Raw genomic sequence first — 40955 nt, forward strand, 5'->3', positions numbered from 1 at the left:
TTGAATACAGAAGATTATGGTTATTTTTAATGATGTGAAAAGATTTATGCAACGCTAGTGAACGGAAATATATTGTGAAGAAGGCGAGCTGGTTCAAGTGGGAGAGCGGTTGTTGACGATAGACGACCAGCATTCAACTCCAGAAAATATTCGCCCAAGCACGCAGTCGGATGAAGGTCAAAAGAAAGAGTCCGCTCATACAATCCATACCTCGTACCGTGCGCTTGCCACTCCTTATGTACGTCAACTGGCACGTGAGAAGAATGTTGATCTGGATCAAATACAGGGGACTGGACCGGCGGGCCGCGTAACAGAATCAGATGTGAAGGCTTTTGTGAATCAAGAACAAGGCGCGACCAAAGCAGTCAAAAGTACGAACTACCCAGATTTATCTTCGTCCCTACCTGAGATTTCGGAAAAAATTTCAACCAAAAGGGAAGAACGTATTGCGCTGAAAGGAATGAGGAAAAAAATTGCGGAACAAATGATGAAATCCGTCACGAATATTCCGCATGTCACCTCCTATGATGAGGTGGAAATGGACGAGATCCGAAATGCACGCAACCGGATGAAAGCGTATGCAGACAAACGTGGTGTAAAACTCACATTTCTACCGTTTTTTATAAAAGCCCTGGTCATTACACTCAAAGAATTTCCTATCTTTAATGCATCCCTAGATGATGCTAAACAGGAAATCGTCTTAAAGTACGATTATCATATCGGCATCGCAACGGATACGCCGGAAGGCCTGATCGTGCCTGTCATCAAACATGCAGATCGTAAAAGTCTATTCCAATTGGCAGAGGAGATCGGTCATCTGGCAGAAATGGCGCGTGATGGAAAGCTGAAATTGGACCAAATCACAGGAGGAACGTTTACGTTAAGCAATGTAGGTCCCATAGGCAGCCTGCATGCTACGCCGATCATTAACCACCCGGAAGTGGCCATTATTAGTTTGCATAAAATGGAGAAACGTTGGGTTGTAAGAGAAGATCAGGGAGTCATTCGCTGGATGATGAATATGTCCCTTTCTTTTGACCATCGTTTGATCGATGGGGTGACTGCTGTCAAATTCATGAATCGAATCAAGGAATTGTTGGAAGATCCCCATGTATTGTTTGCAGAAATGATGTAGTGGATAGGAGTTGAACGCCATGGTAGTAGGAGAGATTGCTGTTGAAACAGACGTGGTCATTATCGGTGGGGGACCAGGAGGCTATGCTGCTGCGATCAGGCTTGGTCAATTGGGAAAATCGGTTGTGCTGATAGAAAAAGAAGAAATGGGTGGCGTATGTCTCAATCGAGGGTGTATTCCATCCAAGGCGCTTATCCATGCTGCAGGACAATATCACCAGTTGTCCCAATTGTCTAGTTTGGGAATCCATCTACCAGAAGGTAACGCCTTTTTTTCAATGCCGGACTGGAAGTTTTGGAAATCGGATGTTGTCAAAACATTACAAAAAGGGGTCACACAACTGTGCGAAGCAAACGGAGTGACGATCGTCAAAGGGAACGCTATATTTTTGTCCTCTGATCGGATCGGCGTGGAGACGGATGGAGATTTTGAACGTTTTACATTTCAGCATGCGATCATCGCTACTGGTTCGCGTCCATACATTCCGTCACCTCTACATACGGATGGAGCAGTCATACTCGACTCAACCAATGTGTTGCAATTAGATAGGGTTCCGGAATCATTGGCGATCATTGGCGGCGGTTACATCGGAATGGAGATTGGTATGGCATTTGCCAAGCTGGGCACTGAGGTGACTATCATCGAAGCGGCTGAGCGAATCCTGTCACAGGTTTCTGCTCATCTGACCCAAGACGTCGTCAAACACGCCAAAAAATTGGGGATGCGAATAAAAACATCCTCAAAAGTGGAAGCAATCACTGTTGAAAACGGATTTGCACGAGTGATGATTTGCTCAGAAAAGGGGGACAAAGAAATTATTGTTCACGAAAAAGCACTCATCACGATAGGACGTATACCCAATACAAATGAGATCGGACTGAAGCAAGCAGGCATTGACCTAGATGAACGGGGATACATTCCAGTGGATCAAACGGGAAGAACAAATCAGCGTCATATTTTTGCCATTGGAGACACGACCACAGGTCCTGCGTTGGCGCATCGAGCAGCAAAGCAAGGTGTTGTTGCAGCAGAAAGCATCGCAGGACTACCTAGCAGCTTTGATACGCCGTACGTCCCATACGTCATTTTTACTGAACCTCAAATTGCAGGTGTAGGTTTGACAAAGGAGCAGGCAGTTGAGCGTGGATACCAGGTAAAATCTGCTTCCTTTCCGTATCGTGGAAACGGCAGGGCGATCACAACTGGAGCAGGCAATGGTTTCGCTGAAGTGATTGTTGATGCTAGGACGCATATGCTGCTAGGTATGCATATTGTCGGAGAAGACGCCTCCAATCTTATTGGAGAAGGTGTACTGGCACTAGAAATGGCTGCACGAGTAGAAGATCTCGCATGGACTATTCATGCGCACCCGACCCTCAGTGAAATGTGGCAAGAAGCAGCTGAAGGAGTCCTCGGTCACGCCATTCATATGCTAAACAAAAATGACTAGATAAAAATAATAGGATGTTCTAAACAGCCGTTATGGTGAAGAAAGCCCCTTTCTCAATCCTACTATCACTGCATAGTGGGAAAGCAGCAGAAGTATTGGTAAAATAAGAAGAGCGTTCGTAGACTCTTAAGATAGGAGCCACAGAAATGTACAGCAATATGGAAGAATGCCTTCTCGACTTGGAGAAAAATGGACATTTGGTTCGAATAAAAGAAGAAGTAGATCCGTATCTGGAGATGGCGGCGATCCATTTAAAAGTATATGAAACGAATGGTCCTGCCCTGTTGTTTGAAAACGTAAAGGGCTCTAAATTTCGCGCAGTATCCAACCTGTTCGGTACGATGGAACGCAGCAAATTCATATTCCGTCAAACCTGGCAAGCTGCCGAAAATATTATTGCGTTGCGCAATGATCCGATGAAAGCATTGCGCAGCCCGCTGAAGCAGGTTGGGAACGGAATGGCTGCATTAAAAGCACTTCCTGCAAAAAAATCAACGGGCTTGCCAGTAACGGCGCAAGAAATTAAAATCACCGACCTGCCACTGATCCAAAGCTGGCCGATGGATGGCGGTGCTTTTGTCACTTTGCCACAGGTGTATTCAGAGGACCCGGAAAAACCGGGAATCATGAATTCCAATCTGGGCATGTACCGTATACAGCTGACTGGCAACGAGTATGAAATGAATAAGGAAGTTGGCTTGCACTATCAGATTCATCGCGGCATCGGCGTGCATCAGGAAAAAGCAAACCGTATGGGCGTTCCGCTCAAGGTGAGCTGCTTTATCGGAGGACCACCTGCGCATACATTGTCTGCCGTCATGCCACTGCCAGAGGGAATGAGTGAGCTGACTTTTGCCGGTTTGCTTGGTGGTCGTCGTTTTCAGCACAGCTATATCGATGGTTATTGCATCAGCAACGATGCGGATTTTGTCATTACAGGAGAAATTCATCCGGGAGAAACCAAACCGGAAGGACCGTTTGGCGATCATTTGGGCTACTACAGCTTGATTCATCCGTTTCCTGTCATGAAGGTTCATAAAGTGTACGCGAAACCAAATGCCATCTGGCCCTTTACGGTTGTGGGCAGACCGCCTCAGGAGGATACTTCTTTTGGAGCGCTGATCCATGAGCTGACAGGCGATGCAGTCAGACAGGAAATTCCGGGTGTAAAAGAAGTACATGCAGTCGATGCAGCAGGTGTACATCCATTGCTTTTTGCGATTGGAAGCGAGCGCTATACACCGTATCAGCCAGTCAAGCAGCCTACAGAAATTCTCACGATCGCCAATCGAATTCTCGGAACCGGACAGCTGAGTTTGGCGAAGTTTTTGTTCATTACAGCAGAAGATCAACAGCCGATCACTACGCATGATGAAGAAGCTTTTCTGCGCTATATATTGGAGCGAATCGATCTGAGACGAGATATCCATTTTTACACCAATACGACCATCGATACGCTGGATTATTCGGGAACAGGTTTAAATAGCGGAAGCAAGGTTGTCTTTGCTGCCTATGGAGATAAAAAACGGGAATTGTGCACAGAAGTACCGGAAGCTTTGAAGGAAATCCGTAGCTATGGAAATGCACGGCTCGTCATGCCAGGTGTAGTTGCATTGCAGGCTCCTTCTTTTACAGATTACAAGGTGGAGCAGCAGGAATTGCAGCAGCTGTGCGATGCTCTTCGGGAAAAAGGGGAGCTCGCTGATTGTCCGATGATCATTCTGTGCGATGACAGTACATTTATGAGTGCGAATCTCAAAAACTTTCTATGGGCTACTTTTACCAGAAGCAATCCTTCCCATGATATTTACGGAGTCAATAGCTACTACGAATTCAAGCATTGGGCTTGTGATACTGTCATCATCGATGCTCGGATCAAGCCGCATCATGCACCACCCCTCATTCCAGATCCGACTGTGGAGAAGAACATCGAGCGCTTCTTTGTTAAAGGAGCCGTACTCGGTGGATGGATGTAAAACGAAACAAGCTAGCTGCACGAGACAGCTAGCTTGTTTTTTTCCTAAACATCCACACCGTAACGCTGAAGAGCTTTTACGGAGGTTTCATACATCCTTTGCTGAAGCTGCTCTCCTTGAACCACTTGAATACGTCTCCCGAGAAAATCGTATCCGCTCCCTCCTGTACATCGACAAAAGCTTCATAGACATGCAGGATGCGAGTCATTGGGGTAGCCATGAAGGTGTTCAATCTGAAATGGTACCAAAGCAAATACCATTCACGTTTAACCATTGAATATTCAAGTTTATACGGGAAACCCGACTGATCCAGGTAGGTTTTTCCGTTTTTATTGGTATAGGTGATAGAAATTCCTTGTCGTCTCAGCAGGAGATCGCGAAAGCTGCGCAGGAGGGGATGATAGATTTGCTTTTCCAAGCTTTTGGCTTTTTCTGCAAATGCTCCCGACAAGTCAAAAACCTTATCCGATTCTAAAATCTTGTTCAGCTTCTCCCGTGTTTGCGTCGTAAAAGCGTGGGCGGCGGCCGGATGAGCCAGCATGGTTTTTCACCAGGTGCGTTCGTGAGAGGTTATCGCGATCGTACCGGACTCATGTCCTTTTTTTCGCTGAACTGCCGTTCGTTTATCTTAGGCACCCTATTAGGAACATTTTTACATCTACGAAGCTGAGAATCATTGTGAGAAACCTATAAGTAAATTTCATTACACTTATAAATTTTATTTATTCTGAATATTTTTACTTGCCTGTTATTATACTTCAAAATAAAATAGAACTACTCTCTACTTATTATTATCCACTTATTCCCCACATCACTCTTTTTTACCGTCTTTGCACCCATCAGCTGTACCACTTCTAGTAGCTTTAAGTCACCATCGCCATCAAGCTTAACATATATAACCCATGTTTTGGTGGTTTATATAAATCCATCCTATCTTGAAGAGGAGGAGTACATTTTCATTATGAATGTAAACGTACAAGGAGAGCGCTGGTTTCCATCAGAAAAGGTTTTTTCAGAGGATATGCCTGATTTATGGGGCAATTGGTATTGCGACTCAGAAGTTGGTACCCTGCGTTCCGTCCTGATGAGAAGACCAGGCAGAGAAATTGAGATTGTCAATGAAAGCAACTACGCTGACTTTCGCTGGAAAGCCCCGATGAATCCAGAGAGGGCACGTGCACAGCAGGACGCCTTGGCAGATATCTATCGGGAGCATGGCATCGAAGTACATTATGTGGAAAATATGCGAGAAGACAAGCCCAATGCCTTGTACTTGAGGGATTTGGTTGTTACAACACCCGAAGGCGCCATTGTTTGCAGACCTGCCATTGAGGCTAGGCGCGGTGAGGAACGATATGTAGCAGAACAATTGGCAAAACTAGGAGTTCCCATTATCAAAACGATTAACGGGGACGGCTTCTTCGATGGGGCCTGCGCGATGTGGGTCGACCGTCACACCGTGATTATCGGGACTGGCGCTCGCGCCAACGAAGCAGGGGCCGCACAGGTGGAAGCTGAGCTGAGAAACATTGGAGTTACCGATATCATTCGCTTTCCGATCCCGTATGGACACGCCCATATCGACGGCTTGTTGAACATCGCAGATAGACGAACCGTGGTGTTATTCCCTTGGCAAGTTCCTTACGATGTCGTGAAACCTTTGCTGGACCGAGATTTTACGGTGATTGAGGCTACCGACATAGCCGAGGTGAAGGAAACGTTTTGCACCAATTTTGTGGCATTGGAACCGGGAAAAGTCGTCATGCCAGCGGGCAATCCCGAGACAAAAGCAAAGATGGAGCGAGCAGGTATCACCGTGATCGAGACACCCATGGACGAAATTATCAAAGGATGGGGCTCTATTCACTGCATGACAGCTTTTCTACGCCGCGATCCGCTAGACAAGTCCTAGGTTGTTCCATTTTATTTCTAAAGGGGGAAATCAGATGAAAAAAATGGCGTTTTTATGGTTGGCCATACTGTTGGTGTTCGTAACCGGATGTTCGCAGGAAGTAGGAGGCGGTGGGGCAACAGGACCGTCTACGATACAAAAAATTGTGGATCGAAACAAACTGATAATTGGTACTTCTCCGGGCTATTTCCCATTTGAAATGAAGGATAAACAAGGTGTGAATGTCGGTTATGACATTGATTTGGGCAAAGCCATTGGCGAGGCACTGAAGGTTGAAGTGGAATTCAAAGAATTTGAGTTTGGTGGACTAATTCCTGCCCTGCAAACAGGGGATATCGACATGGTTATTTCTGGCATGACCATCCGTGGTGATCGTGCGCTGGCTGTGAGCTTTTCCGATCCGTACTACTCCGCTGGCCAGATCATCATGGTACCAAAATCCGATTCGGCCACAAAGACATGGAAGGATTTGGATAAACCGGACAAAAAGATTGCGTTAGCTCAAGGGACTACAGGTGCGCTTCTCGCCAAGCAATTGTTCCAAAATGCGCAAATGATGGATTTTGACGGATTTGCCAATGCTGCTCTGGCTGTCAAACAAAACCAAGCAGATGCAGTTATTTTTGATGAACCAGGCATCGCGGTCTATGAAATCATGAATGGCGATTCGGTCAGAGGTATTTATGACACCTTGTCCAGCGAAAACCTCGGCATTGCACTTCCATTGAACGACCATGCGACCATTCAGTGGATGAATTCGTTCCTGGCTTCTTACCGAAATGGACCAGCTGATCAGGCAGCTATCCAAAAATGGTTCAAATCCAACGAATGGATTAATAACGTTCAACAAGATAATTATTAACCGCCAAGATGTGTGAATGAGTGCGGACTTTAGGAGGTTTGATCTAAATGGGCACTTCATGGCGTGTTATTTCGGAGCATTGGAATGTTTTGTTGGATGGCTTGATCGTCACGCTGCAAATATCAGCGTGCGCTTTACTCGTGAGCATTCCGATTGGGATCATTTTGGGCCTTTGCCGCATCTCCCGCAATCGCATTGTTTCATTCATCGCGGTCTGCTATGTGGAATTTGTCCGAGGAGTTCCTCTTCTCGTCCTGTTGTTCTGGATCTATTTTGTCCTGGGCAAATTTCTCAAGATGGGGCCTTTCTTATCAGGGGTTGTCGGGTTGGGGCTGTTCTCTGCAGCTTTTATCGCCGAAATCGTCCGTGCAGGTATTCAGGCTGTTCCACGCGGTCAAATGGAGGCGGCACGCTCGTCCGGGATGAGCTATATCCAGGCCATGCGCTTTATCATCCTGCCGCAAGCCTTCCGAAAGGTAGTCCCTCCGATGGCTTCCCAGTTTATTACCTTGATCAAGGATTCATCCTTGGTTTCGGTCATCTCGGTGGTGGATTTGACGCTGATCGCTAAAAATGTCGTGGCGACTTCATTCCGTGCATTGGAAGTATGGACGTTCGTCGCGATCATGTACTTCGTCGTCACGTTTTTCCTTTCTCAACTGATCAATCTAATCGAACGTCGCTATCGGGTATCCGAGTAACGGGACCGCGCTATCATGTGAAAAGGAGGCCCGACTGTGATCCAAATCAAACAAGTCAATAAGAGCTTTGGACCTATTCAAGTGTTGAAAGACATTAACCTAGAGGTTCCAGAATCGCATATTTACGCCTTGATTGGACCAAGCGGGGCTGGAAAAAGCACCCTAATCCGCAGTATCAATGCTTTGGAGACGATCCAGGCAGGAGAAATCGTGGTGGACGGCACATCCGTGCACGCCAGTAAGACCGATATCAACAAGGTGCGTACCGATATCGGCTTTGTCTTTCAATCTTTCAATTTGTATCCGCATTTGACTGCTGTCGAAAACGTTTCGATTGCCCCCATCCAAGTGAAAAAAATACAAAAGGAACAAGCAGAAGAGAAGGCGAAAAGCCTGTTGACCTCACTCGGACTGGGAGACAAATTCGCTTCGTATCCGGGGCAGCTTTCCGGTGGTCAGCAGCAGCGTGTGGCCATTGCACGCGCCTTGGCCATGGACCCCAAGGTGATGCTCTTCGACGAGCCGACCTCTGCGCTCGACCCGGAGATGATCAAGGAAGTGCTCGATTCTATACGGAAACTGGCTTCTACCGGGATGACGATGGTCGTGGTGACGCATGAGATGGGGTTTGCCCGCGAAATCTGCAATCAAATCGTCTTTATGGCGGATGGAAAGATTGTGGAAGTAGCACCGCCTGAACAATTTTTTACCAATCCCGAAACCGAACGGGCAAAAGACTTTCTTTCCAAAGTGTTGAATCATTAAGCTGTAAACTTGTGAAAAGTGGAGGGCATTGCTGTGAAAGCGGATTTTATCATTGCCCATGCCTTTGTTTTGACGATGGAAGGCAAGGGAGTAGGCATGGTACAGAACGGTGCGATCGCAGTAAAGGGGAATATGATTCTGGCTGTAGGACCGTCTGCTGATATACTCTCTGCTTATCAGGCAGACCGATTGATCGATGGAACCGGAAAGCTGGTCATGCCAGGACTCATAGACGCTCATATTCACACAGGGCTCTCCATCTTCAGAGGAATGGCGCAGGACATGTCCCATTGGATGCAAAAAGGGTTATGGCCGTTCATCAAAAATACTGATAAAAAGGATGCCCTGACAGGCTCACTGGTGACGATCATTGAAGGGATCAAGGCAGGGACGACCACTTTCTGCGATTACGATCACAATATGAATGACATCGTTTCGCATTATGTGAAGACGGGAGTGCGAGCAAGAGTAGCCGAAACGATCAATGAATTGCCGGACGATATCGGGACTTTGCCTGTGGGAGACTTGTACCCATTTGACACTGCTTTGGGAAATCAAAGGCTGCAGGAAAGCATCCGGCTGTTTGAGACATGGCACGAGCAAGGTGACGGAAGAATTACCTGCCTATTTGGACCTCAAGGGGCAGACATGATGGGAACTGAACTGTTGCTAGAGGTAAAAGCGCTGGCAGAGAAATACGACACGCGTATTCATATGCACGTTGCCCAAGGCGACAGGGAAATCGATCAAATGGTGAAGCGATACGGCAAGCGTACGATTCCGTTTCTGGATGAGTTGGGTTATCTGGATTCCAGACTGATGGCCGTCCATTTGACTGAAGCTACCAAAGACGAGACATACCTTGTCGCGAAACGCGGTGCCTCGATGATTTACTGTGCAGGCAGCATCGGAATTATTGATGGATTAGTTCCACCCATCATGGATTTCCTCGAAGCAGGAGGTCAGGCCGCTCTTGGTTCGGATCAAGCACCTGGGAACAACTGCAACAACATGTTCAATGAAATGAAATTTGCCGCCATCCTCAATAAAGTGAAGCGCTCCGATCCAAAAGCGTTTCCTGCTTGGTTGTCCCTGAGGCTGGCCACGATTGAATCAGCCATAGCCATCGGACTGGATCATGAGATTGGCAGCCTGAAAAAAGGGAAAAAGGCAGACATTCTGATCGTGAATCTGGAAAGCCCCACATTGTGCCCTGTGTTCACGGATCCGATCCGAAACATCGTTCCCAACCTCGTTTATTCCGCGAGAGGTCATGAAGTGGAGACGGTGATCATTGATGGTCAGTTCATCATGGAGGAAAATCAGCTAGTCACGGTGAATGAGAAAGAAGCAATCCGTGAAGCACAACAGGCAGCAGAACGGATCAGCCGTCGCTCCGGGCAAGACATCATGGCTGCTCACAGCGACGTTTACCAAATGATGAAGGACGGGTACCTATGACAACGATATTTACCAACGGAAGGTTTTACACGTTTGATCCCGCTCAGCCTACAGCAGAATCCGTCGTCGTCCAGGATGGGAAAATCGTCGACCTTGGAGACCAGCGGGACATGCTGCAGCAATGGGGTGGACCAGAGGCGATCGTAAGAGATCTGGAAGGGAAAATGGTCACACCCGGTTTGATTGACAGTCACCTGCATCTTTCTTCGATTGCCATGACCTTTAAGAATCTCGACTTGACACCTATCACTTCTAAGCATCAGCTTTTACAAGCGATTAAAACACGCGCTGACCAAACGGCTGCAAATGAATGGGTGCAGGGCAGGGGCTGGGATGAGAATCGATTCACGGATGGAAGCTTGCCTACGATCGAGGAGCTAGACGAAGTGTCTCCACATTGTCCTGTTTTTTTGCCTAGAGTATGTGGCCATGTCACGCTGGTGAACAGCAAGGCTTTGGAAATCGCTGGCTATTCAGAAGAGATGGTGATTCCATCGGGAGGTACCGTCGTTCTTGATCCTGTAACCAAAAAACCGACAGGGCTTCTGCTGGAAACGGCGGCCGATATTGTGGAAAAGCATATTCCGCAGCCGACTTACCAACAACTGAAGGACTTGCTGAGACAAGCCATCCAATATGCGATGAAATGCGGGCTTACCAGTGTCCATACAGAGGATTTGCGTGGGCTTGGTGGATTGGATCAGACCTGGCAGTTGTACGATGAGCTCCTGAACGAGGAAAAACTTGGTTTGCGCTGTAATCTTCTCATTTATTATCCTCATGTACAGCGATTGGTGGAGCGTGGAATGCACGCAGGATACGGAAATGAAACCTTGCAAATCGGAGCTGTGAAGATCTTTGCCGACGGAAGCTTTGGTGGACGAACCGCATACTTATCCGCTCCTTATACGGATGATCCAGAAAATTACGGCAGCAAGATTCACGATTCGAAAACCCTTTACGAGCTTTTCAAGGAAGCTCGTGATGCCCAGATGCCGATAGCTGTGCACACCATTGGAGATGAAGCGCTGGCGATGGTATTGGATACATTGGATCAATTCGAACCGGTCGAATACCGTGATCGCATGATTCATACCTCCTTGCTCCGTCCAGATTTGTTGGAGCGACTGAAAAAACCGAACATTGTCGCTGATATACAGCCTCGCTTTGTCGTAGGTGATTTCCCTTGGGTTGCGGATCGCATCGGCGAAGAACGGGCATCCCAAACCTACATTTGGAAAAGCATGCTAGAAGCAGGAATTATGTGTGCAGGTGGTTCTGATGCTCCTATCGAACCACTGGAACCCCTCTTGGGGATTCATGCTACCGTCACCAGACGTGCACCAAAAGACGCTCACGACGGCTATAATTCCGAGCAAAATCTATCCGTGGAAGAGGCGATTCGCCTGTTTACTTATGGAGGCGCGCTGGCAACCAATGAGGAAGCAGTCAAGGGAACCATCAGCAGAGGAAAGTATGCGGATATGACAGTATATTCGAAAAATCTATTAGAAATTGAGGTAGATGAAATCTTGACCACTGAGATTGAAATGACCATCATTGGTGGAGAGATTTGCTATCAGCGTGAGAAGAATCCCAGTACGGTATGACGTAAAATAATAGACACGTGTACTTCCGATCCGCCAGCTAATCTCGTCTTCTCAGAGATAGCATGGCGGATTGTTTGATTCATGAAGCTGATCAGGGCATCCATATTCGTAAAAGGTCAACACTCTTTTTCGTAGAACATTAAGGGATAGAATCTCGATTTAGACATTCGTGAAAGACTTACGACGAGGGGGTATGTGCATGAAATCCCTAAATCAATGGAAAAGGGATCAATTGAAGCTTTTACGAGAGGTAGAAGGTTTACTGTCTCTCATTCCCCAACCTATCTTAGTCGTCGATCAAAGATGCTGGAAAGTATAATCTCGATGGGCATCAAACAAAGTCGGTTGACGTATATGTCTCCACCTTCAATGCTTCGAAAATAATGCACATGAATGAACCAAAATACAGCCGCCAGCCTCCGTTGACTGGTGGCTTTTTTTCCTTTTGCAATCAGACAGCCAGTATAATAAACCCCAAAATCACTTGTTGCGAAGAATCGAGATTTATAAAAATCGGCCGATCTTTTACAGCCTGGGTGACTTTGTTTTCCAAACCGAAGCCGTAACCAGCCAGCCAGCCGATTTCTACCAGCATTACGGTCTGAGTCACAATCATAATGTCGCAGATGCACTGGAGGCGATGAGCGCGAACTATACGCGGGGTCTATGCGTACATCGCGAGGTTTGGGAAGCGGTCATCCCGTTGTGGAAAATGCAGGATGGGGAACTATTGGAAATCGAGCTGCATCCGATCGAACTGGGGTATGAACTGCCTGTTCACCGCATGGGATGGCCAAGAAAAAGTACATCTCCGCACATCATGGAGAGTCTGAAAGCTTTGAGTGAACCATTTGGAACCCATATTGAGATCGACGAAGAGGGTGTCGGCAGGGTAAGGCTTCAAGCCAAGTAGTCTCCGGCGGAGCCTCAATGCCGGTAGAATTGCTGCATCAATTCGATGAAAAGTTTGGGGTTCAGGTCATGGAGGGTTATGGCCTATCTGAAGCGGCTCCTGCCACAGCCTTCAATCCAATTCGGGGAATCCGAAAGCCGGGCTCTGTGGGAGTTGACATTCCGGGTGTAACCAACAGGGTGGTCGATCCGGAAGGGAATGAATTGCCGCGTGGAGAAGTCGGCGAACTCATTGTACAGGGACCAAATGTGATGATGGGGTATCTCGGTCTTCCCGAGGATACGAGAGCGGCATTGAAAAATGGATGGCTCTATTCTGGTGATCTGGCCCGTATGGACGAGGAAGTCTATGTCTATATCGTCGATCGGAAGAAGGATATGATCTTGGTAGATGGCTACAATGTGTATCCTCGCGAAGTGGAGGAGGTGCTGTATCAGCATCCTGCCATTATGGAAGCCGCCGTGATTGGGGTTCCTGACGAGATCCATGGCGAATCTGTCAAAGCGTTTATTGCCTTTAAAGAAGTGGCGGTATCGGAGGAAGAGATCGTCGATTTTTGCCGCGATAAACTGGTGAAGTACAGTACCGCGCCAGATCGAAATCGTGGCAGAGTTGCCCAAGAATAGTACAGGGAAAATTCTGAGACGATCTTTGAGGAGATAAAAACGGGGGCAGTGAAGACGATTCACTGCCCTGATTCGACCAAAGTATAAAATCTTTTGCCATTCCTTATAGTAACCGATGAAAGGAGTGGTAAAAGAATGGATGCAGTAGCGCAAATGGAAGCAAAAACGGGCAAGACCCGGCAAAACAGTACAAGTGCAAGGAACGTAGCCCAACATCTCGTACAGCAGCTGACTCTCTGGGGAGTGGAGCGCATTTACGGTGTAATTGGAGATGGCAATCTATTCTTGCTCGACGAATTGGGAAAACAGAACAGGATCACATATATCGCATGCCGCCACGAGACAAACGCTGCCATCATGGCGTCTGCAGATGCCAAGCTGACCGGAAAGCTTGCGGTCTGTACCTGCACAAGCGGCCCTGGTCTGGCATCGATCATGAATGGTTTGGCGGATGCATGGGCGGATCGCGTTCCATTATTGCTGATCAGCGGTCATGTAGAAAGCACAGCTATTGGTTTGGGTGGTGTGCAGGATATCAATCAGCAGCTTTTGATTCAGCCTCTTGCAGAATTCAGTTCATTGGTTGCCGATAGTCATGTATTTCCGAAGCTGCTGAATAAAGCAGGGAAAACAGCACTGCATAAGGGCGGTGTTGCTCATCTTTCCGTGCCAAAGGAGATTTGGCAGCTACCTGTCACAGGCAGCTTCTTTCCTTTGCCCATCAAAACAACTCCTGCGACTCCCAGTCCGGAACAACTCATAAAGGCAGCTCAGCTGATCGACAAAGCAAAACGACCGATACTTTTAGCAGGCCGCGGCATCGAATCTGCACAAAGCTACGCCCTACAATTTGCAGAGAAAATTCAGGCGCCGCTGATGGTAACCATGCCTGCAAAAAGCTTTGTACCTAATGATCATCCGCTGTTTATAGGCGGTCTTGGTCATGCAGGGACAGAGATTTCTCGGGAGCTTTTGGCGAAGGCAGATCTATGCATTGTCCTCGGCGCAACCTGGTGGCCATCGGATTATGTGCCAAAGACGGTGCAAACCGTTCAAATCGATGCTGCCGTAGAAAATATTGGTGAAAGCCATCCAGTAGCTGCACCTGTCGTCGGTGATCTCTTAACAGTTATTTCTCAGCTAACTTCTCATGTGCGGCAAAAGAAAAACGAGCAGTATGTCGCAGAAATTTCAAAGAAAAAATTAGCGTGGAACAATAGAATAGAAGAAGAGTCCAAGCTTGTATCTCCGACTGATTCCATTTCACCCGCATACGCTTTCTCGGTTTTGCAAAAGTGTATCGACGATGATGCCGTCATCACGCTTGATGTAGGTGACCATACTGTTTGGTTTGAACGGATCTTTCAATTGAAACGCCAGAAGCTGATCATCTCTGGAACGTGGAGGACGCTTGGATTTGGTTTACCAGCAGGAATTGCTTGCCAGCTGGCTATGCCTGACCGTCAGGTGGTCAGCGTGGCTGGAGATGGTGGAGTAGCCTATTCCATTATGGAGCTGATCACCGCGGTTACGCATAAACTTCCTCTTACATTGTTCATTATGAATAATCAGTCCTACGCGATGGAAAAAAACAGAATGATAGTGGAAGGCTTAGATACGCTTGGTTCCCAAATTCCCAATCCGGATTATGCTGCTCTGGCGAAAGCATGCCGGGTGGAATCCATTCGGGTAAGCAAGTCTGAAGAACTGGAACCAAGCATTCGGCAAGCTTTGTCTTCACGAACGACCTCGGTGGTGGAAATCATGTGCACAGCCCCTGTCTTGCCGCACACCAAAATTCTAAAAGGCATGGATGCAGGAAATCACTAGTCTTTTAGAAGACTAAGATACAAGTCGAGGTAAAGGATCCATCCTGATGAACGGGATGGATCTTTTACCTCTTTTTTCGGAATCACGTCTTTTCGCATGCGTTGGCCTCCTTAATGACTTTCGTTAAAAGAGTAGCATACGAATATGTAGAAAAAATGAAGATGAAGCGATGACTACAACCTACTATTAAATGCCATTTATGATAGAATTTAATGAATATACATAGAATCGTATGATTTTTGACGAAAGGAGATGTTGTATGTATACCTACACTAAGCCGCACTCTTCTCGCGTTGAGAAACATTCAACTCGCGAAACTGAAGGGAGAAATAGCCAGGTTGCCCAGCTGCAAAAACTGCAAGGCGGACGGATACCTTTCATCAATATGGAGACGACCATCGGAATCCGGAAGTGAACCCGGATGAATCAGAGGGCGTAAACGGTGTTTATCTCGGTGGACAAAGAGCGGATGACGCACCCGTGGTAGACACCTTCCGAATGGCCTATAATCGTTTGGACAGCTGGCTGCATTTCTTGGAAAAAACCTATCCAAACGTTATGGCAGAGGTTGAAGACGCAATCGATTTGGAGCGTCGTAAAGAAATTCTCAAAGAGATCAAGATAAAGACAAAAGCGTACAAGACCGAATACCGCAAGCTGGATAATACGGGGTACCTGGATGATCTCAATCATTTTTTCCTGTTCGTCGTGGATATGGAGAGCGAAATCCTGGACATGACAGAAGAAATCGAACGCATTGCACGGCGTCACAAAATTGGTGAAACGGATGACGAGATTCACGAACAAGGCACTGAAATTTGGCGCAAGCGGTGGCACACTGCCATCCAAGAGATCAATACGGTGATAGAAGCACTCTGGCCATCCACAGAAGCAAAGCTTCACGAGTGGATGGAAAAACAGGCATTTATTCGCAACAAGGATCACACCCTGGAACTCGATTATATCGGTAGTCTGGCAAAAGGCTACAAAGGCCCTCCCAAACAGCATATTCGCTTCGATCCCACAGATTTTGACGTTGACGCCAATCTTTACGCCCCAGCACTCACTGAATACGCGGTGCGAGTAGACGGTCAAACACCCGACAGAGAGCGGAGCTTTGGTAGAAATACATCGATTCGTCCGCTGCATGATTTTTCCGATAAAATCCAAAAAGAACTCGTCAATCGAATTGACGGCATTGAAGAGGATCCGAATGACTTGTTCGATGTCGCGATCTATGCAACATCAACACCTGAACAGCTCGATTACGAGAACAGACTTCAAGAAATGTATGATTTCCGTGCGCTCTCTTCATCTGAAGGGTGAAGGTTTATGAAGAAGGTAAGCATGATTATATGGGTTATACAACCGTGAAAAACTCTCGGATTTAATCATGTTTTGGTAGGAGAATCGGTGTAAATAATTCTTCCCGGATTTGGTACAAGGACGAAATAAGTTCTATACTTCCTTATGTAAAACCTAACAAGTTCTCAAGCGCACTCTGATACTGGGAGCCAAATGATTAATGGGAAACATCTCGTTAATCATTTGGCTCCTTTATGTTTTTTATAGGGCCAAAAAATCGCCCATAAATCATAGAGGAGTGACGAATGTGAAAGAGGTTTTTCGCAATCGCAATTTTCGCAAGCTGTTCTTTTCCAATTTATTTTCTGGATCTGGCCAGGGGATGACCATAATCGGGATTTCCTGGTATTTGGTAGAATCGACTGGCTCGGCTAGCTTGCTAGGCTCTACCATGCTGATTTCTTCTATTCTGACGTTACTTATGGGGCCATATTTGGGTACATGGATTGACCGATTCTCCCGTAAAACGATTCTACAAATGGAACAGCTGGGGGATGTACGGTTATATCCATCCTGGCTGTTTGGGGTTTTTGGGGAATGTATCACGAATGGATGCTGGTTGTTATTTTTTTTTGCGACTACTTGTATGTCCCAGATTCACGAACCAACGTTGACCGCCTTCGTTCAGGAAACATCTGACCAAAAGCACTACAAGACGATCAACTCTTTACTGGAGGTTCAAAACCAAATCGCTTTGGTTTTGGCTGGAGCTTTTGCGGGTATGCTTTTAGACAAATATGGACTGCATCTGGTCATACTATAATACTTTTTACACGAAAATATTGAACAAATGAACGGATATTTGTTCAATACCAGGAGGACAGAGCAAATGAATGAAAATGATTTACGCGTCATCAAAACAAAAAAAGCACTGCATCACGCGCTCCTGGCATTGTTAAAAACAAGTTCACTCGAATCGATATCCGTGTCTACCCTTTGTCGTGAGGCGTCCATCAATAGAGGCACTTTTTACTTGCATTACAAGGACATCGCAACTTTGTTTGACGAACATCTTCAGCATCTTCTCAAGGATTTGGAGGAGTCGTATTACGAGCCATATCGCCATGTCTCCCGTCTGGTTCCGCATCAGCTCGACCCCTCGACCATTCGGATCTTTCATCATGTGAAGAAATATCAGCAGTTCTATGAGGTTGTTTTTGATCGCAAATCGTCGTTATCGTACTACTATTCACTGTTTGAAAAAATAAAAGAGCTGATGGGGCAGAGTACGTCGGTCTATTCATTAGGTGAAAGAGATCTCTCTTTTCTGATTGCTTATCAGGCAAATGCGATCATGGGTCTGCTGATCCAGTGGAGCGAGGATGGATTCACTCGCAGTCCTGAGTTCATGAATGAGCAGCTTTCTTATCTCTTAAAGCCGCAGAGCTGGGAGAGTCAGGACAAAGGGTGAATACGCTCAGATGACTGAAACCAAAAATTCGATTCTCAGCTGGATTTCCAAAATCTCATCGTTTTCCCACAAATCTATTTTATAGTTAATCACGTAAACAACAGTCATTCTGAATGTAAAGGGGAAATCCAGCATGAAAAAATTGGTATCATCCTTCCTGGCCGTTTCACTCCTTCTCGGAGGAGCTAGTGTTGTAGGAGCGGAAGCAACGCAAGATAAATCGGTGAAGCAAGAAGTTCGCAAAGCCAATAAAGAAGCAAAGCAACAAGAAAAATGGAATAAAGCGATTGAAGCAGCGACCAAGCTGGGACTGACTCCAGATGGATTGACCCTGGAGCAGTTAAAGGCGGCTATCGAAGCGAAGCAGGAAGAGAAAAAACAACAGCTGCTGGAGAAGCTTACAGCAAAGGCCTTCTCTGAGACGCTTCGGACGAATACCTCCTTGATACGGCGTAAAATCAAAGATCCGAACCTCTGGCTGGAAACGAAACAGATCGGGCGTGTGACAAAAACCGAAATCGCCATCATGTACATCAAGGGGATCGTGAATGACAAGGTGGTTAAAGAGGTTCGTACTCGTCTGGATCAAATCGACATTGATTTCAAAGGGCTGCTCAGAGCAACTATATTTTTTGTTAGCACCTTTTCCTTGCCGACTGTGGCTCTGTTAATGATTTTTCCCACCTCTGTCAACGACAGACGTATCCAAGTCAGCTTGCTATTTTTATGCTTCGGTGGTAGGTCTTGCCCAAACCTTGCATGTAAAAGACTATCGATATCCGGTGCTCCCCATGGGTGTATTGTTGATTGTGCTATCTCTACTGGTGCATCCGAATATCGTGCATTCCATTGAGTACAACAAGATGACCTGGTTATCGTACGTCTCCACATACGGAGTGATTGTGCCTTTACTCTTGTTGGCTGCTTCCTTGTTACTCAGGAGAGGGAGAGCTATTTCCGAAGGGGAAAAGGGAGTACAGGAGAAATCATGAGTTCATTTCGTGTATGAGAAACTGCTGAAAGAACAACAGCAGCAGATCATGTCCATTATTGGCAATTCAAGATGATAATACATTTCTATGAGACCATTACTCCTGGGAAAATGATAGACAGCTTCCCAAGAGCTTTTTTATGTATACGATTTTTTCTTGAATCCATCACATCTGCAGCAATTCTGTACCCAACGGATTCCATGAGCTAGTCAAACTGGTGATCAGGCTGGCGGGTTCATATGTATTGAAGCCGTAGACAAATCCAGTAACTTGATGAATAATCATAGAACCGAGTACATGAATCTGAATCCTCCTCATGGTGGTTCATCCAGACGGTAGGAAAGTAGGTGATCTTGTTGAATAATAGTCTAGTCTTGCCGGTAGTCGTTGTGAGAGGACATGCAGCATTCGCTCAATCACCCCCATATCAGACCAGAGAAGGACAATAAAATAGGGGGCAGAACACCCCCATAGGGGGAAATCATGGGTAAGAAATTCTTGCTTCATCCGCTTACCATTCGATACATTGTTTTTATGCTTGGATTGGCCGTCATGGGTTATGGGATTGCCATGATGATAGAGGCCAATGTTGGTGTTGCTCCGTGGGATACGCTGCATATCGGATTACAAAAGACATTTGGTTTGACCATCGGTATGTGGTCGCAAATCATGGGTCTGAGTATTATTTTCGCATCATACGCAATTGGCAGAATAAAGCCTACAGTCGGCATGTTTTTAAACATGATTTTCTTTGGGCTGTTCATCGACTTATTCTTGTGGCTAAAAAGGTTTCCCGTTGGTGATACCGTCATCGAGCGCGTCGCCATGTTTGCTGGAGGTCTGCTGATCTATACATTCGGAACGGGAATGTATATCTCGCCACGACTCGGGGCGGGTCCTCGCGACAGCTTTATGTTGGCCTTACATGAACGAATGGGCTGGGGTATCGGAAATGTGAGAATCGGGATCGAATGCACGGTTACGTTGTTCGGCTTTTTTCTCGGAGGACCGGTTTCGTTGGGGACTCTGGTGACGGCTCTGGCGATCGGACCGTTAATCAAGCAGTTCATCCCTTTGTGGGAACGAATAATGGCAAAACCATACGGAAAAGCACAAGGAACCAATCTAGTTGATTAGAATTTTGTATGGCCACCACGCTGACTGCCCCTTTTCAGGCTGGAAAAGGCAGGATGGTTCCGCCTCATGTTTCGTTCTATATGGGAAGTAATGAGTAATTTGGTTTCATTTCAATGAAGAATAGAAAACCGCTTACGGATCACGGATCAACTCGTGTCCTGAGCGGTTTTCTTGTATTTGCCGTTTCGTTTTCCTGATGAATTACACATAAAATATTCTAAATTTTGATCCAACATATTGAAAATCTCGGGAGTATTTGAGATATTTACCCAGTTAAAGCAATTTCCTAGTGATAGAGGTTCGACTAGAAAAATTCGAAATAGCACGAATCGTAAAATAAAGCCGAAAGGAATATCCATGTGAATCTTTTACAGTATTAGCTCGTTGCCTATATTATCGCTTTCATTTTATTACTTTCAATCGGCTACATCTTTTCACAAATCGGAAATGCAAAGTCTTCAAGCGAAAAGGCAATAGCCAGCTACGGGATGAAATTAGCGCAAAGCTACGTCAATGAAATGGATGCCATACCCTATGCAGACTTTTTAAAGGATCCGCAAGAGACGGAATTATACTGGAATCTCAGACAAGAACTGGATCACTACCGAACCCGCATAAGGGCGCTTTACGTCTACTTCGTAAGAATTGATGAAGCTAACCAGCCACTGCTGATGATTGACGGACAGCCAAAAAATTCCGATTCTGCTTCACCGATCAATGAAGTGACCGATATACCAGCCGAGGCAGTGGAACGGTTGTTGAATGGAGAAATGGCTAGCTCTCCCGTGATCGATAATCCTCAATATGGCAAGTATATTTCCACCTACGCGCCAGTCAAAGACGAGACGGGGAAGTTTATCGGAGTATTAGGTATCGATACGGAAGCTACCGCAGTCGATCATATTGCTGATTCTGTTATTGAAGATAGCATCCCGTATTTTATTGGGTTTATTGGGCTGTCGTGCTTGCCACTGTCGTTATTGTATGGTTCATTTCCCGGACGCTTCGACCACTACGGCTTATCGTTTTCAGTGCGGAAGCATAGCATCCGGCAATCTGGCTGAAGCTGGTGTTCTATTGCAAGCGAATCCTGTCCGGTCCTCAGATGAGATCGGTCAAGCCTACCATGCAATGGTGAAAATGTCCAAAAATTTGAATCAAATCATTCATGGCATTGCTTCCAATGTAACGGAAGTCGCCGATCAACTTGTTCGTTCTACAGAGCAATTCACCCAGAAATCGAAGCAATTGCTTCAAATAAACCACAACGCAACGTAGAAGAATCGGTCGAACAAGTGAAAGAAGGAGCAGAAACGCAGTACTTGAGTGCAAAGGAAAGCGCACGCTCCATGGAGGATTTTTCAGTTGCTATTCAGCGAGTCTCAGAAGGGTCCATGAACATTTTCTCGGCGTCTCAACAAGCCCTGGATAAAGCTGAATCCGGAACCGTAACGATTAACGAAATGAAAGATCAGGTTCAGGTCATTGCTTCAGTCACACACGAAACAAACGCATCTGTCTCTGTTTTAAACCGATATTCTCTGCAAATTGGGGAAGTCCTACGTTCTATTTCTCAGATTGCCAACCAGACCAAGCTACTTGCTTTAAACGCCTCAATCGAAGCTGCACGGGCTGGCGAACATGGAAGCGGATTTGCTGTCGTAGCCGGCGAAGTACGAAAGCTAGCAGAAGAATCGACTTCCGCAACCGATCAAATCGCTTCACTGCTCTATAACATTCAACATGAATCAAGCATTATCAGTGAGAAGATGAAAATGTGAGAAGTTGAAGTAAAGCGAGGGATTTCCTTATCGGAACAGACGGAGTCTTATTTTCATCATGTTGTTGATCAGTTTCGTTTTGTTACTCGGCAAATTCAAGAGCTTTCTGCCGCAACAGAACAGATGTCGGCTGGTTCAGAGGAGGTCACAGCCTCTGCGGATACCATTTCCGATATTGCAAAAGCATCCTCGACACGTATGCAAGAAGTTTACCAGATGACCCGTCTACATCTGCAGACAGCACAGCAAATTACGGAACTGTCTGATACCTTAAACGAGTGAGCGAGGACTGGGGAGAGGGTGTGAGAAGCTTCACACCCTTGTATTCGTTTACAGGGGATACATTCACAGCTAGATCTTTCTTGTAGACTAAACAAATATTGCGCTACCTCATCATCGGCTTCTCCATATACTCAAACAAAAACGATGCGCCATTTCGATAAAAACGGGGATCATACAATCCCACTCGCTCCTCGTCATTTACAATGACTACGAAAGGAGACCATTCATATAAGGTTTTGGCTTTGGGATTTTGGGCGAACAACGGCTGCAAATCCGTATCCTCCCGGGATTCCAGGATTGCAACTGGTTTCAATTCTGACCAGACTGATCCGCGCAAAAGCTGGACCTCCTCATCACGCTTGCCCACGACAGTAAATACCCCTGGGATGAAATCGGCTGTAAGCGTAGTTTGTTCAAAGTCTGCTTTGACACTGTTGACCAACACAGCCCCTTGCACCGATTGCGCCATGACATGCACGGCCATCAGCGCCCATACGATGCGGAAAACGCGATGGGATGGAAAGCGTCCTCGTCCCAATCGAGTGATGAGCAATCCGGTTGCCATGAGCAGCCAGAAAACCACATCCACGATCGGTATTGCTCCGAATGTTAACCGAGCAGAGGAAAAAGGCTCGAAATAACCCGTTCCCCAAGCGTTAAAAATGTCGCTCGTATTATGAATCCAAACAGCCAGCATGGCAAATAAGAACCAAAACCAACCTCGAACGCGGAAGAGTACCCTGGCGCTTACAGCGATCAAAGCACCCCAAACCGGTACCATAAGCAACGAGTGTGTAATGCCCCGATGCCACATCTGGTACCTACCAGTTGTGTCCCACCAGGAGGAAATGACATCGATATCCGGTATCTGTGAACCAGCAATGGCAGTAGCCAGTAATGCCCGTTTTTCCTTTTTGGTCATCGTCGATTTATCCACAGCACCGTATAGGGTTAATCCAAAGAGCGTATGTGTAACGGAATCCATATTTCCTCCTCGCTGTATGACAATGTGCACGTGCCAACAATTCTATTGCATTTCAGATTGTACCTAAATAGCGAAGATGCTGTAAGTATTTTCTCATGCTGTGTAATTTCTGTCTAACCCGAATGAGAACAGGATTAGCCATGATTTCTTTACCAAAAATTTTTTAAATTGAGATATACCCAAATAGTATAATTACTTTTATAATAGTGTACACACTAAGTGTTTAAGATTTTTTATACATGTTTTGAATGTAATGGTTTTGCCAAACACGTGAGAGTAGGATGGTGATGCAATGGATGATCCAGGAAACTTCAATCTTGCCCGTACAATCCGTATATCCGATTGACAATCTCCTTATTACTGCCGAAATTTTACATGAAGATCCTTTAATTGTGAGATTTGGAAATGTATTAAGTGATGAAGAATGTCAGGCGCTTATTGATGCAGCTGCACCTCGGATGAAAAGATCGAAATTAGCGAATAAAGAAATCAGTCCAATTCGTACGAGCTCCGGGATTTTTTTTGAAGCAAATGAAAGCCCACTTATCATCGAAATAGAGAAACGCACATCAAGCTTGATGCATGTACCTCTATCGCATGCAGAAGGTCTCCAAGTCTTACACTATGCACCTAGCCAGGAATTTAAAGCCCATTATGATTTTTTCGGACACAACCACCCTTCTAGTCAGAATAATCGAATCAGTACCTTGATCATGTATCTGAATGATGTAGAGGAAGGCGGAGAGACCACATTTCCGAACTTGGAAATTTCCGTTAAGCCAGTAAAAGGTTCTGCTCTATACTTTGAATATTTTTATAACGATCCAAAATTAAATGAACTGACCTTACATTGCGGTTTACCCGTAATCCGTGGTGAAAAATGGGTAGCCAATCAGTGGATGCGCAAACAACAATTTCGTTAGCAAGTTGCTAGGGAAGGGGAGTGTTTTTGCGTGAAGAAGCTGAACCTGGCGAAGTACTCCTTTTACATTTGTAAATGCTTGGCAGACAAAGGTTTTTCAAGTATTTATAAGTGTAAACTCGACCCTGCTGAAAACTTAGGTGCTTAAAAGAGAAGTCGTGTATGATTTTGTGCACAATTTGGCAGAAGTGCATAGAGGTAGAAAACAAAGAGCCTCCCGCTTGTCCAAAATGGACGGGAGGTTCTTCTTTGTTCTGATCAATTCTTGCAAAATTTTCTGTGGCAAATTCTAGATTCGAGCTGCTGCACATTAAGATATATTCAACGTCGAACATGATCCCGATGTGATTAAAGTCGCGGATCATATTGTCGACGTCGGGCCTCACGCCGGCAGCCGCGGCGGTACCATCGTGTATGAAGGAAGCTTCCAAGGCTTGGTGGAGTCAGGTACAATGACAGGCACTCATATGATGCGGCCGCTCCAGCTGAAGCAGGATTGTAGGGAGCCTGCCGGCAAGCTGTCTCTCAAGGATGCTACGCTGCATAATCTGCGGAACGTGAGTGTTGATATCCCAACCGGAGTGTTGACAGTCGTTACCGGTGTTGCCGGCTCAGGGAAGAGTACGCTGATTAACGATGTATTCCTCAGCCAGCATCCGGATGCTATCGTTATCGACCAATCGGCAGTAGGAGTGTCAACTCGCTCGAATCCCGCGACCTACACGGGCATCATGGAGGATGTGCGCAAAGCGTTCGCTTCTGCAAACAAGGTCAACCAAGGCTTGTTCAGCTTCCCGACACAGATCATCCATGCGGAGCACTCGATCACGGGAAGATACTTGAAATGAAGAATCAACACTTTCATCATGTAAGAGATTGGTAATGCCTTAGAATGACATGGAGAGCCAATAAAAATTAAATTTTCGTATGATAGGGCAGGGCTGCAAACTCACCTGGGCTTCGAATTTCCGCTTCAACCTAGTTGAAAAAGATTGTTTCGATATATTGCGGTTTCATTCGAAAATCCGTACACCCGCGTTTTGTGAGCGTATAATCTGAGTCAGCAATGGAATTTTTAAGGATGAAGGGGGCTGCATTTCCACATGATGAAGCATAATTCAATTCTTAATCTTGATACGGATGAACGCATGGACGTTGGAACCTATTTGTTGGAACAAATCAATGACTACCTGACGTACATACGCGGGGTTCGTGTCTCTCCTGAACTCAGCGTGGATGCGGTTGCAGAACACGCGCGTAGATTATCTTTTGAGCATCCCGTCAGCGCTCGCGAGGCGATTAATCATATTCTGGAGGGATTAAAGCAATACCAGGTGCATACGCCACACCCGCGATACTTCGGCCTGTTTAATCCGCGGCCCAACTTCATGGGAATTATGGCGGACACGATTACTGCAGCATTCAATCCGCAGCTTGCAGCCTGGAGCCATGCGCCTATAGCGGTCGAAATGGAGAACTATGTATTGAAAGAAATTGCTTCAAAATTCGGATATTTAGCAGAGGCAGCTGACGGAACTTTTACAACGGGGGGAGCGGAAGCAAATCTGACGGCCGTACTGACCGCACTCGTTCACCGTTTTCCCTCTTATGCCAAAGAGGGGCTGAGGTCGCTCCCCACGCATCCCGTAATGTATGCCTCTGCTGAGAGCCACCATTCCTTGGTAAAAGCAGCGCGTACCTGTGGACTGGGTACGGATTCCCTTCGTATGATTAAGACGGACTCTGAAATGCAACTAGATGTTCATGCGCTTCATCATCAAATTCAAGTGGATCGCGCTGCTGGATACACGCCTTTTCTCATCTTTGCGACGGGTGGAACGACCGGCACCGGAGCGATTGATCCCATTAACGAAATGGCAAATCTGGCTGAACGTGAGCAACTGTGGCTGCATGTGGATGCTGCGTACGGTGGAGCCGCTGTGTTTATTCCAGAACTACGGGACCTACTTCGTGGCATTGAACGAGCTGACGCCATTACCTTCGACGCGCATAAGTGGATGTCTGTCCCGATGGGAGCCGGAATTTATATCACACGGCATAAGCACATCTTACATAAAACCTTCAGCATCACGGCAGATTATATGCCGAAAGAAGGGGCTGATCTGGATGTCATTGATCCGTTCACCCATTCCATTCAATGGTCACGAAGGTTTATCGGTTTGAAAGTATATTTATCACTTGTGACGGTTGGTTGGGAAGGCTATCGCAGCATCTTGCAGCACCAAACAGAGATGGGCAATCGGTTGCGCAGGGAGCTTGCTTGCTCCAACTGGAAGGTTATCAACGATACCGCATTGCCTGTCGTATGCTTTACGGATTCCAATACTCAATCAACATTCAAATCGAATTTCGCATCATTTATTTGTCAAGAGATATTACGGTCAGGGCTGGCATGGATATCCGTATACGAAATAAACAAGGTTCCAGTGCTGCGGGCTTGTATTACGAACTACGATACGACAGAAGAAGATATTATGGTATTAATGCAATTGCTAAATGAAGCAAGAACAAAATATTTGGAAGAGATATCCGAACGGTCTGAGCAGAATCTATAGTTCTTCTGGAAGCACTCCTTTCAAGATTCGAAAATCTATCATTCCATTTTTATCGCGGAAGCCTAGTGTTATGTTGGAACATGATTAGATTTGAATACAAAAGAAGCAGGGCGCCAATTCCACCTATGGGTGTAATCTGGCGTCTTTTTAGGACGGTTGAGTTTATTAGGTTTCTAGTATTGTCTACGAACATTCCAAAAGGGAGAGCTTTCACTCTCCCGGTACGTCATGCCGTGTTCTATTTTTTAAAAATACTTGCTCCTTGCAGTACGCGATAGGTTTTAAAAATTTCTTTGGCGATTTGCACGTTCCCCACCACCGTACCCAAATCCATGTTGCTTAGATTGGGTATCAACTGAAGTAAAGAAGGTTTTCTCGGTCTATTTTTTCTCCTCGTTTTTTTCCATTCCTGATGCAAATGTTCCAATGAAGCTGGATCTCTTTTCAATTGTCGTCGGGAGACTTTGTTCTCTTTTAGCCATTGCATGAATTCAGGTGTGAACCGCTCCTGATTCGCGATGAGCGATTGTTTTCTCAAGGATGTTCCTCCTTTCCCTGTTTGATGCAAACGAGCAGAAGGAACCTCACTTCCTCCTTGACGCAGACGCTAGAAATACTGTATGCCTTTTAAACTAGGTTCGCTTGTACGGTCGCCCAATAAGAAGGAGGGGGTTCGCAATGAATAATGTGCGTATAGATAGCATCTCACCCAAAGGACAAAGTCCATCAGAAAATGAAGCCAGTACATGTGCACAAAACAGAATACATGGATGGGGTTGAGAGTAATTTATTGTAGATTCATCACTTCAATGAAATGGAGGATACCTTGTATGAGTTTTTTTGACAAGATGAAAAAGGGCGTTTCCGATGCCGGCTCAAAAGCGAAATCATTGGTCGAAGTCAATAAATTCCGATTGAATATTCAATCGTTAGAAGCAGAAATTCAAGACCGCTACAAAAGGATTGGTCAAGCGGTATACCAGTCAACTTCAGATGAAATTGGATCAGAACCAGAGTTAGATCAAAAGACAAACGTGAGCATTGTTCAGCTCTGCCAGGAAATTCGCTTCAGGCAACAGGAAATCACTGCATTGAACAAAAAAATCCTCGAGTTGAATCACCAAAAAAGCTGCAACAAGTGCGGTAGATTGAATCAATTGGAGGTCAAATATTGTTCGGAGTGTGGCCATGAGTTTACACAGGTGGTCACGATCGACATCGTAGCCGAACGAGCTGCTACGGAAAATGCCGATTTTACTTGCTCGAAATGTCAGGAGCCATTTGGTCAGAACGACCGATTTTGTGGAAAATGCGGAGCTTCACGCCAGTAGGAAAGCTCGTAAATTTCCCTGCCCGCCAGTGAATCTATTGGCGGGTTTTTTCCTGTCTCTAGGAACAATTTCCGGATATATCAATGAGGAAATATTCGAGTTGTCGATTTTCGAGAATGGAGATATTCAAGCCGAAAGAATCTTTTGTGAACAGTGGACGAGGGATGAATATGGACTCCAAGAGGAACGTCTTCATGATGACTACTTGAGAGAAGCGTTGGATATCCGAACGGAGGAACTGGATGATTTCATAAGGATTATGAGTCCGGAAAAAGCCGTAGATAAGCTGTCGGAATACGTAGGAATGTCTATTTGGAGTGATTCGGAGTGGATACCGCACAACGAAAATCTCCGAAATCGATTTGGGAAATATGAATTTCATTTTATCAACGCCTGAGCTGTAGAGACACGGCTCCTTGCTTTAAATGGAGATTATGCAGAGTTAGATCCAGGGAGAAACGGCATCTCGGGACAAATCTTTAAATATCACAACGGTATGAGTTATCAAGAGGTGATTGCAAACTCATTTGAAGAGTTCTCCGATGAAATTTTGAAGAGGCTCCAAGCCAAGCAATTTTTGTATACGGGGTCCCGTCAACATTTTAACGAAAATATACGCTAAGAACTATTCGACCGAAAAAATGCCGGTATCTGCTAAGGACCCGGCTTATTATTTACTTGTTCAATTCCTCGATCTGCTGCTCGTATTCTTTTTCCTGCTTCTTTACTTCTTCTTCATGTTTCTTTCTGATGTGTTCGATCCGTCCACAAAGACTTGAAGTTTAGCAGTGGTTCCTTCATTTGCTTTTGTAAGCTTTTCCTGGAACTCGGTTCGGAGATGTAGGGGTAGTACCAGTGCCGCTAATATAATCCGCAAATGTATTTGGCAAGTACAAAATGTACCGTTTGGCAATTAAAAATGTACACTTGCCAACCAGGGTATCATTGATTCATCAGTGAAGCCTTATGGCGAAAACTATCACGATTGAAAACAATCAAATCTCTGGCAACTGATCATAGAAGAACTGTATTTCAAAGCGGTTGGCCTCTTTGCCATCAAGGTCAGATAAGGTTGCCAGTCCATAGATCTCTTTGTCTCTCCATATAGTCTAGGATGGTTTACGATCACGTCATTCTCCTCGTTTAGAAGCGAGATTGTATCGAATGAGATCTTCGCTAGTACTGCTTGTCCTGCAAAGCGTGGTGAAGTAGAATATTGTTTTTGGTCAATACGGACGATTCCGTATTTATCAGCTTTGACCTGCTCGAACCGTACACATTCATACGATTTGCCAGGCAGTTGGAGGAGACGCTCCTTGTCTTCCAGATAGAGTTCGGCAATCAAGGTATCCTTTTCATAATGGCAACGGTTCCGATCCTCCAAGCTCCAATTCAAGGTCTTCATAATGGATTTCCGGCAATAGATGGTTATTACCTTCTTCACCGCAGGTGACAGGTTATCGAAACGGATTGTATGCGGCACGCCTTCAAGAAAGGTGAACATGTTCGTCAGTCCCTGTAGAAAGCATTCCCGGTTTTGGGAAGGGAAGACTTGAAACAGGAATGAATTGCTGTAAGGGAATGAGAGAACGAGGAAGGGCAAGATAATCTCTTTTCCCCGATGCTTAAATGGAGCTTCTCCGAAATCCACCTGAGCTGTTCCGGCCTTCGCCTCTAATGGTAGGGCAGTGTCATTGCTCTCGTCCAATAAGACAGTTTTCCTTTTCGCCACATAGGCACGAACTGTACGGTCAGAACCCTGGAATCCATGTTCTGAAACGAGAAGAGTATAGATTCGCTTTGCGGTTCTTCTGAATTTCTTTTTCTTTCCCAAATCTTCAAGTAGCCATTGATCAACGATTGATTTAACCGGATCCATTACTTTAGCTCGCCTTGTTTGTACAGTTTTTTTAATTTATGCAGCCCCTACAGGTCTGCAAAAATTAACTGCCATAACCTACATTTTTAGTCTGCCATAAACACCGCAAGCGTATGTAATAACTGGAAATACCATTATTCTTTTCGGGTGTACTATTTTAGAGATTTTGCAATTTTAATCATTTCTTCTTTAGACAGTCTAGAACTTACCATTTCAACATAAGTGCCTTTGTGAATCCAATGTAAATACCCACCACTAATATCTTTCACACCATTTCTGGTACCAACCCAAGCTTCGAAATGTCCTTCACAGTTATTTATTTGAACAAGTTCAGTATTGTCATGCCTCTTTTGGGATGAATCTAGTTCCTTAAATAAAGCTTTTTTCTGATTTAGAGACATCATTAACTGGATGGTTTCTGCATGTATCACTGTTGCAATTGAGCTTAAAAAGATACATTGACTTAGAAAAAAAAACGATATGATCCTCATGAATTCACCCCTAGTTGTAAAGTAATAGTAGTTTTACTAAGGCACGGGAATTTTATTTTTACTATTATTAAAGGTTGGAGATCTTGATCAGGTCAATATTGATTTGTATGAAGAAGGTTATATATCACTGCATCTTTTTCAACAGGGAATTCATAGCGGTCAAAGTGCTGGTACAATATGGAAATTGTATGATACCCATGGAGACATAGTGTGGAGTAAAACTATTGGTGAAGTTAACACCATGACTATTTACAATCTAGGGTATCATGAGGCAGGGTCGTATTCATTAATATGGCAATCAAGGACGAACAACGATACTGAAGGAGTATCCACATCTAAAACTGGCAGTTTTTTGAATCAAGAGGAAAAGTGGAAAGAAGAGACCCAGGATTACTACCGAAATATTCTGATGCAAGCCGACTATATCAATAGTGTCTATCAAACACCTTACCAGGGAGTTTGGCAGCTTGGAGAGAAAGACAAATTCTTGCTATCCAATTCAGACGGTATCTTGTTAGTTTACGATGAAGAAAACGAAGGCACCCCGAAATTTTTAAGTAAGCTCGCCGCAAAAAAAAGCGGATATTGACGATTATCGGTTAATTCGAATAAACGCATATGACTTACAGACCATTGCAGAGGAACAGCAGCAAGAATTGTACAATGACTATTTATAAACAAAGAAAACTTTCAAGGCACAAGCCACTTCATGTGAGTGTGCTTTTCTGTCTAGATTTAAAGGGATTAGAAGGAGAATGGACAAGCGTATAGGCAAAGAGAAGTAACTGAATAATTGTAGAAGACGTACATTAAACTTATTCTTTACAATATAATTCGCGTTTTCTAGTAAGAACAAGTGGACGAGAGGTAGCACTGAGATAAAACAAATGCGCATACACATTTAAGAATCTATGACTTCAACCTACAAATGCCAAGGAGTGGAAGAACGTGGATCATGTTTGACAAATAGCACAAAGTCTGACTAGGGCAGTACCAGCGAAGCTGATACCACCCACAAAGTAAATCACAACCAAATATCAAGGTGAAAGTTTATACCTGCCAGCGTATACGATTTGTACATTAACGTTGATCGTTCGTAAGGAATCTTTGTTTAGTACAGTCCCAGATGCAATCCGCTTCCATTCATATGGGTTCCTGCGAAAAAGAGATTCCCCTAGATTATAAATATCTATTTTCTTTTCAAACGCGGTTTGATAGGTCTGCCTAATTTGATGTTCAATTTCTTTTTGAGCCAGTTGCGTGAGTTCTTGCTCCGTAATGTCTGCATGTAGCTCGTTTACTCCGGCCTTCACCTTAACGGAAATATCGAAATATGCTTTGTCATATTTAACCCTTGGTTTGACGTCATATTCGGGTTTTTCTGCGACGAGAACTGCAACAAGCTTGTTATCGGAAAACAAGTCAATGGACATCCTGATTGTGTGTTTATTCAGCCATGGCAATCCTTTTATTTCTTTGAGGCTCATGCGTGTGTAATAGTTGTCCGTATCGTATATTTGTATGCCAGAATATCTAAGCAGCTCATGCGGTTTTTGATTTTCCTTCCATTGATCCTTTCGAATAGATAATTCTGGTATATAGCTTGTCCTCGCCTTTTCGTTTGAATCCATTACAAATTTTTGCAGGCGGGTCGGAGCGAGGATAGAACGCTGCCGATAATTCTGTTCGGGGTTATGTAGAATCGATGCTATTGGCGATAATCTGAAAAATGGAGTCGCAATTAAGACCTCGTCAAGGGGATCGCGCGTACTGAACACCCAAGCTAAGTACCTTATCTCACGATATCGGTCGATCAGTTCCAACACTTCACCGACTTTTCGTTCCTTCAATAACCTTTCGCTAAACAAGATTGCAGAGATTTGTCCCCAGTTTAACCTTTGTTGCGAAGTGCTGTATAAATCATTCGCTGCTTCTGTAAATGAGATACCTTTTCCTCTACCGATCCAGACCGGAGGCTGTTCCGCTTTCTGTTGTCCTTCCAGTTTTGCCACTGTCGAGAAATCGAGCAACTGCGCATAAATGATGTATTGACCTTCCGCATAGTCAATTCCAACAGCCGTTGCATAATTCACGTTTTGCACTTCGTATTTGCTCCAACATCCGGTGAGAAGGAAGGGAAGCAGAAGAACTGCGGTAAATTTGTATGCGTTCATTTCTGCTTATCCCCTTGGCTTGTAGAATCTTGAGTATTTAGCATGTCTGGCCGAGTTTTCCGCCATCTCCATGGTAATCGGAACAAGGCATTGGCGAAGTCTTCATATAGAGGCGAAACCGGTGCCAGGTAAGGCAAACCGCATGAACGCAAAGAGGCTAAATGAGTTGTCACGATAAACAAAGCAAGTAAAAAACCATAGATCCCCAAGATGGCAGACAAAGCGAACATGAAGAAGCGCAAAATGCTCATTGTCCCAGCCAGTGACTGGTTGGATAAAGTCGAACCGAACACTTGCGTAAGTGCTCCTATGACAACAATGCTAGGGGATAAAAATCCTGCGCGTATGGCCGCATCCCCTAATATGAGCCCTCCCACTACCGTAACTGTAGATCCTACCGCTGAAGGCAACCGAATACCGGCCTCCCGCAATATTTCCAAAAAGATGAGCGCGAGAAACATTTCCTCTGCCACGCCAAGAGGAATGCCTAATCGGTTGATGCCAATTGTTGCAAGAAGGTAATAGGGCAACTGATCCTGATGAAACGAAAGAATGGCAACCCAAAAACCGGGCAGCATGAGTGATACGGACAATCCGAGCAAACGAAGCGATTGTCCAAACGTAGCCGATAAAGCAGTAAAGTGGATGTCCTCTGGCGTTTTCAGGAGCAGGTACAAATTTGCTGGTGCGATCAATGCAGCCGGTGTACCATCCACAATCAGCGCTACACGTCCATTCATCATGCAGTTAACGGTAAAGTCTGGTCTTCCCGTATAGCCCATCAACGGAAACAAAGCTTTGGTCGGTTCCATAAACTCTTCCAGTTGAGTGGCGCTGAATGCTCCGTCAATGTGAAGGCGATCCAATTTAGTCTTGATATCTTGGACGATTTTCGGATCAACAATGTCTTGCATATAGAGAATTGCAATGGTTGTTTTTGTCCGGACACCTACTGTTTTCGTTTCGTATACCATGCTTGTTGACTTGATTCGTTTCCGAATTAACGCAACATTGACACCGAGTTCCTCAACAAAACCGTCTTTCGGCCCGCGAATAGAGACTTCGATATTGGATTCTTCGGGCTGGCGTGCCGGTTTTTTTGATATGTCGAGGGAGAACAAAGCGGTTAGTGTCGGAATAAACAAAAGCAGTTTTCCCTCAAAAATGTCCGTTTCGGATTTTTGCTCCCACTCCTCGAAAGAAATGATCTCAAGCTGTAATTGACACGACTCAAGAACTTCCTGATTCTTTTGAAAACCGTGATTTTCGTAAAACCGAGTCAAGTGAGGAAGCACCACATCCTGAATGAGTTGTTGGTTGTCACATAACCCATCGCAATACAGTAAAACGATCCTTGATTGTTCGTCGCCAGCTACTAATTTATAGACATGATGCTTAACATCACGACACATCTGGAAACGTTGAAGAAGTGTTTGTTCATTAAGCGGTTGTGTATCAGGCGCCCCTTGTTGTGTCGACGATTTTGTTTCTCTTATCCATTTATTCTTGAAAAGATTTATCATCTTCACCTGCTCCTTTTACCCCATGTTGAAATAAATATTCGCGCGACGTATACGAGCATGACCCCAAGGGTAAAGACACAAAACGAAGGGAAGTAATATCGGCTGAGCAGATCTTGAAAAAGCATATCGCTGATTGGCAATAATGTAACAACAAACATGAGTAAAGCGCCCAGAATCATAGGCAACCACTTATACTTTTGCAATTTCCACAATTCGCTTAAGAGAAACAGCGAAAGCGAAACTCGAATGTACATACCGGATAACCATTGGTAAATCGAGAAAAAATCAACATGCTCCACATACTCGCCCAGTCGAACCATTCTCCATTGTTCGTAAGCGGGGTATCGTTGGTGTGCCGCTTCATCAGGGCCGTACATGGCAATTGAGCCCATCAAAGGGCCGAGTGTTAGCCCAGATAATATGATGCAAATAAGCATTAAGCTTTTGAAGCTCGGCCTCTTTGTTAACTTGTGCTGAAACAAGATCAGCACCATCAACTCCAACAATCCCCCAGCTGCGTAGGGAATACCTTTCCAAAGTGGAGGTGTCCCATTTTCGAGTAACGGAAAAAGCATGGTGTAGTCTTTAAACTGAAAGTTTGCAGCCATGACTAGGTCACCTAGAATAACAACAAAAGGTAACAATATCCCGCTTAAAATCGCAATGGTGCGAATCCCTTGAAATGCCGCGAAGATACATCCGACAAGCGTTGTTCCTGCGAGAACAAGCAATGGAGATTGAGGCATATAAGTTGCAATTGTCCATGTTATAGTGTCCTTAAAGGAAATGAGCCCCATAAACCATACAAGTACACTGTATAGGACAATCAAGGTTGCCGAGAGAAATCTTCCGAAATGTTGCTTTAACCAATCCCTAACATGCATTCCGTTCATGTTATTTAGAATATAGCTTAAAATGCCAACCCAAATTGGCGAAGCGATTAACACAAGAAGTACTACAAACCAGGCATCTCGCCCTGATGCACCGAGCAGTAACGGTATGATGATGACGTGGTTCAGTAAACCGACAGAAAGTATTATGATCATGTATGACTGTAAAACTGAAATTTTCGGCATCAACTCACCTTACCCTGTAAAACACTAAATGGAAGCAGTACCTTTACTTTTCCCATCTTCATCATCTTTATCCCAAATTTCTCACTTCAGAACTTCCTTTCGAGAAAGTTCCGTCTTTGATTCGGAACATAGAACTTCACAGCAATCACTCCCATATTGTCTAATTAAGTATGCATCGGTATACTAAATTTTTTGATTAAAATTCCGATTCTGACCATTTTAAGAACTTTACTCGGAGAGGATCAAGTGAAGCGAAATTGGGAACTGGAAGAGTTAATGCAGCAAATCGGCAATAAGTCAGGGGAGACTCGGTTGCGCGATTCCCCTTCCATAAATTCGAAGTGCCCAAAGCAGTCATTCAATACTACTGGCGATTTCGGGAGATGAAAGTTGTACCGCCTACGCCTGATCGCATTGAGCGACTTATCAGAACCGCAATCCGTACAATTGAGGAACAATTTTTCCAGGACACACTGGAAAAGTTGCCTACGGCATCTTTGTCCAAGTTGGATTCACTCGTAGATCGTATTGCATTTCTGAATGAACACCAGGACGGCCCAAGCAGCGACAAGGTACTTCTTTCATTTCATGAGCTAAAGGCGGATCCGGGTAAACCAGGTGTCATTATTCGGGCTTCCTATGGGAGTCACTACCGCCGTTTGGTTCCCGAAATATTAGGAATCCTGGAATTCCGATCAAACAATGAAGTGCATCGGCCAGTGATTCGTGCATTGGAGCTGGTAAAGAAATTTTAAGATACTGGCTATCATTATTTGCCAATGTCTGAAGAAATCCCGATAGATGGTATAATCCTGACTGTTAATAAAGAAATCATTGTAGAGAAGGACGAGAAAGGCCAAGAGCGAATTAATCGGATGAATTATGAGATAAGCGTCCTGCAAGCTTTACGGGAAAAGCTTCGTTGCACGGAAATATGGGTTGCCGGAGCGAACCGGTACCGGAACCCGGATCATGACCTGCCAACAGACTTCGAAGAACGGCGGGAAGAAAATTATAAGGCTCTAAAGCAACCGCTGATCGGAAGCATTCATTGCAACATTGAAGCAGGCCATGAAAGATGGATTAGAAAAGCTTGATGCCGGACTCCAGAAAAACCTAATGTCAGGATCACAGAGAAGGGTAACGGTTGGATCAGAGCCGATCAGCCTATCGCCGATAAAATCAGAAATACTTCGGCGCTGGCCTTTGACGAGCCTCTTGGACATTTTCAAAGAGACCGATCTCCGCGTGGGATTTACAGAAAAATTGCTGTACGCGAAGCGTTAGGCCGGGACATTCTTCAAAAGCGACTCATCCTATCACTTTATGGCCTTGGGACAATACCGGCTTGAAACGTGTGAGTGCCGGTGAGCATGGAGAGAGTTACAAGGACTTGCTGTACGTTCGTAGGAAATTCATTCACAAGGACAATCTTCGAAATGCGATATCCGAAGTGGTGAATGCGATTTTTCGCGTTCGGATGCAAGAGATTTGGGGCAATACCACGTCATCCTGTGCATTCTGGTATGACTTTTTGGCCAGGCACATGCTATCCGACTGTGGCGTAGAGCAAGTATATGAGGACTTCTGCAACAACTGGGAGTGATTCGTTTCTGGACAACTTAAATGCTGTTTGCATAAATTTGGAAAGGCGGATGCCTGCCTGTTACCAACATTCAGTACAAGCATTAAAAACTGGACTACCTCTGCCCCAAGACAACGAAATCGATGTAAAAATTGCATCTGGGGCAACTGGGATGGGTTGAAACAATTTTGTTCGAAACCTGTCTGCATTTTTACTTGATCATGTTCGGTTATCTGCAAAGAATTCTTGCCCAGTGACTGGCATTTTTTCCGAGGACGCATATAATGACGTGATCTAACTTTGAGGAGTGATGAATCATGTCCGTTGCGGCTCAAACAAGTACAAAGAGTTTACCTCCCTTTTCCATATGGGGAGTTCATGCATCTGTCGCCGGAAGACCGGTTGTGTGGGGCAAACTAGTGATGCGTGTTTTGCAGGACCAGCAAATTCAAGGCACCATCCAATTTCGCGGAACGCCGATTCCGATTGAAGGAAGTTGGAATGAAAGCACGCAGCAGATCATGTTTCATTCCCCCTACGCCGCCTACTCCGGCCAATTAACCATCTATGACGATGTCAAGATTCAACTTCGGCATTTGGTTCTCACCGGACGTCTGCGGATGCTACCCTCTTCTTTACAGGCGGGCGAATATGGAACCTGGGTAGCGACAACTGATATAAGCTTGGCGGGGTATAGCGGCTATATCCCACCGCAACCGCCTTCAACTTCGCTGCCGCCGGTCGGCGTATTTGTAACGTCGAATATACTGTATGGAAACTCGCGTATATAAAACAGGCACATATCGGATGAAAAATAATCGGTAAGCGGATAACGGAAAGGGGTGGCATATCAGTGGACGAAAATCAGATTCATCATGCAATCGAACAAGCCTATCAATTGATTGTAGAAGCACACCGCAACATGACTGACATTTGGCGCACTCACGTACTGTTTACGTGGCAATGGTGGTTTGGAGTAGGTTTATCGATATGCCCCTGGCTATTTTGGATCGGATTTCGGGATAAGAGAGCTACGGGACAGTTTCTCCTATCCGGGATTTATACCACCCCGTTCACTGGAAACATACCTATTCTTTTCCTATCTATGTTGGGCTGTATTTGCTGGCTTCAAACATTGCCAAGAAGGGCATAGATTGCGGTAAGTCTTTTCAGAAGGACTCTAACCCCTGACAATAGCCAATCACCAAATTTTACCATCATTAATATTCTGACGGGTTGACATATTAAATAAGGATGCCATTTCAGGAGGTGACCAACATGACGGTAGCTTCTCAAGTGAAAACAGCTGTAGCTTCATTAAAAAGCGCGCAGGCCAGCTTTGAACAGTTTGCGTTAAATACACAAAACCAGCAGGCCAAAACCACGTTCACAAATGCAGCGCAACAGACACAAAACATCATTGACCAGGTCACTCCACGGATACAACAAATTGAACAGGAAGAACCGCAGTATAAAGGGTTCTAAAAAAGGCCATGCCGATCTTTTCTCGGCATGGCTGCCACCTTTATCTTTATTCCCTCGTAGACAACAGGATTGGGAGGCTGATTTTCTTGGCATGGATAGCAGGATTATGGCTGGTAAATACGGCACTATTGATCATCATTGCGGTTCGGGAGGTGCGCCGCCCCGCCAAAGCGTTGACTTGGATATCAGTCGGACTAGTATTACCGATTATCGGATTCGTTTGTTACCTGTTCGTCACGAATCCTGTGAAAATGCGGAGGGACAAGCTCGTTTCTTCGCACAATAGCCCGATATCATTACCCCCAGAATATGGTCACTCCGCATTTGTTATCGCTCGGGCTTTGCAACCTTTGTCTGTCAGTGGCCTTCGTACCGGTTACGTCCAAATCCTCACGAACGGGATGGAAACCTACGGAAAACTCCTTCAATCAATACAGGCCGCACAAAAGTCAATCGATCTGGAATATTACATATACCGGAATGACCATATCGGTAAACGTATCACAGATGTGCTGATTGAACGGGCTCTATTCGGTGTAAACATTCGTTTTATTAGGGATGGCTGGGGAAGCCGGTCGTTTCCCAAACATGTGATTCGCCGGATGATAGAAGCAGGCATTGAATGCAGGACCATCTTTCCCTTGCGATTCCCCTGGGTATTATCCAACTTGACATACCGGGATCATTGCAAGATCGTCATCGTCGACGGTAAGGAAGCCTTCATGGGAGGAATTAACGTTGGGGACGAGTATACCGGAATGAAGCCGGATGTCGGTTTTTGGCGCGACACTCATATGCGGTTAACCGGCGAAACAGCGGATGATGTGAAAGCCGTTTTTGAGGCTCACTGGAAAATGGCGTCACCGGACATGCTCCATTCAACGAGAAAGGCAAAATTGATCCCTGAATCGGCTCAACTGTCAGACGATAAAGCCATTCATCCATTTCCAACCGGCAAAACAGAACGATCCGGATACGGATGGGAATGGGGATCGGAGCTGGGAACGATGGAAGGCACCCACATGGGAAAAGCTTCCCCGTCCAAGGATTCGCATAACGTCTATATACAGATATTCGAAGGCAATCCCGGGCTGTCTACTCCGATCATTCGGGAAATGCATTTCATCTGCCTGACTCAGGCGACCCGAACCATCGACGTGACCAACCCTTATTTTATACCCGATGCGGATATCATGATGGCCATCAAAACAGCCGCGGCGCGTGGCGTTCGAGTGAGATTACTGGTGCCGCGCCAAGTGATTCCTAAAGTTGCAGGAGCTGCAAGCCGTACGTATTATGGCGAACTCGTGGAAGCAGGGATCAATGTGTTTCAGTACAACAAAGGGGTATTGCACGCCAAAGTCATGATTATCGATGGCGAGATTGCCGAAGTGGGTTCTTCCAACTACGATCTCCGTAGTTACCGTTTAAACTACGAAGTGTGTGCAGTGATGTATCATTCTGATGTGGCCCGGGAGCTTACGGAACAATTCGAACGGGATCTCGCCGAGGCTACTCCATATCGTTTGGAAGATCATATGCATCGTACTTCTTCCGAGCGCATGCTTGATCAAGCAGCGCGTTTGTTATCTCCTTTGTTATAAATCTCAAAAATTACATGGAATTGAATCGAAGTCCAATTTACACATGTATATGGCGAAAGGGGAGAAGGCTTCCAACGAATACAAGTAATATCGGATTTGGGCTAGAAAAAAAGGAGCTGCATCATAGATGATCATGATGAAACGATTGAAGTTGAAGGTCATCAGGTTATAAATATCGAGGTCGCCCTGCCCAAAACAACACTTCTGGCCATCACAACCGATCACGGATATATCATGTGCGGAGCGCTTGATATTCGTTTGTTAAATGAGAAATTAAACGATCGCCGCATTGTGGCAGGACGTGCAACCGGGGTACGAACAATAGAGCATTTGCTGGATGCCCCACTCGATATGGTGACCACAGAGGCGGAATTACGCGGAATTTGCCCTGGGATGAAAGGAGCAGATGCGCTTTTAAAGATGGTAAACGAGGTTACTTCGTCCTTTCCGGTTACGTCTGACAGTAATCGCAGTAGGGACAGTATTCACTGGTAAGGGCTTTGACATAGATTCTATTATAAGGAGTCTAACATGATTCATAGTGACCCTATAAAATACGATTATCAAGACCTTCCCCTGACTAATAACGAAAGAAGAACGAAAGTAACTGATATTCACCAGGGAAATTTCTAGATTAGAACAAGGGATTATTAATGATTACAGAAGGGAATATTTTGTTGATCAAAATCTCCAATTTTAGTTGATTGAATCAATTTCATAAATTAGAGCCCTACGGGCTCAAGGTTTTTTGAGCATAGAAAAAGGAGTACCTCCCCAAATCTCTAATAAGTTAAGTGCAACCAAAACTTATGAGAACTGGAGGTGACTCCCAATGTCCATTATAAGACAAGGAAGCCTGTTTGATATACAAGAATTATTCGATTTAGAACCTCCCAAACGATTTGGAGCGATTTTTTCCACCCTTGACATCGATCCGATTCTTTGTGTTATCTCCAAAAAGTCGATCTATGGAGCTCCTACTGAGTTGAATTATGTTGCTATGCTGTATTCTTTGGTCGCTCGAATCGTAGAACGGATTCCAACCGTGAAAGATTTACGGAAACGGCTTAAACATGACTTTATCTTTCGATTGGAATGCGGTTTTCTGGTTTCCG

The 40955-nt window shown here is 45.2% G+C and carries 36 protein-coding genes and 6 pseudogenes; 34 read left to right on the forward strand and 8 right to left on the reverse strand.

Going from position 1 to position 40955, the window contains the following annotated elements; genetic code table 11:
- Window positions 1–112: 112 nt before the first annotated feature.
- The 3 genes from EDM52_RS02135 to EDM52_RS02145 all read left to right on the forward strand — a co-directional run bounded on the left by EDM52_RS02135 (window position 113) and on the right by EDM52_RS02145 (window position 4561).
- Complete coding sequence (locus tag EDM52_RS02135) at window positions 113–1135, forward strand: dihydrolipoamide acetyltransferase family protein (RefSeq protein ID WP_245996442.1); 1023 nt, start codon at window positions 113–115, stop codon at window positions 1133–1135.
- Between the two features lie 19 nt (window positions 1136–1154).
- A complete protein-coding gene (lpdA, locus tag EDM52_RS02140; protein ID WP_122907378.1) occupies window positions 1155–2585 on the forward strand; it encodes a dihydrolipoyl dehydrogenase in 1431 nt (476 codons plus the stop codon).
- Window positions 2586–2731: 146 nt separating this feature from the next.
- Window positions 2732–4561, forward strand: coding sequence for a UbiD family decarboxylase (locus tag EDM52_RS02145; RefSeq protein WP_122907379.1), 1830 nt, complete (start codon window positions 2732–2734; stop codon window positions 4559–4561).
- Between the two features lie 76 nt (window positions 4562–4637).
- Here EDM52_RS02145 and EDM52_RS02150 read toward each other — a convergent pair whose 3' ends face one another.
- Window positions 4638–5102 (reverse strand): hypothetical protein, encoded by a 465-nt coding sequence (locus EDM52_RS02150; RefSeq protein WP_338068278.1) that lies wholly within the window; start codon window positions 5100–5102, stop codon window positions 4638–4640.
- 420 nt (window positions 5103–5522) lie between these two features.
- Between EDM52_RS02150 and EDM52_RS02155 the strand changes: the two genes are divergently transcribed.
- The 17 genes and pseudogenes from EDM52_RS02155 to EDM52_RS24450 all read left to right on the forward strand — a co-directional run bounded on the left by EDM52_RS02155 (window position 5523) and on the right by EDM52_RS24450 (window position 21927).
- Window positions 5523–6473: a dimethylarginine dimethylaminohydrolase family protein gene (locus EDM52_RS02155; RefSeq protein WP_245996444.1), complete on the forward strand. Its 951-nt coding sequence runs from the start codon at window positions 5523–5525 to the stop codon at window positions 6471–6473.
- A gap of 34 nt (window positions 6474–6507) precedes the next feature.
- Window positions 6508–7335 carry a transporter substrate-binding domain-containing protein gene (locus EDM52_RS02160; RefSeq protein ID WP_122907380.1) on the forward strand — a complete coding sequence of 276 codons (828 nt, stop codon included), beginning with the start codon at window positions 6508–6510 and terminating at the stop codon, window positions 7333–7335.
- 47 nt (window positions 7336–7382) lie between these two features.
- Window positions 7383–8036, forward strand: coding sequence for an amino acid ABC transporter permease (locus tag EDM52_RS02165; RefSeq protein ID WP_122907381.1), 654 nt, complete (start codon window positions 7383–7385; stop codon window positions 8034–8036).
- 36 nt (window positions 8037–8072) lie between these two features.
- Entirely contained in the window at window positions 8073–8801 is a 729-nt protein-coding gene (locus EDM52_RS02170) for an amino acid ABC transporter ATP-binding protein (protein ID WP_122907382.1), read from the forward strand.
- Between the two features lie 33 nt (window positions 8802–8834).
- Entirely contained in the window at window positions 8835–10262 is a 1428-nt protein-coding gene (locus EDM52_RS02175; RefSeq protein WP_122907383.1) for an amidohydrolase family protein, read from the forward strand.
- Window positions 10259–11872: an amidohydrolase gene (locus EDM52_RS02180; protein ID WP_122907384.1), complete on the forward strand. Its 1614-nt coding sequence runs from the start codon at window positions 10259–10261 to the stop codon at window positions 11870–11872. The genes EDM52_RS02175 and EDM52_RS02180 overlap by 4 nt, the downstream gene beginning before the upstream one ends.
- Window positions 11873–12317: 445 nt before the next feature.
- Window positions 12318–12785, forward strand: coding sequence for a hypothetical protein (locus tag EDM52_RS02185; RefSeq protein ID WP_338068279.1), 468 nt, complete (start codon window positions 12318–12320; stop codon window positions 12783–12785).
- Window positions 12785–13448 (forward strand): annotated as a pseudogene (locus EDM52_RS02190) (AMP-binding protein); the annotation flags it as partial. The gene EDM52_RS02185 and the pseudogene EDM52_RS02190, both read left to right, overlap by 1 nt.
- Window positions 13449–13546: 98 nt before the next feature.
- Window positions 13547–15241, forward strand: a complete 1695-nt coding sequence (locus tag EDM52_RS02195; RefSeq protein ID WP_122907385.1) for a thiamine pyrophosphate-binding protein — start codon at window positions 13547–13549, stop codon at window positions 15239–15241.
- A gap of 411 nt (window positions 15242–15652) precedes the next feature.
- The gene (locus EDM52_RS02200; protein WP_122907386.1) at window positions 15653–16567 is read left to right on the forward strand and encodes a hypothetical protein; all 915 of its coding nucleotides are present in this window, start codon (window positions 15653–15655) and stop codon (window positions 16565–16567) included.
- Window positions 16568–16853: 286 nt separating this feature from the next.
- Window positions 16854–17369, forward strand: coding sequence for an MFS transporter (locus EDM52_RS02205; protein WP_245996448.1), 516 nt, complete (start codon window positions 16854–16856; stop codon window positions 17367–17369).
- A 66-nt stretch (window positions 17370–17435) separates the two neighbouring features.
- Window positions 17436–18017, forward strand: coding sequence for a TetR-like C-terminal domain-containing protein (locus tag EDM52_RS02210; RefSeq protein WP_122907388.1), 582 nt, complete (start codon window positions 17436–17438; stop codon window positions 18015–18017).
- A gap of 412 nt (window positions 18018–18429) precedes the next feature.
- Window positions 18430–18618, forward strand: a pseudogene (locus EDM52_RS25065) (spore germination protein); the annotation flags it as partial.
- An 874-nt stretch (window positions 18619–19492) separates the two neighbouring features.
- On the forward strand, window positions 19493–20146 hold the full coding sequence (locus EDM52_RS02220; protein ID WP_122907390.1) for a YczE/YyaS/YitT family protein: 654 nt from the start codon (window positions 19493–19495) through the stop codon (window positions 20144–20146).
- Between the two features lie 488 nt (window positions 20147–20634).
- Window positions 20635–21210: a hypothetical protein gene (locus EDM52_RS02225; RefSeq protein WP_122907391.1), complete on the forward strand. Its 576-nt coding sequence runs from the start codon at window positions 20635–20637 to the stop codon at window positions 21208–21210.
- Window positions 21211–21223: 13 nt separating this feature from the next.
- The gene (locus EDM52_RS02230) at window positions 21224–21424 is read left to right on the forward strand and encodes a hypothetical protein (RefSeq protein WP_122907392.1); all 201 of its coding nucleotides are present in this window, start codon (window positions 21224–21226) and stop codon (window positions 21422–21424) included.
- Window positions 21425–21540: 116 nt separating this feature from the next.
- Entirely contained in the window at window positions 21541–21927 is a 387-nt protein-coding gene (locus EDM52_RS24450; protein WP_183184772.1) for a methyl-accepting chemotaxis protein, read from the forward strand.
- Between the two features lie 385 nt (window positions 21928–22312).
- Here the strand turns inward: EDM52_RS24450 and EDM52_RS02245 are convergent, their stop codons facing one another.
- Window positions 22313–23194 (reverse strand): metal-dependent hydrolase, encoded by an 882-nt coding sequence (locus EDM52_RS02245; protein ID WP_122907395.1) that lies wholly within the window; start codon window positions 23192–23194, stop codon window positions 22313–22315.
- A 296-nt stretch (window positions 23195–23490) separates the two neighbouring features.
- On the opposite strand from EDM52_RS02245, the gene EDM52_RS02250 reads away from it, so the two are divergent.
- The 3 genes and pseudogenes from EDM52_RS02250 (at window position 23491) to EDM52_RS02260 (ending at window position 26692) form a co-directional block, all read left to right on the forward strand.
- Entirely contained in the window at window positions 23491–24117 is a 627-nt protein-coding gene (locus EDM52_RS02250; RefSeq protein WP_122907408.1) for a 2OG-Fe(II) oxygenase, read from the forward strand.
- 325 nt (window positions 24118–24442) lie between these two features.
- Window positions 24443–24910, forward strand: a pseudogene (locus EDM52_RS02255) (excinuclease ABC subunit UvrA); the annotation flags it as partial.
- Between the two features lie 309 nt (window positions 24911–25219).
- Window positions 25220–26692 carry a pyridoxal phosphate-dependent decarboxylase family protein gene (locus tag EDM52_RS02260; RefSeq protein ID WP_122907396.1) on the forward strand — a complete coding sequence of 491 codons (1473 nt, stop codon included), beginning with the start codon at window positions 25220–25222 and terminating at the stop codon, window positions 26690–26692.
- Window positions 26693–26930: 238 nt separating this feature from the next.
- On the opposite strand, the gene EDM52_RS02265 is transcribed toward EDM52_RS02260, so the two are convergent.
- Window positions 26931–27179, reverse strand: coding sequence for a hypothetical protein (locus EDM52_RS02265; protein WP_122907409.1), 249 nt, complete (start codon window positions 27177–27179; stop codon window positions 26931–26933).
- 343 nt (window positions 27180–27522) lie between these two features.
- Here EDM52_RS02265 and EDM52_RS02270 point away from each other — a divergent pair, with 343 nt between their 5' ends.
- A complete protein-coding gene (locus EDM52_RS02270) occupies window positions 27523–28023 on the forward strand; it encodes a zinc ribbon domain-containing protein (protein WP_183184774.1) in 501 nt (166 codons plus the stop codon).
- Window positions 27995–28420, forward strand: a complete 426-nt coding sequence (locus EDM52_RS02275; protein ID WP_245996451.1) for a hypothetical protein — start codon at window positions 27995–27997, stop codon at window positions 28418–28420. Before EDM52_RS02270 ends, EDM52_RS02275 begins: the two co-directional genes overlap by 29 nt.
- 604 nt (window positions 28421–29024) lie before the next feature.
- Here the strand turns inward: EDM52_RS02275 and EDM52_RS02280 are convergent.
- Window positions 29025–29932: pseudogene (locus tag EDM52_RS02280) on the reverse strand (Mu transposase domain-containing protein); the annotation flags it as partial.
- Window positions 29933–30054: 122 nt separating this feature from the next.
- Window positions 30055–30393: a DUF4367 domain-containing protein gene (locus tag EDM52_RS02285; protein WP_122907398.1), complete on the reverse strand. Its 339-nt coding sequence runs from the start codon at window positions 30391–30393 to the stop codon at window positions 30055–30057.
- A 320-nt stretch (window positions 30394–30713) separates the two neighbouring features.
- Here EDM52_RS02285 and EDM52_RS02290 point away from each other — a divergent pair.
- Window positions 30714–31070: pseudogene (locus EDM52_RS02290) on the forward strand (SLOG family protein); the annotation flags it as partial.
- A gap of 360 nt (window positions 31071–31430) precedes the next feature.
- Here the strand turns inward: EDM52_RS02290 and EDM52_RS02295 are convergent.
- Genes EDM52_RS02295 through EDM52_RS02305 form a run of 3 tightly spaced genes read right to left on the reverse strand, consistent with a single transcriptional unit; the run spans window position 31431 to window position 35166 of the window.
- A complete protein-coding gene (locus tag EDM52_RS02295) occupies window positions 31431–32567 on the reverse strand; it encodes a Ger(x)C family spore germination protein (RefSeq protein ID WP_122907399.1) in 1137 nt (378 codons plus the stop codon).
- The gene (locus EDM52_RS02300) at window positions 32564–34090 is read right to left on the reverse strand and encodes a spore germination protein (RefSeq protein ID WP_122907400.1); all 1527 of its coding nucleotides are present in this window, start codon (window positions 34088–34090) and stop codon (window positions 32564–32566) included. The genes EDM52_RS02295 and EDM52_RS02300 overlap by 4 nt, the downstream gene beginning before the upstream one ends.
- A gap of 2 nt (window positions 34091–34092) precedes the next feature.
- Window positions 34093–35166 (reverse strand): GerAB/ArcD/ProY family transporter, encoded by a 1074-nt coding sequence (locus EDM52_RS02305; RefSeq protein WP_122907401.1) that lies wholly within the window; start codon window positions 35164–35166, stop codon window positions 34093–34095.
- Window positions 35167–35507: 341 nt separating this feature from the next.
- Here EDM52_RS02305 and EDM52_RS02310 point away from each other — a divergent pair, with 341 nt between their 5' ends.
- The 8 genes and pseudogenes from EDM52_RS02310 to EDM52_RS24915 all read left to right on the forward strand — a co-directional run.
- The gene (locus EDM52_RS02310) at window positions 35508–35921 is read left to right on the forward strand and encodes a hypothetical protein (protein ID WP_122907402.1); all 414 of its coding nucleotides are present in this window, start codon (window positions 35508–35510) and stop codon (window positions 35919–35921) included.
- Window positions 35922–35945: 24 nt separating this feature from the next.
- Window positions 35946–36263 (forward strand): hypothetical protein, encoded by a 318-nt coding sequence (locus EDM52_RS02315; protein WP_122907403.1) that lies wholly within the window; start codon window positions 35946–35948, stop codon window positions 36261–36263.
- 260 nt (window positions 36264–36523) lie between these two features.
- Window positions 36524–36772, forward strand: coding sequence for a transposase (locus EDM52_RS02320; protein WP_245996454.1), 249 nt, complete (start codon window positions 36524–36526; stop codon window positions 36770–36772).
- A gap of 296 nt (window positions 36773–37068) precedes the next feature.
- Complete coding sequence (locus EDM52_RS02325; protein ID WP_023556420.1) at window positions 37069–37542, forward strand: hypothetical protein; 474 nt, start codon at window positions 37069–37071, stop codon at window positions 37540–37542.
- Between the two features lie 487 nt (window positions 37543–38029).
- Entirely contained in the window at window positions 38030–38236 is a 207-nt protein-coding gene (locus EDM52_RS02335) for a DUF1657 domain-containing protein (protein ID WP_023556419.1), read from the forward strand.
- An 86-nt stretch (window positions 38237–38322) separates the two neighbouring features.
- Window positions 38323–39840, forward strand: coding sequence for a phospholipase D-like domain-containing protein (locus EDM52_RS02340; protein ID WP_122907405.1), 1518 nt, complete (start codon window positions 38323–38325; stop codon window positions 39838–39840).
- Between the two features lie 144 nt (window positions 39841–39984).
- Window positions 39985–40335, forward strand: coding sequence for a YunC family protein (locus EDM52_RS02345; RefSeq protein ID WP_122907406.1), 351 nt, complete (start codon window positions 39985–39987; stop codon window positions 40333–40335).
- A gap of 337 nt (window positions 40336–40672) precedes the next feature.
- A pseudogene (locus EDM52_RS24915) lies at window positions 40673–40955 on the forward strand (IS5/IS1182 family transposase); the annotation flags it as partial.

The organism is Brevibacillus invocatus (assembly GCF_003710915.1).
Classification (GTDB): domain Bacteria; phylum Bacillota; class Bacilli; order Brevibacillales; family Brevibacillaceae; genus Brevibacillus; species Brevibacillus invocatus.

What these genes read in the sequence shown, in the direction of transcription:
- EDM52_RS02165 (WP_122907381.1), top strand. Translation starts at nt 7,383, where the DNA reads ATGGGCACTTCATGGCGTGTTATTTCGGAGCATTGGAATGTTTTGTTG.
- EDM52_RS24450 (WP_183184772.1), top strand. Translation starts at nt 21,541, where the DNA reads ATGAACATTTTCTCGGCGTCTCAACAAGCCCTGGATAAAGCTGAATCC.
- EDM52_RS02210 (WP_122907388.1), top strand. Translation starts at nt 17,436, where the DNA reads ATGAATGAAAATGATTTACGCGTCATCAAAACAAAAAAAGCACTGCAT.
- EDM52_RS02155 (WP_245996444.1), top strand. Translation starts at nt 5,523, where the DNA reads ATGAATGTAAACGTACAAGGAGAGCGCTGGTTTCCATCAGAAAAGGTT.
- EDM52_RS02180 (WP_122907384.1), top strand. Translation starts at nt 10,259, where the DNA reads ATGACAACGATATTTACCAACGGAAGGTTTTACACGTTTGATCCCGCT.
- EDM52_RS02195 (WP_122907385.1), top strand. Translation starts at nt 13,547, where the DNA reads ATGGATGCAGTAGCGCAAATGGAAGCAAAAACGGGCAAGACCCGGCAA.
- EDM52_RS02160 (WP_122907380.1), top strand. Translation starts at nt 6,508, where the DNA reads ATGAAAAAAATGGCGTTTTTATGGTTGGCCATACTGTTGGTGTTCGTA.
- EDM52_RS02220 (WP_122907390.1), top strand. Translation starts at nt 19,493, where the DNA reads ATGGGTAAGAAATTCTTGCTTCATCCGCTTACCATTCGATACATTGTT.
- EDM52_RS02265 (WP_122907409.1), bottom strand. Translation starts at nt 27,179, where the DNA reads ATGCAATGGCTAAAAGAGAACAAAGTCTCCCGACGACAATTGAAAAGA.
- EDM52_RS02270 (WP_183184774.1), top strand. Translation starts at nt 27,523, where the DNA reads ATGAGTTTTTTTGACAAGATGAAAAAGGGCGTTTCCGATGCCGGCTCA.
- EDM52_RS02295 (WP_122907399.1), bottom strand. Translation starts at nt 32,567, where the DNA reads ATGAACGCATACAAATTTACCGCAGTTCTTCTGCTTCCCTTCCTTCTC.
- EDM52_RS02285 (WP_122907398.1), bottom strand. Translation starts at nt 30,393, where the DNA reads ATGAGGATCATATCGTTTTTTTTTCTAAGTCAATGTATCTTTTTAAGC.
- EDM52_RS02150 (WP_338068278.1), bottom strand. Translation starts at nt 5,102, where the DNA reads ATGCTGGCTCATCCGGCCGCCGCCCACGCTTTTACGACGCAAACACGG.
- EDM52_RS02145 (WP_122907379.1), top strand. Translation starts at nt 2,732, where the DNA reads ATGTACAGCAATATGGAAGAATGCCTTCTCGACTTGGAGAAAAATGGA.
- EDM52_RS02225 (WP_122907391.1), top strand. Translation starts at nt 20,635, where the DNA reads ATGAAATTAGCGCAAAGCTACGTCAATGAAATGGATGCCATACCCTAT.
- EDM52_RS02260 (WP_122907396.1), top strand. Translation starts at nt 25,220, where the DNA reads ATGATGAAGCATAATTCAATTCTTAATCTTGATACGGATGAACGCATG.
- EDM52_RS02245 (WP_122907395.1), bottom strand. Translation starts at nt 23,194, where the DNA reads ATGGATTCCGTTACACATACGCTCTTTGGATTAACCCTATACGGTGCT.
- EDM52_RS02335 (WP_023556419.1), top strand. Translation starts at nt 38,030, where the DNA reads ATGACGGTAGCTTCTCAAGTGAAAACAGCTGTAGCTTCATTAAAAAGC.
- lpdA (WP_122907378.1), top strand. Translation starts at nt 1,155, where the DNA reads ATGGTAGTAGGAGAGATTGCTGTTGAAACAGACGTGGTCATTATCGGT.
- EDM52_RS02305 (WP_122907401.1), bottom strand. Translation starts at nt 35,166, where the DNA reads ATGCCGAAAATTTCAGTTTTACAGTCATACATGATCATAATACTTTCT.
- EDM52_RS02300 (WP_122907400.1), bottom strand. Translation starts at nt 34,090, where the DNA reads ATGATAAATCTTTTCAAGAATAAATGGATAAGAGAAACAAAATCGTCG.
- EDM52_RS02315 (WP_122907403.1), top strand. Translation starts at nt 35,946, where the DNA reads ATGTCTGAAGAAATCCCGATAGATGGTATAATCCTGACTGTTAATAAA.
- EDM52_RS02250 (WP_122907408.1), top strand. Translation starts at nt 23,491, where the DNA reads ATGATCCAGGAAACTTCAATCTTGCCCGTACAATCCGTATATCCGATT.
- EDM52_RS02325 (WP_023556420.1), top strand. Translation starts at nt 37,069, where the DNA reads ATGTCCGTTGCGGCTCAAACAAGTACAAAGAGTTTACCTCCCTTTTCC.